The 55391-nt window shown below is 67.3% G+C and carries 54 protein-coding genes, 1 tRNA gene and 1 pseudogene; 24 read left to right on the forward strand and 32 right to left on the reverse strand.

What is annotated here, in order from left to right; all coding sequences use genetic code 11:
* Together H261_RS09965 and H261_RS09970 are read left to right on the forward strand one after the other, a co-directional pair.
* A pseudogene (locus H261_RS09965) lies at window positions 1–231 on the forward strand (TetR/AcrR family transcriptional regulator C-terminal domain-containing protein); the annotation flags it as partial.
* Window positions 221–1009 (forward strand): xanthine and CO dehydrogenase maturation factor, encoded by a 789-nt coding sequence (locus H261_RS09970; RefSeq protein ID WP_008616971.1) that lies wholly within the window; start codon window positions 221–223, stop codon window positions 1007–1009. The pseudogene H261_RS09965 and the gene H261_RS09970, both read left to right, overlap by 11 nt.
* 119 nt (window positions 1010–1128) lie before the next feature.
* Here H261_RS09970 and H261_RS09975 read toward each other — a convergent pair whose 3' ends face one another.
* A complete protein-coding gene (locus H261_RS09975; protein WP_008616972.1) occupies window positions 1129–1539 on the reverse strand; it encodes a PaaI family thioesterase in 411 nt (136 codons plus the stop codon).
* A gap of 70 nt (window positions 1540–1609) precedes the next feature.
* Between H261_RS09975 and H261_RS09980 the strand changes: the two genes are divergently transcribed.
* Window positions 1610–2395 (forward strand): enoyl-CoA hydratase, encoded by a 786-nt coding sequence (locus H261_RS09980; RefSeq protein ID WP_008616973.1) that lies wholly within the window; start codon window positions 1610–1612, stop codon window positions 2393–2395.
* 188 nt (window positions 2396–2583) lie between these two features.
* Here H261_RS09980 and H261_RS09985 read toward each other — a convergent pair whose 3' ends face one another.
* The 5 genes from H261_RS09985 to H261_RS10005 all read right to left on the reverse strand — a co-directional run bounded on the left by H261_RS09985 (window position 2584) and on the right by H261_RS10005 (window position 7130).
* Entirely contained in the window at window positions 2584–2886 is a 303-nt protein-coding gene (locus H261_RS09985; protein WP_008616974.1) for an STAS domain-containing protein, read from the reverse strand.
* A gap of 11 nt (window positions 2887–2897) precedes the next feature.
* Entirely contained in the window at window positions 2898–4946 is a 2049-nt protein-coding gene (locus H261_RS09990; protein ID WP_008616975.1) for a methyl-accepting chemotaxis protein, read from the reverse strand.
* A gap of 206 nt (window positions 4947–5152) precedes the next feature.
* The gene (soxZ, locus tag H261_RS09995; RefSeq protein WP_008616976.1) at window positions 5153–5482 is read right to left on the reverse strand and encodes a thiosulfate oxidation carrier complex protein SoxZ; all 330 of its coding nucleotides are present in this window, start codon (window positions 5480–5482) and stop codon (window positions 5153–5155) included.
* Window positions 5483–5487: 5 nt separating this feature from the next.
* Entirely contained in the window at window positions 5488–5943 is a 456-nt protein-coding gene (locus tag H261_RS10000) for a thiosulfate oxidation carrier protein SoxY (protein ID WP_040476169.1), read from the reverse strand.
* Window positions 5944–6032: 89 nt separating this feature from the next.
* Window positions 6033–7130, reverse strand: a complete 1098-nt coding sequence (locus H261_RS10005) for a YeeE/YedE family protein (RefSeq protein ID WP_008616978.1) — start codon at window positions 7128–7130, stop codon at window positions 6033–6035.
* Between the two features lie 142 nt (window positions 7131–7272).
* On the opposite strand from H261_RS10005, the gene H261_RS10010 reads away from it, so the two are divergent.
* On the forward strand, window positions 7273–7500 hold the full coding sequence (locus H261_RS10010) for a sulfurtransferase TusA family protein (RefSeq protein ID WP_008616979.1): 228 nt from the start codon (window positions 7273–7275) through the stop codon (window positions 7498–7500).
* A gap of 27 nt (window positions 7501–7527) precedes the next feature.
* Here H261_RS10010 and H261_RS10015 read toward each other — a convergent pair whose 3' ends face one another.
* Genes H261_RS10015 through H261_RS10030 form a run of 4 tightly spaced genes read right to left on the reverse strand, consistent with a single transcriptional unit; the run spans window position 7528 to window position 11443 of the window.
* A complete protein-coding gene (locus H261_RS10015) occupies window positions 7528–8208 on the reverse strand; it encodes an N-acetylmuramoyl-L-alanine amidase (RefSeq protein WP_008616980.1) in 681 nt (226 codons plus the stop codon).
* Window positions 8205–9104 (reverse strand): DMT family transporter, encoded by a 900-nt coding sequence (locus H261_RS10020; RefSeq protein WP_008616981.1) that lies wholly within the window; start codon window positions 9102–9104, stop codon window positions 8205–8207. Before H261_RS10020 ends, H261_RS10015 begins: the two co-directional genes overlap by 4 nt.
* Before the next feature lie 16 nt (window positions 9105–9120).
* Window positions 9121–10935, reverse strand: a complete 1815-nt coding sequence (locus tag H261_RS10025; protein WP_008616982.1) for an ABC-F family ATP-binding cassette domain-containing protein — start codon at window positions 10933–10935, stop codon at window positions 9121–9123.
* 31 nt (window positions 10936–10966) lie between these two features.
* Entirely contained in the window at window positions 10967–11443 is a 477-nt protein-coding gene (locus H261_RS10030) for a hemerythrin domain-containing protein (protein ID WP_008616984.1), read from the reverse strand.
* Window positions 11444–11648: 205 nt separating this feature from the next.
* On the opposite strand from H261_RS10030, the gene H261_RS10035 reads away from it, so the two are divergent.
* Window positions 11649–11993: a hypothetical protein gene (locus H261_RS10035; protein ID WP_008616986.1), complete on the forward strand. Its 345-nt coding sequence runs from the start codon at window positions 11649–11651 to the stop codon at window positions 11991–11993.
* Between the two features lie 4 nt (window positions 11994–11997).
* Here the strand turns inward: H261_RS10035 and H261_RS10040 are convergent, their stop codons facing one another.
* Genes H261_RS10040 through cobB form a run of 3 tightly spaced genes read right to left on the reverse strand, consistent with a single transcriptional unit; the run spans window position 11998 to window position 16561 of the window.
* Window positions 11998–13890 carry a potassium transporter Kup gene (locus tag H261_RS10040; RefSeq protein WP_008616987.1) on the reverse strand — a complete coding sequence of 631 codons (1893 nt, stop codon included), beginning with the start codon at window positions 13888–13890 and terminating at the stop codon, window positions 11998–12000.
* A 3-nt stretch (window positions 13891–13893) separates the two neighbouring features.
* Entirely contained in the window at window positions 13894–15783 is a 1890-nt protein-coding gene (locus H261_RS10045; RefSeq protein ID WP_008616988.1) for a potassium transporter Kup, read from the reverse strand.
* Between the two features lie 55 nt (window positions 15784–15838).
* Window positions 15839–16561, reverse strand: coding sequence for a Sir2 family NAD+-dependent deacetylase (cobB, locus tag H261_RS10050; RefSeq protein WP_008616989.1), 723 nt, complete (start codon window positions 16559–16561; stop codon window positions 15839–15841).
* A gap of 48 nt (window positions 16562–16609) precedes the next feature.
* On the opposite strand from cobB, the gene H261_RS10055 reads away from it, so the two are divergent.
* Window positions 16610–17083, forward strand: coding sequence for a low molecular weight protein-tyrosine-phosphatase (locus H261_RS10055; RefSeq protein ID WP_008616990.1), 474 nt, complete (start codon window positions 16610–16612; stop codon window positions 17081–17083).
* 7 nt (window positions 17084–17090) lie between these two features.
* Here the strand turns inward: H261_RS10055 and H261_RS10060 are convergent, their stop codons facing one another.
* Complete coding sequence (locus tag H261_RS10060; RefSeq protein ID WP_008616991.1) at window positions 17091–17498, reverse strand: hypothetical protein; 408 nt, start codon at window positions 17496–17498, stop codon at window positions 17091–17093.
* A 322-nt stretch (window positions 17499–17820) separates the two neighbouring features.
* Between H261_RS10060 and H261_RS10065 the strand changes: the two genes are divergently transcribed.
* Together H261_RS10065 and H261_RS10070 are read left to right on the forward strand one after the other, a co-directional pair.
* Window positions 17821–19278, forward strand: coding sequence for a bacteriohemerythrin (locus H261_RS10065; RefSeq protein WP_008616992.1), 1458 nt, complete (start codon window positions 17821–17823; stop codon window positions 19276–19278).
* A gap of 141 nt (window positions 19279–19419) precedes the next feature.
* Window positions 19420–19611, forward strand: a complete 192-nt coding sequence (locus H261_RS10070) for a hypothetical protein (protein WP_008616993.1) — start codon at window positions 19420–19422, stop codon at window positions 19609–19611.
* An 84-nt stretch (window positions 19612–19695) separates the two neighbouring features.
* Here the strand turns inward: H261_RS10070 and H261_RS10075 are convergent, their stop codons facing one another.
* The 4 genes from H261_RS10075 to H261_RS10090 form a co-directional block, all read right to left on the reverse strand.
* Window positions 19696–20136: a CBS domain-containing protein gene (locus H261_RS10075; RefSeq protein WP_008616994.1), complete on the reverse strand. Its 441-nt coding sequence runs from the start codon at window positions 20134–20136 to the stop codon at window positions 19696–19698.
* Between the two features lie 84 nt (window positions 20137–20220).
* Window positions 20221–21183: an ankyrin repeat domain-containing protein gene (locus H261_RS10080; RefSeq protein ID WP_008617012.1), complete on the reverse strand. Its 963-nt coding sequence runs from the start codon at window positions 21181–21183 to the stop codon at window positions 20221–20223.
* 10 nt (window positions 21184–21193) lie between these two features.
* Window positions 21194–22873 carry an energy-dependent translational throttle protein EttA gene (gene ettA, locus H261_RS10085; RefSeq protein WP_008617013.1) on the reverse strand — a complete coding sequence of 560 codons (1680 nt, stop codon included), beginning with the start codon at window positions 22871–22873 and terminating at the stop codon, window positions 21194–21196.
* 77 nt (window positions 22874–22950) lie between these two features.
* Entirely contained in the window at window positions 22951–23352 is a 402-nt protein-coding gene (locus H261_RS10090; protein ID WP_008617014.1) for a hypothetical protein, read from the reverse strand.
* A gap of 108 nt (window positions 23353–23460) precedes the next feature.
* On the opposite strand from H261_RS10090, the gene rnr reads away from it, so the two are divergent.
* The 3 genes from rnr to H261_RS10105 are packed head-to-tail and all read left to right on the forward strand — an operon-like array spanning window position 23461 to window position 28140.
* A complete protein-coding gene (gene rnr, locus H261_RS10095) occupies window positions 23461–25689 on the forward strand; it encodes a ribonuclease R (RefSeq protein ID WP_008617015.1) in 2229 nt (742 codons plus the stop codon).
* A 43-nt stretch (window positions 25690–25732) separates the two neighbouring features.
* Window positions 25733–27307, forward strand: a complete 1575-nt coding sequence (locus H261_RS10100; protein WP_152426814.1) for a S41 family peptidase — start codon at window positions 25733–25735, stop codon at window positions 27305–27307.
* A gap of 2 nt (window positions 27308–27309) precedes the next feature.
* A complete protein-coding gene (locus H261_RS10105) occupies window positions 27310–28140 on the forward strand; it encodes an FAS1-like dehydratase domain-containing protein (RefSeq protein WP_008617019.1) in 831 nt (276 codons plus the stop codon).
* Window positions 28141–28214: 74 nt separating this feature from the next.
* Here H261_RS10105 and H261_RS10110 read toward each other — a convergent pair whose 3' ends face one another.
* The gene (locus H261_RS10110; protein ID WP_008617020.1) at window positions 28215–28967 is read right to left on the reverse strand and encodes an SDR family NAD(P)-dependent oxidoreductase; all 753 of its coding nucleotides are present in this window, start codon (window positions 28965–28967) and stop codon (window positions 28215–28217) included.
* Window positions 28968–29019: 52 nt separating this feature from the next.
* Window positions 29020–29727: a DUF6901 family protein gene (locus H261_RS10115; RefSeq protein WP_008617021.1), complete on the reverse strand. Its 708-nt coding sequence runs from the start codon at window positions 29725–29727 to the stop codon at window positions 29020–29022.
* 190 nt (window positions 29728–29917) lie between these two features.
* Here H261_RS10115 and H261_RS10120 point away from each other — a divergent pair, with 190 nt between their 5' ends.
* On the forward strand, window positions 29918–30310 hold the full coding sequence (locus H261_RS10120) for a CBS domain-containing protein (protein ID WP_008617022.1): 393 nt from the start codon (window positions 29918–29920) through the stop codon (window positions 30308–30310).
* A 23-nt stretch (window positions 30311–30333) separates the two neighbouring features.
* On the opposite strand, the gene H261_RS10125 is transcribed toward H261_RS10120, so the two are convergent.
* Complete coding sequence (locus H261_RS10125; protein WP_008617023.1) at window positions 30334–31254, reverse strand: ethylbenzene dehydrogenase-related protein; 921 nt, start codon at window positions 31252–31254, stop codon at window positions 30334–30336.
* Between the two features lie 133 nt (window positions 31255–31387).
* Here H261_RS10125 and H261_RS10130 point away from each other — a divergent pair, with 133 nt between their 5' ends.
* Entirely contained in the window at window positions 31388–32080 is a 693-nt protein-coding gene (locus tag H261_RS10130; protein ID WP_008617024.1) for a c-type cytochrome, read from the forward strand.
* 47 nt (window positions 32081–32127) lie between these two features.
* On the forward strand, window positions 32128–32700 hold the full coding sequence (locus tag H261_RS10135) for a YqgE/AlgH family protein (protein ID WP_008617025.1): 573 nt from the start codon (window positions 32128–32130) through the stop codon (window positions 32698–32700).
* Window positions 32701–32728: 28 nt separating this feature from the next.
* Here H261_RS10135 and H261_RS10140 read toward each other — a convergent pair whose 3' ends face one another.
* Both H261_RS10140 and pdxH read right to left on the reverse strand, forming a co-directional pair.
* Window positions 32729–33634, reverse strand: a complete 906-nt coding sequence (locus tag H261_RS10140) for a cation diffusion facilitator family transporter (RefSeq protein WP_008617026.1) — start codon at window positions 33632–33634, stop codon at window positions 32729–32731.
* Window positions 33631–34218 carry a pyridoxamine 5'-phosphate oxidase gene (gene pdxH, locus H261_RS10145; RefSeq protein ID WP_008617027.1) on the reverse strand — a complete coding sequence of 196 codons (588 nt, stop codon included), beginning with the start codon at window positions 34216–34218 and terminating at the stop codon, window positions 33631–33633. The genes H261_RS10140 and pdxH overlap by 4 nt, the downstream gene beginning before the upstream one ends.
* Before the next feature lie 100 nt (window positions 34219–34318).
* Between pdxH and H261_RS10150 the strand changes: the two genes are divergently transcribed.
* Complete coding sequence (locus H261_RS10150) at window positions 34319–34792, forward strand: RT0821/Lpp0805 family surface protein (RefSeq protein WP_008617028.1); 474 nt, start codon at window positions 34319–34321, stop codon at window positions 34790–34792.
* A 232-nt stretch (window positions 34793–35024) separates the two neighbouring features.
* The gene (locus H261_RS10155; RefSeq protein ID WP_040476184.1) at window positions 35025–35939 is read left to right on the forward strand and encodes a DnaJ C-terminal domain-containing protein; all 915 of its coding nucleotides are present in this window, start codon (window positions 35025–35027) and stop codon (window positions 35937–35939) included.
* 160 nt (window positions 35940–36099) lie between these two features.
* Here H261_RS10155 and H261_RS10160 read toward each other — a convergent pair whose 3' ends face one another.
* Window positions 36100–37068, reverse strand: a complete 969-nt coding sequence (locus H261_RS10160; protein WP_008617030.1) for a ChaN family lipoprotein — start codon at window positions 37066–37068, stop codon at window positions 36100–36102.
* A 76-nt stretch (window positions 37069–37144) separates the two neighbouring features.
* Between H261_RS10160 and H261_RS10165 the strand changes: the two genes are divergently transcribed.
* The 3 genes from H261_RS10165 to H261_RS10175 all read left to right on the forward strand — a co-directional run bounded on the left by H261_RS10165 (window position 37145) and on the right by H261_RS10175 (window position 40638).
* Entirely contained in the window at window positions 37145–38083 is a 939-nt protein-coding gene (locus H261_RS10165) for a TAXI family TRAP transporter solute-binding subunit (protein ID WP_008617032.1), read from the forward strand.
* Window positions 38084–38227: 144 nt separating this feature from the next.
* Entirely contained in the window at window positions 38228–40285 is a 2058-nt protein-coding gene (locus H261_RS10170; RefSeq protein WP_008617034.1) for a TRAP transporter permease, read from the forward strand.
* Window positions 40282–40638, forward strand: coding sequence for a DUF1850 domain-containing protein (locus tag H261_RS10175; RefSeq protein WP_040476171.1), 357 nt, complete (start codon window positions 40282–40284; stop codon window positions 40636–40638). The genes H261_RS10170 and H261_RS10175 overlap by 4 nt, the downstream gene beginning before the upstream one ends.
* Before the next feature lie 133 nt (window positions 40639–40771).
* Here H261_RS10175 and H261_RS10180 read toward each other — a convergent pair whose 3' ends face one another.
* From H261_RS10180 to H261_RS10190, 3 genes are all read right to left on the reverse strand, one after another.
* Window positions 40772–42055, reverse strand: a complete 1284-nt coding sequence (locus tag H261_RS10180) for a TRAP transporter large permease (RefSeq protein ID WP_008617038.1) — start codon at window positions 42053–42055, stop codon at window positions 40772–40774.
* A complete protein-coding gene (locus H261_RS10185; RefSeq protein ID WP_040476172.1) occupies window positions 42052–42753 on the reverse strand; it encodes a TRAP transporter small permease in 702 nt (233 codons plus the stop codon). Before H261_RS10185 ends, H261_RS10180 begins: the two co-directional genes overlap by 4 nt.
* An 82-nt stretch (window positions 42754–42835) precedes the next feature.
* Window positions 42836–43849 carry a TRAP transporter substrate-binding protein gene (locus H261_RS10190; protein ID WP_008617042.1) on the reverse strand — a complete coding sequence of 338 codons (1014 nt, stop codon included), beginning with the start codon at window positions 43847–43849 and terminating at the stop codon, window positions 42836–42838.
* A gap of 102 nt (window positions 43850–43951) precedes the next feature.
* On the opposite strand from H261_RS10190, the gene H261_RS10195 reads away from it, so the two are divergent.
* From H261_RS10195 to H261_RS10215, 5 genes are all read left to right on the forward strand, one after another.
* Entirely contained in the window at window positions 43952–45922 is a 1971-nt protein-coding gene (locus H261_RS10195; protein ID WP_008617055.1) for a PAS domain S-box protein, read from the forward strand.
* Window positions 45919–46521, forward strand: a complete 603-nt coding sequence (locus tag H261_RS10200; protein WP_008617057.1) for a response regulator transcription factor — start codon at window positions 45919–45921, stop codon at window positions 46519–46521. Before H261_RS10195 ends, H261_RS10200 begins: the two co-directional genes overlap by 4 nt.
* 102 nt (window positions 46522–46623) lie before the next feature.
* Window positions 46624–47274, forward strand: a complete 651-nt coding sequence (locus H261_RS10205) for a response regulator transcription factor (RefSeq protein ID WP_008617058.1) — start codon at window positions 46624–46626, stop codon at window positions 47272–47274.
* A gap of 494 nt (window positions 47275–47768) precedes the next feature.
* Entirely contained in the window at window positions 47769–48233 is a 465-nt protein-coding gene (locus H261_RS10210; protein WP_081608893.1) for a DUF192 domain-containing protein, read from the forward strand.
* 43 nt (window positions 48234–48276) lie between these two features.
* Window positions 48277–48353: transfer RNA gene (locus tag H261_RS10215), tRNA-Pro, on the forward strand.
* Between the two features lie 70 nt (window positions 48354–48423).
* On the opposite strand, the gene H261_RS10220 is transcribed toward H261_RS10215, so the two are convergent.
* From H261_RS10220 to H261_RS10240, 5 genes are all read right to left on the reverse strand, one after another.
* The gene (locus tag H261_RS10220) at window positions 48424–50679 is read right to left on the reverse strand and encodes a caspase family protein (RefSeq protein ID WP_008617060.1); all 2256 of its coding nucleotides are present in this window, start codon (window positions 50677–50679) and stop codon (window positions 48424–48426) included.
* A gap of 81 nt (window positions 50680–50760) precedes the next feature.
* A complete protein-coding gene (locus tag H261_RS10225; RefSeq protein ID WP_008617061.1) occupies window positions 50761–51717 on the reverse strand; it encodes an autotransporter outer membrane beta-barrel domain-containing protein in 957 nt (318 codons plus the stop codon).
* A gap of 148 nt (window positions 51718–51865) precedes the next feature.
* A complete protein-coding gene (locus H261_RS10230; protein ID WP_008617062.1) occupies window positions 51866–53671 on the reverse strand; it encodes a PHA/PHB synthase family protein in 1806 nt (601 codons plus the stop codon).
* 182 nt (window positions 53672–53853) lie between these two features.
* Window positions 53854–54063 (reverse strand): hypothetical protein, encoded by a 210-nt coding sequence (locus H261_RS10235; protein WP_008617063.1) that lies wholly within the window; start codon window positions 54061–54063, stop codon window positions 53854–53856.
* 112 nt (window positions 54064–54175) lie between these two features.
* Window positions 54176–55330 (reverse strand): hypothetical protein, encoded by a 1155-nt coding sequence (locus H261_RS10240; RefSeq protein WP_008617064.1) that lies wholly within the window; start codon window positions 55328–55330, stop codon window positions 54176–54178.
* Between the last annotated feature and the right edge of the window lie 61 nt (window positions 55331–55391).

The raw sequence follows: 55391 nt of genomic DNA on the forward strand, positions 1-55391 counted from the left end.
GTCACCCTGCGCCGGCGCTACGAGCGCCGCCTGATCGACATCCTCGACCAGGGCGAGGCGGCGGGACTGTTCCGCTGCGGCGATGCCCGCGTCGCCGCCTATGGCATCCTCAGCATGCTGACCGGCGTATGCACCTGGTTCCGGCCCCATGGCCGCCTGAGCAAGGAGCAGGTCATCGCCATCTATTCCGACCAGGTGCTGGGCGGATTGCTGGGCCCCCGTGAGCCTTGAGATCCTGATCCGCGGCGCCGGCGAGATCGCCTCGGCCGTCGCCCATCTCCTGGTGCGGGGCGGCTGCCGGGTGGCGCTGCAATCCTCGCGCCCGCCCATCGCCATCCGCCGGCGGATGGCCTTTTCCGACGCCTTCTTCGGCGGCGCGGCCGAACTGGAGGGCCTGCTGGCCCGCCGCCTCGACCATCCCGGCGCCGTCGCGCAATCCTGGGCCTGCGGCGAGATTCCCCTGCTGGCCATGGAGTTTCCCACCGCCCTGGCCGCCCGCCCCTGGGCGGTGCTGGTGGACGCCCGCATGAACAAGCAGCAGGCCCCGGAAAGCCAGCGGGGACTGGCCCCGCTGGTGGTCGGCATGGGGCCGGGCTGTACCGCCGGACTGAATGTCGACGTGGCGGTGGAAACCTCGTGGGATCAATTGGGCCGGGTGGTGCGCCGCGGCTCGACCCTGGAACTGGCCGGCGAGCCGCGGGCCGTGCTGGGCCAGGCCCGCTCGCGCTTCCGCTATGCCCCGGTGGCGGGAATTCTGCGGGCCGAGGCGGCCATCGGCCAGCGGGTCCGGGCCGGCGAGGTGGTGGCCCGCATCGGCGATACGGTGGTCGAGGCACCCTTCGACGGCATCGTGCGTGGCCTGACCCATGACGGGGTGCCGGTGGAGCAGGGCAACAAGATCGCCGAGATCGACCCCCGCCCCGGCGCGGTCAAGCTGGCCGGCATCGATGAACGCCCCCGCCGCATCGCCGAGGCGGTGGCGGCCATCGTCCTTCGCCCCGACGCTTGAGGGCGAGATGGATCACCAAATTCCATCATGGGATTTGGTTAGGCCCAAGGGGCCGCGCGCCTTTCGGCGCGGGAGCCAAGGGCGCACAGCGCCCGCCCGGTGCTTGAGGGCGGGAGAAATCAAGGAATCGCGTAGGTGGCGGTGACGTGGGCGACCAGGTCGTCGCTGCCCGCCGCGATCAGCTCCACCGCCCCCATGGCGAGGCGGCGGCCCAGCTTGAGCAGGCTGGCCTCGGCGATGATGTCGCAGCGCTCGGCCTTGCGCAGGAAGCTGATGTTGAGGTTGCTGGTCACCGCCATTTCCTGCTGGCCGATGGCCGACAGCACGGCGGCGTAGAGCGCCACGTCGGCCAGAGTCATCAGGGCCGGGCCGCAGACCACGTCCACCGGCCGGGTCAGGTGCGGCCCGAACGGCATGATCAGGCGGGCGGTGCCCTTGCCGATGCTCTCGGCCCGGATGGCCAGGTCGCGGGCCATGGGCAGCTTTTCCATCAGCAGGGCGTTGAACTGTTCGGCGGAGATGGCGGACATTGGGGCTCCCGGCTAAAGTGGTCGGACCAGTGTCCGGGATTTTCGCCGGCTATGGCAAGGGAGGTTTGGTATGTCCGAGGGCGAACCCATCCTGATGCGCCGCGACGAGGCGGGCGTCGCCACCCTGACCCTGAACCGTCCGGCGGCGCGCAACGCCCTGTCGGTGGCCCTGATGACCGAGCTGGAGGCGGCGCTTTCGGCCATTGCCGCCGATGCGTCCGTCAAGGTGGTGGTGCTGGCCGCCAACGGCCCGGCCTTCTGCGCCGGGCACGATCTCAAGGAGATGCGGGGGCTGGCCGGCCGCGAGGCGGTGGCGGCGGTATTCGCCCTGTGCTCGCGGGTGATGACGGCCATCGTGCGGCTGCCCCAGCCGGTGGTCGCCAAGGTCCATGCCATGGCGACGGCGGCCGGCTGCCAGCTGGTGGCCAGCTGCGATCTGGCCTATGCCTCGACCGGGGCGAAATTCGCCACGCCGGGGGTCAATATCGGATTGTTCTGCTCCACCCCCATGGTGGCGCTGTCCCGGGTGGTGGGGCGCAAGCAGGCCATGGAGATGCTGCTGTCCGGAGTGCCGGTCAACGCCGCGACGGCGGAGAGCTGGGGGCTGATCAACCACGCGGTGGACCCCGAGGTGCTGGACGGCGAGGTGGCGGCCATGGCGCGGCTGATCGCCGGCAAGTCCTCCCACACCGTCAAGGTGGGCAAGGAGGCGTTCTACCGCCAGCTGGAGATGGGCCTGGACGACGCCTATGCCCATGCCTCGCGGGTGATGACCGAGAACATGCTGGCCATGGATGCGGCGGAAGGTATCGACGCCTTCCTGGAAAAGCGCCCGCCGGTATGGCGGGGCTGCTGATGCCTTATGCCAGCGGTCGAAACATTCGACCGCTGGACGGCCACAAGGTGGCCGCGCCGCTTATGCGGCGGAAGCCAAGCGACCCGGAGGGCGCGCCCGGCGACTGAGGGCGCTGGAAAGGTGTCAACCTTTCCAGCCGTTGGTATTTTGCCAAATCCCGATGAGTTCCGGCTTGTCGGGATTTGGGCCTACCTGAACTCGAACAGGGTCTGGAAGGCGGCGCGGTCCAGGGCTTCGCGCACTGGGCCGGCGGCGCCCTTGATCACCACCTTGGTCCCGGCGGCGTTGGCGCTGTCATAGATGTGGACGAACAGGCTCATGCCGGTGGAATCGATGAAGGTCAGCTCGCCCAGGCGGATTTCCCACTGGGCCTTGCCGGCCTTGTCCAGTTCGGCCAGGACCTTGGGAAACATCGAGGCCTCGGCGAAGGTCAGCCGTCCCTTGATGTCGATTTCCGCCCCGCCGCCGACCGCCTTGATGATGTACTGCATGGCCCTCTGTCCTAGGATGCGCGGATTGAAGTGAGGAAGGTGTCGACCCGGTCGCGCAGCTTGGTGGCGCGCTCGGAGACGTCCTGCGCCGTCTGCAGCACTTCGGCCGAGGCGTGCTTGGTGTCGTCGGCCGCCTGATTGACGCCGGTGACGTTGGCGCTGATCTCGGTGGTGGCGCTGGCCACCTGCTGCACGTTGGCGGCGATCTCGCCGGTGGCGGCGTCCTGGCCGCGCACCGCCTCGGCGATGCCGGTGGCCACATTGTGCACCTGTTCGATCACCGTGGTGATGGAGGTGATGGCCGAGACGGCGTCGCCGGTGACCCGCTGGACGGTGGAAATCTGCCCGGCAATCTCCTCGGTGGCCTTGGCGGTCTGGTTGGCCAGATGCTTGACCTCGTTGGCGACCACGGCGAAGCCCTTGCCCGCCTCGCCGGCCCGCGCCGCCTCGATGGTGGCGTTCAAGGCCAGCAGGTTGGTCTGGGCCGCGATGTCGTTGATCAGCGCCACCACGGCGCCGATCTTGTCCACCGCCGAGGCCAGGCCGTCGATCAGCTGGGTGGTGCGCCGCGCCTCGGCCGAGGCCTCCTCGCTGATGCGCACCGAATCCTGGACCTTGAGGCTGATGTCCTCGCCCGAATGGGCCAACTGCTCGACGGAGCCGGCGGCGGTGCGCATGTTGACGGCGGTTTCCTCGATGCCGGCGGCGACGGCCGCCGCCTGGGCCGAGGCGTCCTCCGCCGTGGAGGACAGCGAGCGCGAGGTGGCTTCCAGTTCGGTGGCGGTGGAAGCCATGCCGGCCAGGGCGTCGGACACCTCCTCGTTGAACTCGCGCAGCAGGTTGTCGATCACCCGGGCGCGCTTGTCCTTGGTCCATTCGGCCTCGCGCCGCTCCTCGTCCAACTGGTCGGCGCGGATCAGGCCTTCCTTGAACACCTCGACGGCGCGGGCCATGGCGCCGATCTCGTCCTGGCGGTCCAGGCCGTTGATGGGCACGGTCTTGTCGCCCTCGGCCAGCTTGGTCATGTCGACGGTCATCTCGGCCAGCGGGCGGGTGATGCCGCGGGCGATGACCCAGATCAGGATGACGCCCAGCGACAGGACGGCGCCGGTGGTCGCCAGATAGGCGTACAGGGCGCTGAGCGTCGCGTCGTGGCCCTTTTCCGCCATGGTGACCAGGGCGGTGGAGGCCTGGTCCTCCACCTGCTTCAGCAGGTCGATCTTCTTGGTGATGGTGTCAAACCACACCGGCGCCTCGATGCCGCCCAGGTCGTTGGTGAAGGGGGCGTCCAGCGCCACGGCGCGCATGCGGTCCACCTCCTTGACCGCCGGGTCGGCCATGGCCTTCTCGAAGGCCTGGCGCAACTCGGGCTCGGCGTTCTTGGCGAAGGTATCGAAGAACACGTCCTGGCGGGCGATCAGCTGGGTGAAGCTGCGGTGCAGGGGTGGCTCGAACTTCTTGGCGCCGAAGCCGCCGCTGGCGGTGGCGCGCTCCTGCCCCGCCCGCTCCTTGCCCTGCAGCAACTGGACATAGGCGATGATCGCCTTGGTGACGCGGACGTCGCGGCTGACCACCGCCATTTCCTCGATCACCGCCAGTTGCCGGGCGATGGCGGCGGTGTAGTAGCCGGTGGCCTCGCCCAGGGGAATGGACAGGCCGGTGATGGCGGCGCGCTTGTCGGCCAGCCCCTTCATGGCGGAATCGGCGGCGTCCAGCTTGGTCTTGAATCCCGTGCCGTAATCGGTGGCGGGGAAGCGCCCGAGGGCCGCGTTCAGCGCCGCCAGCTTGTCGTCGGTCAGCTTGCGCTGCTCGGGCAGGCGGTCCTTGAACTTTTCGCCCTTGCTGCCGATGAAGCCGGCCGAGGTGCCGCGTTCCTTCTGCAGCTCATGGACCAGGGCGCTGATGGCCGGAGCGAGCCGGGCCAGTTCCTCTACCTGTTCCATCTCGTCGGCCTGCCGGTTCTTTTCGGACAGGGCCAGGCCGGAATAGACGACGACCGCCACCAGCGGAATGATCAGCGCCAGAGCAAGCCTGACCGCGATCTTGAGATTGTTCAGCATGGGAGCCTCATGGGCGTTCGAGCGTGGACTCGGGAACAGCCGTAAATATGCAATTGGACAATTGGGAGGCATGCCGAATTGGCGCCTCGCCCCTGTATGATATGGCGAAGGATTGTGACGGCCAATCCATAAATATCGGTTGAGGCTATTGGTTACAAAATGTCAGGAAAGGTAAGCAATGTTACCTATAATTAGATTGTGATCACCTAGTCGACAAGGATGTCGTGGACATATTCGAAAATCTCGCCGTTCTCGTCGAACCAGGTCAGCTTGATCTTGCCGCTGGCCGAGGCCACCGCGAAGAAGCTGGAGAACGGATTGGCCGATACCGCCTGGTGCCAGTCGGCGCTGATCACCGGCTCGCCGTTCCAGGTGCAGGTGAAGCGGGTGACGATGTGCCGGGGGATGGTCCGGCCGGCGGCATCCTTGCGCAGGCCGGTTTCCATGTCGTGGCTGAGCTGGGTCTTGATCTCGATGATCTCGCCCTTCTTCGCCTTGGGCGGGATGCGCACCTTGACGCGATCGGAATTGGCCATGTCCCTCAGCCTCCGCAGCCGCCGATGGTGACCGTGACCTCCTGGCGGGCGATCCACACCTCGCCGTCCGAGGTCACGGCGTAGGCCCGCACCGTCTGGGTCTTGGCCAGACGCATGCGGAAGCTGATCTCGGCCCGGCCCGAGCGGGGCGTCAGGTGCCAGGACGACACCACCGGATAGGGATTGCCTTCGGCCAGGACGTGGATGGCCTTGACGTGGTCGGCGGCGGTCATGGGAGAGTCCACCGACACGGTGATGGGCTCGGAAGCGCCGCTGGCCGCCACGTCGCGCATCTTCAGCCTGATCTTGCCGTCCTTGGCCTTGAACGGCCCCATCAGCGCGCGGGCCAGGGCGTCGGCCTCCTGCGCGGCGGCGGGCCGCGGCGCGGTCAAGCCCATCGTGGCGGCGGCGACCGTTCCTGCCAGCACGGCGCGGCGGTTCAGTTTCGCGGCTGTGTCCACGGACCTCTCCTCCCCGGAAATCTTTTTTCTTTCATGGTAGCGGAGGCGGGCAAGGGGGCGCAACCCATTATATAATGATATTATTATATTCAGCGCCGCAGCAGGGCGCGCAGGCCGGGAAGCAGGCCGCCCTCCTCCAGGCTGCGCAGGCCCAGGATGCCGCCCAGGATGATGGCGGCCAGGGCCAGGAACGAGGTGAGCGACAGGGTGGACAGGCCGCTCAGCCCCTGGCCGATGGTGCAGCCCATGGCCAGCACGCCGCCGGTGCCCATCAGGGCGCCGCCGGCCAGATGGCGGAGCATGTCGTCGGCATCGGCGAAGCCTTCCACCGCGAAGCTTCCCGACAGGCGGGCCGCCAGGAACGATCCGGCGATGACGCCGCCGACCGCGGCGATACCGAAATTGATGGTCGATCCGGTATAGGTCATCAGGTAGATCAGCCCGTCGCCCATGGGGGCGATGAACGAGAACGAGGCCAACGCCACCGGGTCGAATTCGTCGGCGCCCAGGATGCCGGTGACCGCCCAGCCGGCCGGGATGCACAGGCCGATCACCAATGCGCCGGCGATCTTGCCGCGGGCGGCGCGGAAATCGGCATCGCGCAGGCACCAGGCCAGGGCACCGCCGGCCAGGGCCAGCACGCACAGCAGGCGGGCGGCGGCCTCGGGCAGGCCGGTCCCGGCCAGCAGGGCGGGCAGGCCGGAATCGGCGGCGCCCAGCCGGGCGGGGGAGAGATTGGTGGCCTGCTCGAGGGCGATGCGCTCCATGGCCAGCAGGCCCTTCAGGGTCATGGTGGCGAACAGCCCCACCACCAGCATCACCACCAGCGACTTGAGATTGCCGCCGCCCAGCCGCACCAGGGTCTTGGCCCCGCAGCCGCCGGACAGGGTCATGCCGTAGCCGAACATCAGCCCGCCCAGGATGGCCCCGGCCCAGGGGATGGAGGGGCCGAGATAGATGGACTTGCCGAGGTTCACCAGCCCGGCGGCCTGCAGCGCCTGCGATCCCAGCAGGGCCACCGCCATGGCCAGCACCCAGGCGCGCAGCCGCCGCCGGTCGCCCATCAACACCATGTCGGACAGCGCGCCCATGGTGCAGAATTCGCTGGCCCGCGCCGCCCAGCCGAACACCACGCCCACAGCGAAGGTGGCGGAACCGACGATGGTGGTCAGCGGGATTTCGGACAAGGGGGCTCTCCGTTCAGCTCCGTCGAGGCTAGCACCGGGGAGCCGGCGGCATCAATGGACTGTGATGGGCCTTAATATTAGTGTAGCCTTATATCAATGACGGCGGCCCGGCCGCCGCAACGGATGAGAGGGAGGACGAGGGATGTCGAACACCGTTCTGGACGTGAAGGGCCTCAACTGCCCGCTGCCCATCCTGCGCGCCAAGAAGGCCATCAAGGACCTCACGGCCGGCGCGGTGCTGGAGGTGGTCGCCACCGATCCGGGCTCGGTCGCCGATTTCGACGCCTTCTGCCGCCAGACCGGCAACAAGCTGCTCAGCCAGCAGCAGGACGGCGGCGTCTATACGTTCAAGATCGAGAAGGGCGCCTGAGGCGCCGAAGCGGGCGGGACGCCCGCCCTATCGCACGATCCGCAGAAGCGAGCGCAGGCGGCCGACGCTTTCCTCGTCGATCAACCCGTCTACCTTCCAGGGGCGGAAATGGCGCTGGAAGGCGGCGAGCGCCGCCTTGGGGTCGTGGATGTCGTAGCCCACATGGGCGAGGCCGGCCAGCAGCACGTGCTCGGGCGGCAGTGCGGTCGGCTCGCCGCACGGCCACAGGCCGATGAGGTGGCGCTCGGCCAGTTCGGCCCAAGGGAACAACTCGCCCGGGTCCTGCTTGCGGGTCGGCGCCACGTCGGAATGGCCGACCACGTTGCGGGCGGGAATGGGATGGCGTTCCAGAATCTCCCGGCACAGGCGGATCAGCGCCTCGATCTGGGCGCCGGGAAAGGCGCGGTAGCCGAATTCGTGGCCGGGATTGACCAGTTCGATGCCGATGGAGCGGGAATTGACGTCGGCGGCACCGCGCCAGGACGAGGCGCCGGCGTGCCAGGCCCGCATTTCTTCGGGCACCAGGGCGAAGACGCTTCCGTCCTCCTCGACGACGTAATGGGCGCTGACCTTGGATTCCGCGTCGCATAGCCGGGCCAGGGCGGCCTCGCCGCTCTCCATGCCGGTATAGTGCAGCACCAGGGTGTCGATGACCGTGCCGGCGGGGCGCGGCTCGAAATTGGGCGAGGGGCGAAGGGCGATCGTCATGTTCCGGGTTCCGGTTCGTCGGGCCGATGGATGGCGCGGCCGGGCAGCAGTTCCACCACGGCGACGCCCAGCACGGTGAGCGCGCCGCCCACCAGCTTGTGCCAGGTCAGCGGCTCGCCCAGCAGCAGCACGCCGCCGGCCAGCCCCACCACCGGCCCCAGCAGGGTGAAGGGCACCACCCGGTTCATGGGATGGCGGGCGATGAGGCGATACCACAAAGTATAGGCGATCAGGGTCGAGCCGATAATGGTATAGGCCACGCCGGCCCAGCCCTTGAGGCCGGTGGCGGCCAGGGCCTCGGCATGGCCGCTTTCGGTGGCCAGGGACAGGCCGAGCAGCATGGGCGCCGCCAGCATGGCCATCCAGCCGTTGAGGGCCAGGGGATTGACCGGACCCAGGCGCTTGATCACCACGTTGGCCAGCGCCCAGGCGAAGCCCGAGGCCACCACCGCGACGAAGGGCGTCAGGCGGGGCAGGTGCGGCTCGCCGGCCAGCAGGGCGACGCCGGCGAAGGACACCATGAGCCCCAGGCTGCGCCAGACTCCCAACACCTCGCCGAAGAACGCCCAGGCCAGGATGGCCGAAAAGGGAATGGACAGTTCGATGACGATGGCGGCGGTGGCGGCGTCCATGCCGGCGACGCCGAAGAACATCAGGCCGAAATGACCGACTCCCAGCAGCAGGGCCAGCAGGGCGATGCCCGGCAACTGGGCGCGGGTCGGGCGGAAGAACGGCGCCAGGACACAGGCGGTGCAGGCGAAACGCAAGGTGGTCAGCATGAAGGGCGGCAGGGTGGCCAGCGCCGTCTTCACCGCCACGAAGTTGAGGCCCCAGATGGTCACCACCAGGGTGGCCGACGCCCATTCCAGGGGTGTGAGGCGGCTGGGGGCGGTCATGGTGATGCGGGCGGTGTCACTTCCCGCCCGCCTCTTCGCGCTTGGCCTCCAGTTCCAGCCAGCGCACCTCGGCATCGTCCAGTTCGGCCCTGGCCGTCTCGGCCCGCGAGGCCAGTTTCTGGAAGCGGGCGGCATCCTTGGCATAGAGGGTGGGGTCGGCGAGATCGACTTCCAGCCTGGCGATCTCATCGGTCAGTTTGTCGATGCGGCCGGGCAACTGGTCCAGTTCCCGCTGCTCGTTGTAGGACAGCTTGGTGCGGGCGGCTTGGGGCTTGGGTTGGGCCTGGGGCTTGGACGGCGGCTTGGGGGCGGCGTTGGCCGGCGTCACGGGACGCTGGCGCAGATAGTCGGAATAGCCGCCCACATACTCGGCCACCTCGGCATCACCCTCCACGGCGATGACGCTGGTCACCAGCCGGTCGAGGAAGTCGCGGTCGTGGCTGACCACCAGCAGGGTGCCGTCGTAATCGGCCAGCACCTCTTCCAGCAGGTCCAGGGTGTCCATGTCGAGATCGTTGGTGGGCTCGTCGAGGATCAGCAGGTTGGTGGGCTTGGCCAGCAGCTTGGCCAGCAGCAGGCGGTTGCGCTCACCGCCCGACAGCGCCCGCACCGGGGTGCGGGCCTGGGCCTCGGAGAACAGGAAGTCCTTCATGTAGCCGACCACGTGCTGGGGGCGGCCGCGTACCCAGACATTGTCGCCGCGCCCGTCGGTCAGGGTGTCCCAGACGCTCTTGTCGGGATCGAGCGCGGTGCGGCGCTGGTCGAAATAGGCGGTTTCCAGGTTGGTGCCCAGGCGCACCACGCCGCCGTCGGGGGCCAACTCGCCGGTCAGCATGCGCAGCAGGGTGGTCTTGCCGGCGCCGTTGGGGCCGATCAGCCCGACCCGGTCGCCGCGCAGGATGCGGGTGGAGAAGTCCTGGCAGATGCGCTTGTCGCCGAACGACTTGCTGACGTTCTCCGCCTCGATCACCAGGCGGCCGGAAAGGTCGCCCGAATCCGTGGCCAGATTGACCTGGCGGCCGGCGGCCAGCACCTGGGACTTGCGCTCGGCCCGCTCGGAACGCAGGCTCTGCAACGAACGCAGGCGGCCCATGTTGCGCTTGCGGCGCGCCGTGACGCCGCGGGCCAGCCAGTGCAGTTCCTGGCGCATGCGGGTGTCCATGCGGGCCAGTTCCGCCTCCTCGGCGGCGAAGACCTCGTCCTGCCAGGCGGGGAATTTGGCGAAGCCGAATTCGGCGCGCCGCACCACGCCCCGCTCCAGCCACAGGGTCTGCTTCGATACCGTTTCCAGGAAGCGGCGGTCGTGGCTGATCATCACCAGGGCGCCGCCATAGGCCGACAGCCACTCCTCCAGCCACAGGATGGTGGGCAGGTCCAGGTGGTTGGTGGGCTCGTCCAGCAGCAGGGCGTCGGGCTGGCCAACCAGGGCGCGGGCCAGGGCGGCGCGGCGGCCCTCGCCGCCCGACAGCGCCACCGGATCGCGCGAGCCGTCCATGCCCATGGCGTCCAGCACCGCCTCGACCCGGTAAAGCTGGTCGCGCTCGGCGGGGGGCAGGCCTTGCATCACGTAATCGGCGATGGTGGGGGCGAGGATGATGGGGTCCTGGGGCAGCACGGCGATGGAGGTGCCGGGCTGGACGAAGCGCTCGCCGGAATCGGGGGCGATTTCGCCGGCCAGCACCTTGAGCAGGGTCGACTTGCCCGAGCCGTTGCGGCCGACCAGACAGGTCTTGTCGCCCTTGGCGATCCAGGTGGTGACGCCTTCGAACAGCGGCGTGCCGCCGAAGGTCAGACGAACGTCGCGCAGCGCGAGGAGGGGAGGAGGAGCCATGCCCGATGGCTACACCCACGGAGCCGCGATGTCAAACCGGGGACGCGCCCCGGAACGGGAGCCAGCTCTGCGATGCCTCCGGCGTGCCGAGGCGGTGATAGCCTTCGCGGATCAGCGAGCCGACCAACTCGGTATCGTCCACCAGAAGATCGTGCATCAGCTCGAAATAGGCGTCGAGAAAGGCGGGCAGGCTTTCGAAGCCGGTGGGTAGATGTCCGGTCATCACCGTCTGGGCCTGCTTGATCAGGCGGGCATGGCCGCGGCAATGCTCGTCCACATGGTCGCCGAAGCGGTCGCGCGGCAGCTTGCGCAGCAATTGCTCCTCGTAGAAGCAATGGGCGACCAGCAGGCGGAAGAAGTCGCGGCAGAGCGGCAGGATGTCCTCGACGCTGGCGGCCCTTTCCGCCTCGGCCTCGATGCGGGCGGACAGTTCGAGCAGGCGCCGGTGCTCACGGTCGATCCGCTCGTGCCCCAACGCGAAGTGTTCGGACCAGGCCAGGGTACGCATGAAGCCCTCCTCGGTGTTCCGCGACGCTCCCCAACGCGCGGCCCATCCCTATGGTTTTCAGTGAAGCATTCCGCCGTCTCCCTGTCCGCCCACGCATTGAATCGTTCTGTAACCCTATCTTCCGCATAGGCATTTAGGCGGCGACCCGGGGCAAGGGATGGGGTAGCCTGTGGCTACCGGGTCATGGCTTTGAGGATAAGACGCGATGCCCTATGTCAGCCGCGATGCCCAGGGGCGGGTGGTCGGGCTTTTCGAGCATGCCGAGGAAACGGCGACGGAGAACCTGCCGGCCAGCCATCCCGACGTGCTGGACTTCCTGTTCCGCGATACCGGCGGCGAGCGCAATTCGGCCCGCTTCCTGGCCTCGGACCTGGCCTTCATCCGCGTGGTCGAGGATCTGGTGGCGGTGCTGGTGGAAAAGCGGGTGATCGCCTTCACCGACCTTCCCCCCGCCGCCCAGGACAAGTTGCTGGACCGCCGCTCCATGCGCTCCTACCTGTCGGGCGTGTCGGGGATGTTCTCCGCCGACGAGGAATCCAAGATCATCTGATCGTCTACAGCTGGACCTGGATGCCCAGTTCCACCACCCGTCCGGCCGGGATGCGGAAGAAGTCGGTGGCCGCCACGGCGTTGCGGCTCATGATGACGAACAGGCGTTCGCGCCATTCCGGCATCTCGGGATGGGTGGAGGGCACCAGCGTCTCGCGGCCCAGGAAGAACGAGGTGTCCATCATCTCGAATTCCAGGCCGAACGCCTTGCACAGGCGCAGCACCTTGGGAATGTCAGGCTCCTGGAAGAAGCCGTAGCGCACCGTGATGCGGTAGAAGCCCTCGGCCAGTCCCTCGACCACCAGCCGGTCGCGGGCCGGGACGCGGGGGATGTCCTCGGTGATCACCGTCAGGAACACCACCCGCTGGTGCAGCACCTTGTTGTGCTTCAGGTTGTGCAGCAGGGCGATAGGCACCGTGTCGGTGCCGCCGGTCATGAACACCGAGGTGCCGCGCACCCTGAGGATGTTGCTGGAATCCTTCTGCTGCTGCATGAACATGTCGAGCGGCATGGCGCCGTCGGCCAGCCGCCGCGCCAGGATTTCCCGGCCCTTGCGCCAGGTGGCCATCAGCAGCAGCATGCCGAAGCCCACCGCCAGCGGGAACCAGCCGCCATGGGTGACCTTCAGCAGGTTGGCGCCCAGGAAGCCCAGATCCACCGCCAGGAACACGGTGCCCAGCACGATGCACAGCCACAGCGGCCAGTTCCACGCGCGGCGGGCCACCACCAGCGCCAGGACGGTGGTGGCGGCCATGGTGCCGGTCACCGCGATGCCGTAGGCGGCGGCCAGATTGCTCGAACTCTTGAAGCCGACCACCAGGACGACGATGCCGAGCAGCAGGCCCCAATTGGCGCGCGGCACGTAAATCTGCCCCTCTTCCTCGTCGGACAGGTGGCGGATATCCAGGCGCGGCGAATAGCCCAGCTGCACCGCCTGGCGCGACAGGGAGAAGATGCCGGCGATCACCGCCTGCGACGCGATCACCGTGGCCAGGATGGACAGCAGCACCATGGGATAGAGCGCCCAGCCCGGCGCCAGCAGGTAGAAGGGATTCCTCGCCGCTTCCGGGCTTTCCAGGATCAGCGCCGCCTGGCCGAAATAGTTCAGCACCAAGGCGGGCAGCACCAGGGTGAACCACGCCGCCTGGATGGGCCGCTTGCCGAAGCGGCCCATGTCGGCATAGAGCGCCTCGCCGCCGGTCACCGCCAGCACCACCACGCCCAGGACCATGACGCTCAGCCAGCCGTGGGTCGCCAGGAAGACGGCACCGCGGACCGGGTCGAAGGCCGCCAGGATGGCCGGATGCTCCATGATCTGGGCCAGGCCCAGCAGGCCGATGATCAGGAACCACGCCACCATCACCGGGCCGAACAGGCGGTCCATCAGCTCTGTGTTGCGGTTCTGGATGGCGAACAGCGCCACCAGCACCACCAGGGTCAGGGGAACGACGAAGGGGGCGAAGGCCGGACTGCCCACCTCCAGTCCCTCCACCGCCGCCAGCACCGATATCGCCGGGGTGATCATGCCGTCGCCGATGAACAGGGCGGCGCCGAATAGGCCGAGCGCCACCAGCGGCCCGACCATCCCCCGGTCGCCGCCGGTGGCGCGCACCGCCAGGGCCAGCAGGGCGAGGACGCCGCCCTCTCCCCGGTTGTCGGCCCGCATGACGAACAGCAGGTATTTGAGGGTGACCACCAGGATGATGGCCCAGAACACCAGCGACGCGATGCCGATGACGTTTTCGGGGGAGGACGGAATGCCGTGATTGGGGTCAAAGCATTCCTTCAGCGTGTAGAGCGGGCTGGTGCCGATATCACCGAACACCACGCCGATGGCGGCCAGCGACAGGCCGCCCAGACGTTTGAAATCGGTTTTTTCGGAGGGCGCGGCTTCCATCGTCTAGATCTCGATCTGGCTGCCCAGCTCGACGACGCGATTGCTGGGGAGATGGAAGAAGTCCATGGCGCTGGTGGCCATGCGCGCCAGGGTGGCGAACAGGGTGTCGCGCAGCCCCTTGAGGCCCGGTTTCTCGGTGGGCAACAGGGTTTCGCGCGAGACGAAATAGGACACCGACATGGGTTCGTAGAAGAAGCCCAACTGGTCGGTGCGGGCATGGGCCAGCGCCTTGGGGATGTTGGGGCTCTCCATGAAGCCGTAGCGCAGGAACACCCTGTGGAAGTTGGGCGCCAGCAGACGGTTTTCCAGCCGCTGGTCCTCGGGCACGAAGGGTACTTCCTCCACCACCACGGTCAGCAGCACCACGCGCTCGTGGACGATCTTGTTGTGCTTCATGTTGTGCAGGAGGGCGATGGGCACGCCCTCGGAGGTGCCGGTCAGGAACACGGCGGTTCCCGGCACGCGCGGCACCCGGTCCGACAGCGAGGCGAGGAAATCCTCCACCGGCAGGGCGTCGGCCTTCAGGCGGGCCATCAGCCGCTTGCGGCCGTCCTTCCAGGTGATCAGCAGGGTGAAGATCAGGCCGCCGATCACCAGCGGGAACCAGCCGCCGTCGGGAATCTTGACCGAATTGGCCAGGAAGAACGCCAGATCCACCACCAGGAAGCCGCCGACCATGATCTTGACCTTGCGGGGATTCCACTTCCAGATCAGCAGCATCACCGTGCCGACCAGCAGGGCGTCGATGACCATGGTGCCGGTCACCGCCACGCCGTAGGCGGCGGCTAGGTTGCTCGACGTCTTGAAGCCCAGGACCAGGGCCATGACCATGACCATCAGCAGCCAGTTGACGAAGGGCAGGTAGATCTGGCCCATCTCCTCTTCCGAGGTGTGGATGATCTCCATGCGCGGCAGGAAGCCCAGCTGGATGGCCTGGCGGGTCACCGAGAAGGCGCCCGAGATCACCGCCTGCGAGGCGATCACCGTCGCCAGGGTGGCCAGGATCACCAGCGGCACGGCCATGGAGGCCGGGGCCATGTTGAAGAACGGGTTGGCGATGGCTTCGGGGTGGGCGATCAGCAGGGCGCCCTGGCCGAAATAGTTCAGGATCAGGGCCGGCAGCACCAGCAGGTACCAGGCCAGCCGGATGGGCAGGCGGCCGAAATGGCCCATGTCGGTGTAAAGCGCCTCGGCCCCCGTCACCGCCAGCACCACCGAGCCCAGCGCCAGGAAGGCGTGCCAGCCCTCGCGGAACAGGAACGAGATGGCGTAGTGGGGGGAAAGCGCCGCCAGCACGCTGGGCGCGTGCGCCATGTTGCGGATGCCCAGGATGGCCAGCGTCAGGAACCATACCAGCATGACCGGGCCGAACATCTTGCCCACCAGATCGGTGCCGTGGCTCTGGATGGCGAACAGGCTGAACAGGATGCCGAGCGTCAGGGGCACGATCCATTGCGACAGGTGGGGGGCGGCCACCTGGATACCCTCCATGGCCGACAGCACCGAGATGGCCGGGGTGATGATGGAATCGCCGTAGAACAGGGCGGCGGCGAAGATGCCGAGCGCGCTGACCATCAGGGACAGGCGGCGGTTCTTCTCGGCGGCGTGGCTGACCAGGGCCAGCAGGGCCAGCGAGCCGCCCTCGCCCCGGTTGTCGGCGCGCATGATGATGATGACGTACTTGAACGAGACGATGATGGTCACCGCCCAGAACACCAGGGACAGAACGCCCAGGATGTTGCCGCGATCCATGGCCAGGGCCGAGTGGCCGCCGAAGGTTTCCTTCATGGCATAGAGCGGGCTGGTGCCGATGTCGCCGAACACCACCCCGACGGCGGCGAGCATCAGACCGGCGACGTTGCGGGACTTTCCGTCTCCGCCGTGGGCCGTCATATCAGGTGTCCCCCTTAGACATTGGGCCACATGGCTACTGATATCGCGCGCAGAGTCAAGAGCGGTCAGCGGACAGCAGCTCTTCCACAAAGGCAGGGACCAGCCGGGAGGCCGGTCCCAGGCGGGTTTCACGGAACAGGGAGGCGCCCTCCGAGGGCTCGAGATTGAGCTCTGCCGTGTGGGCGCGCCCCTGGGCGCGGACCGTCTGGACGAAGCCGGCCGCCGGGTAGACGTGGCCCGAGGTGCCGATGGAGACGAACAGGGCGCACGCCTCCAGCGCTTCGAAGATGCGCTCCATGTCCAGCGGCATCTCGCCGAACCACACCACATGGGGGCGGAGCGTGCCAAGGCGGTGGCAGTCGGGGCATTTGTCCCCGACCTCTACGTCAGCGGTCCAGGCGAAGGGCCGGGCACATTTCTGGCAGCGTATCTTCAGCAACTCGCCGTGCATGTGGATCAGGTTTTCCGACCCGGCCCGCTCGTGCAGGTCGTCGATGTTCTGGGTGACGATCAGCACCTCGCCCGGCCATTCCCTTTCCAGCCGGGCCAGGGCGGCGTGGGCCGGGTTGGGACGGATGCCGCCTTCCACCAGGTTGCGCCGCCGGGTGTTGTAGAAGGCCTGGACCTTGGCCGGGTCGCGGCGGAAGGCGTCGGGGGTGGCCACGTCCTCGAGGCGCACCCTGGACCAGATACCGTCCTTGTCGCGGAAGGTGTCCAGGCCGAATTCCTTGGAAATCCCGGCCCCGGTCAGGATGACGATGCTTCCCTTTCCAGCCATGGCGCGATCCCTCTATAGTGCCGGTCAACGAAAAGCCAGGAAGCCGCCATGGTCAAGGTTCTGTTCGTCTGCACCGGCAATATCTGCCGTTCGCCCACCGCCGACGGGGTGTTCCGCGCCCTGGTGGAGTCCGAGGGGCTGGGCGGGGAGATCGCCGTCGATTCCGCCGGCACCCACGCCTATCACGTGGGCGAGCCGCCGGACCGCCGCTCCACCGAGGCGGCGCGGCGGCGCGGCTTCGAACTGAAGCATCTGCGGGCCCGGCAGCTGAAGAAGGGCGACTTCGCCGAATTCGACCTGCTGCTGGCCATGGACCGCGGGCATCTGGACCTGATGGCGCGGGCCTGTCCGCCGGAATACCGGGAACGGCTGGCCCTGTTCCTGTCCTTCGCGCCGCAACTCGGGCTGCAGGACGTGCCCGACCCCTATTACGGGGCGGGCGACGGCTTCGAACGGGTGCTGGACATGATCGAGGCGGGGTCGGCGGGCCTGCTGGCCCATATCCGGGAAAGGCTGTTGTAGCCTGTTTTCATCCCAGGGCGTTGTTGATCAGGTACTGGGCGATGTCGGCCGGCTTGACCTTGATCTCCTTGGGTTCCTGGCCGGTTTCCAGCGCCTTCCTGATACGCATGGAATTCTCCACCTTGACCGGGTCCACCTTGACCAGTCCCCGTGCTCCCCGGATGCGGGGGTAGTAGGCGGGGTCGACCAGCTTTTCCTTGCGGCCCAGGCGTTCCAGCAGGGCGGCCTCGTCGGTGTCCCCGGCGGCTTGGGCCTTGACCAGGACCCAATCCTTCTCGCCCGCCAGCCCGGCGGCCAGAGTATCCTCCGGGGTACCGTCCTCCACATAGCCGATGGCGTAGAGATTCTTGCCCAGGCCGACATCGGCCCCCCAGCTCTGCAGGCCCTTGCTCCTGGCGACATAGATGGTACCCACCGTTTCCTCCCTCTGGTTTTCCGCCAAGGACCAGGGTACACGCCCGTCCCGGCGGCGCAAGGGGCTCGCTTTCCATAAATACTGGTAATAGATGGTGGATATATTCTTGCGCCATATCCGTCCTGCTTCAGGTATGGACCCGATTGTCGCGGCTATCACAACTTGCTACATGAAGACCCGATAAAGAACATTATCGCTGCCCATTCATTGGTATGGGGGTAAAACTCCTACATACCATGGTATGTCCTGATCGTGCCTTGTTTATGAGGCGCCACGGGGCATACGGCGTCTTGCGCGTGACTTTGACGATAGGGGCAAGGAGATGGCCATTCAATGGCAGGACGCCATGTCCATTGGCGTTCCCGACCTGGATGCCGATCATCGGGCACTGGTCGAACTGATCAACGATTTCGAGGCCAACCTGGAATCCGGGGACGAGGGCGGGACCGGCAATGCCATGCGCGACCTGGTCGGGCTGATCGCCGACCATTTCAGCCGCGAGGAAAACCTGCTGTCGGGCATCGGCTGTCCCAGCTTCTACGCCCATCGCGACAGCCACGACGCGGTGGCCGACCGTATCCACCTGTTGCGGCGGCGCTATCTGGTCGCCACCGAGGCCTCCGTCCGGCACGACATCGCCGCGACCCTTCTGGGGTTCATCCGTACCTCGCTGATGGACCATATCCTGACCGAGGACAGCGCCATGGGCCGGCGGATGGCCCCCGTCGCCGGCACGCGGTCCTTGCCGCCGGAGCCGTCGGAGCCGGCCTCCGCCGTGGCGGCCAGGGCGCCGGAATCCCGGGACGTGGAATACAGCCTGCCGCCCCATCTGGCCCATCTGCTGACCCGCCTGAACTACACCCAGGCGGAACTGCCGCGGCCGCGGAGCGGCTTCGACTCGTTCGAGGCCCTGTGCGTCGAGGCGGTAACCCGGCGCATCGACGAGGTGTTGGTGGTGTTCCACAAGGACAATCCCTCGGTCCGCCGCCTGCTGCCGCCGTCCTTCGTCCTGTCGCCGGACTTCGCGCCGCGTTTCCGCCGGGCGGTCGAGCACCTGATCATGCCGGAACTGCTGAAAAGCCGCCTGCTGCGCCAGATGACCGCCCGCTGCGACTGGCAGGCGGCGGACGGCGACAGCTTCTGGGAGCATGTGGACAATGCCCTGGCCGACGACATGCTGGAGCGTTGGCGGCTGGCCTGGGACGACCTGAAGCTGGTGGAGCGCGTCAAGGACGACGGCAGCCGCGTCTTCCAGGTCAAGGAGAGCACAAGGGCGCTGCGCGACCTGCTGCAGCCGCCCTCGCCCGAGGCCTACGACCTGCCGCGCATCGGCAATGCCGAGATCGAGACGCTGAAATCCCTGTTCGACCCCACCCGCGACCTGGCCGGCGCCCTGCATGCCGCCTGGCAGCGCTGCCACGATCTCTACGAGCAGGAGATGGAACCCCGGGTATTCCAGCAGAAGGCCCGCGAAGGGGCGCTGCGCGACTATCTGCTGCTTGCCCACCGGCAATATGCCGGCAATTGGGGCGAGTTCCTGACGCTGACCGCCCACCGGGTGTTCGGCCGGGTCACCACCCATTTCCTCGAACGCTTCAGCACCAACCTGGGGCGCACCGAGCAGGAGCGGGCCGGCCACATGCCCTATCTCATGCGCACCCTGCACCAGGTCCGCGACCGGCCGGAAATCCGCCGCCAGGAGCGGGAGGAGGAAGCCGAATGGCAGGCTCAGCGCCGGGAATTGCAGAATTTCCTCAAGGGCATTACCGCCGCAGCGTGACCAATGTGAATTGGTTCACGGAAAGGCCGGGCGGCGCAAAGGTATAAGGGCGGAAAATAGCGCCCGTTTCAGGTGTGGACCCGATTGAGCGGAACCACCGCCTGAGGTAAATCATCGGGCGTCACAGGGGGAACTACGTAGATGCTTGCCACCACGGCCCTCGCAGCCCGGCCCTTCGTCGCCATCCGCTGCCATGCCTGCCGCTACTTCACGCTGGAGCGCTGCTGCAACGCCTCGGCCCGGCTGGAAGGCCAGGACGACCGGGACGGCGAATGCCCGCATTTCCGCTTCGGGCTGTCTTCCGGCCCGGCGCCCGAATGGCAGGTGCGCTGAAGGCGCAGGCGGGATTGCGGCCGGGACGGCCGCGCTCCGGGAAAAGCCGCAGGTCGGACATCTCGCCCGTACCCTTGGATGGCCTCAACGTCCGGCCATCACGTAGTCGCGCAGGGATTCCGCTTCCATCTTGGTTTCGTCCAGCCGGGACTTCACCACGTCGCCGATGGTGACGATGCCGGCCACGTCGCCGTTGGCGTTCACCACCGGCAGGTGGCGGATGCGCTTGGCGGTCATGATCTCCATCAGGCGCTCGACGGTGTCGTCCTCGTGGCAGACGAAGACCTCGGCGGTCATCAGATCCTTGACCCTGGCGGTGATGCAGACATCCACGGCGTCGGCCAGGCCGCGCACGATGTCGCGCTCCGACAGGATGCCGGCGACCCGGTCGCCGTTCATGACCAGCACGGCGCCGATCTTGTGGGTGGCCAGCAGGCGGGCGGCGTCGCCGACGCTGGCGTCGGGGGGGACCGAGATGATGCCCGCGCCGCGGGCCTTGGATTTCAGGATGGTCTTGACGATCATGGGCACCCTCCCTTGGGCTCGAGTCTCAGGTCTCTCCCCTTGATACGTTGGGCCGGGCCCGAGTCCCTTCAAGGGATGGGGGCATCAGTATAAGAGCTTGACGGCCTGGGTCCGGTCGGCGGGCGGCAGGGACTGGTTACCCAGCAGGTAATGCAGCGCGGTGCGGCCGCGGGCGTCGGCCCGGTGGGGATCGGCCCCGGCCTTCAGGGCCTTTTCCATGTCGGCCAGGCTGCCCTTGGCGGCGGCGGTCATCAGCGGGGTCTTGAGGTCGCGCGGCAGCGGGCCATGGCCGTTGGCGGCCGAGGTCAGCGCGCCGGCCGGGTCGCGGGCGATGCGCTCCAGCAGGGCGAAGTCGGTGTCGCGGCCCTGGGGCGTCGGACAGTCGGTCAGCGGTCCGCCCCGCAACTGGCCCAGGCGTTTGGCGGCCTCCTCCAGCAGGGCGCGGTGGCTGACGGCCATGCGGCAGGGAAAGCGCAGGTTCATGCCGTCGAACACCGACGGGGCGGGCTCGGACCTGCGGGCCACCAGATCGTAGCCCTTGATGGCGGGCATGGTCTCGGCCAGCAGCACCGCCTCGATCCGGCGGAGCGTCAGGGCGTAGCGGACGAAGACATAGGTGTCGGCCTTGATCCCCTTGCCCTGGGGGGCGTCGGGCAGCAATTCGAAATAGCTGATCAGCCATTCCTCCTTGTCGGCCAGCAGCGGGTCGGCGGCCACCTGCTCGGCGGTGGGCACCCGCAATTCGATCTCGGCATCGATGTCGTCGAGCATGTGGGACGCCTTGACCGTGTTGCCGGCCAGGAACTCGCGCAACGCACCGCCGATAGCTTCCAGGCGGTCGGCGTTGGCGTCGGCGGGAAGCGCCGGCTTGCCGGCCCCGGCGCGGTTCATCTCGGTCTGGATACGGGCGAAGGTGACCAGGCCGTCGCCCGGCACCGCCGCCAGTTCGTCGCCCCCCGAGGCGGGGACGTTGTCCGACAGGAACCAGGCGCCCGCCGCCGCCGCCAGCAGCAGGGCGGCGGCGGCGGTGACCGTATGCTTCGACATGCCGTTCCGCCTAGCGCTTCAGCGGCTTGTACTTGATGCGGTGGGGCTGGTCGGCGTCGGTCCCTAAGCGGCGGTGACGGTCGGCCTCGTAATCCTGGTAGTTGCCCTCGAACCACACCACCTGGGAATCGCCCTCGAAGGCCAGGATGTGGGTGGCGATGCGGTCCAGGAAGAAGCGATCGTGGCTGATCACCACGGCGCAGCCGGGGAATTCCGCCAGGGCGTCTTCCAGGGCCGACAGGGTCTCCACGTCCAGGTCGTTGGTGGGTTCGTCCAGCAGGATGACGTTGGCGGGACGGCTCAGCATCTTGGCCAGATGCACGCGGTTACGCTCGCCGCCCGACAGCACGCCCACCTTTTTCTGCTGGTCGGCGCCCTTGAAGTTGAACAGGCCGGCATAGGCGCGGGAGTTGATCTTGCGCTTGCCCAGGTCGATCTCTTCCTGGCCGTCGGAGATTTCCTCGAAGGCGGTCTTGTCGGGGTCCAGGGTATCGCGGTTCTGGTCCACATAGCCCAGCACCACGGTCTCGCCCACGGTGAAGGTGCCGGTGGTGGGCTGCTCGGCGCCGGTGATCATGCGGAACAGGGTGGTCTTGCCGGCGCCGTTGGGGCCGATGATGCCGACGATGCCGCCGGGGGGGAGGCGGAAGTTCAGGTTCTCGTACAGCAGGTTGTCGCCGAACGCCTTGGAGACGTTCTCGGCCTCGATCACCTTGCCGCCCAGACGCGGGCCGGGGGGCACGGAGATGACGGCGGGGCCGGTGGCCTTCTCCTGGGACTTGGCGACCAGATCCTCGAAGGCGCTGATACGGGCCTTGCTCTTGGTCTGGCGGGCCTTGGGCGAGGAGCGCACCCATTCCAGCTCGTCACGGATGGCGCGCATGCGCGACGTCTCTTCCCGCTCTTCCTGCTCGAGGCGCTTGCCCTTCTGCTCCAGCCACGAGGTGTAGTTGCCCTCGTAGGGGATGCCGTGGCCGCGCTCCAGTTCCAGGATCCAGCCGGTGACGTTGTCCAGGAAGTAACGGTCGTGGGTGATCATCACCACCGTGCCGGAGTAATCCTCCAGGAAGCGCTCGAGCCAGGCCACCGATTCGGCGTCCAGATGGTTGGTGGGCTCGTCCAGCAGCAGCATGTCGGGATGCGACAGCAGAAGGCGGCACAGCGCCACGCGGCGCCGCTCGCCGCCCGACAGCAAGGTGACGTCGGCATCGCCGGGCGGGCAGCGCAGCGCGTCCATGGCGATCTCGATGGTGCGGGTCAGGTCCCAGGCATTGAGATGGTCGATCTTTTCCTGCAACTCGCCCTGTTCGGCGATCAGGGCGTTCATCTCGTCGTCGGTCAGTTCCTCGGCGAACTTGGCCGAGACCTCCTCGAAGCGGTCCAGCAGCGCCTTGGTCTCGGCCACCGCCTCCATGACGTTGCCCATGACGTCCTTGGCGGGGTCGAGATGGGGTTCCTGCGCCAGATAGCCGATCTTGACGCCCTCGGCCGCCCAGGCCTCGCCGCCGTATTCCTTGTCGATGCCCGCCATGATCTTCAGCAGCGTCGACTTGCCCGCGCCGTTGACGCCCAGCACGCCGATCTTGGCGCCGGGGAGAAAGCTGAGGGTCAGCCCCTTCATGATCTCCTTCCCGCCGGGATAGGCCTTGGTCAGGTTCTTCATGACGTAGACGTACTGGTACGAGGCCATAGGGGGCTCTCCGCTGGGGCGTGGTCGATTTGGGAGATTGAGTAGACGGGCGGGGCCGCCCCGTCAAGGTTTGCGGATCAGCGCGAGACGATCAGGTGGGATACGCCCGGCAGTTCGGTCAGCAGTTCGTCGGCCAGCAGGCGCGACCACGAGCGGCCCCGCTCGTCGGTGAACGAGGATTGCAGCGCCGCGTCGCAGCGCATCTGCCAGTCGTCCATGGGGAACAGGGCGACCCATTCGATGCCGTCGTCGAAGGTCAGCACCGGAAACAGCACGTCGCGGGTCATGCGCCAGGGGGTATCGGCGTCGAGGCAGCGGCCGCTGTTCTGCAGCAGGCAGCGTGGGCCGTCGGCGCCATAGGTCAGGACGGCGTGGCGGCCGTGGCCGGTCTCGCCGCAGATGGCGGCGGTAAAGCGCCGGAAGGTGGAATCGGCGTCGGAATCGTTCAGGTTGATGCGGAAGATCTCGGGCTTGGCCATGGGTGTCTCCTCAAGGCGTCATCAGAGCATGGGGGGCTTTGACGCCCCTTGATGCCCGTCAAGGGCGGCTCCCTTGCCCCCGGCCCCGCCGGCCTATAGGCTGGAGGCATGAAAAAGCCCAAGATCGTCCCCATTCCGTCCAAGCAGGAAATCCTCGACTTCATCCGCGCCCAGCCCGGGCGGGTCGGCAAGCGCGAACTGGCGCGGGCCTTCAACCTGAGGGGCAGCGACAAGATCGACCTCAAGGCGATCCTCAAGGAACTCGAGCGCGAAGGCGAGGTGGAACGCGGCCAGAAACGGCGCTTCGCCCGGCCTGGCGCCCTGCCCGATGTGGGCGTGGTGGAGATCATCGGCACCGACAGCGACGGCGAATTGCTGGCGCGGCCCTTGAACTACGAGGGCGAGGGCCGCCCGCCGCGCATCTTCATGGCGCCCTTCCGCCCCGGCGAGGCGGCGGTGGGTGTCGGCGACCGGGTGCTGGCCAAGCTGAAGCGGGTGCGGGGCGAGGACGTCTACGAGGCCCGGCCCATCCGCATCATCGGCGAGGCCCGCGCCCGGGTGCTGGGCGTGTTCGAGCCCAATCCCGATGGCTCGGGACGCCTGCGTCCCACCTCGCGCAAGGAGAAGGCCGAGTACATCGTGCCGAGGGGCGAGACCGGCGACGCCAAGGCGGGCGAGCTGGTGCTGGCCGACATCATGCCCGGCCGCCTCTACGGCATGCGCACCGTCTCGGTGAAGGAACGCATGGGGATGCTGGGCGCGCCGCGCTCGGTCAGCCTGGTGGCCATCCATACCAACGACATTCCCTTCGAGTTCCCCGAGGCCGCCCTGAAACAGGCGGCGGCCGAGGGACCGGCGCCTTTGGGCGACCGTACCGATCTGCGTTCCATCCCGCTGGTCACCATCGACGGCGAGGATGCGCGGGACTTCGACGACGCGGTGTTCGCCGAGCCCGACGCGGACCCGAAGAATCCCGGCGGCTGGCACTGCATCGTCGCCATCGCCGACGTCTCCTGGTACGTGCGCCCCGGCGACGCCCTGGACAAGGAAGCGTTCAAGCGTGGCAACTCGGTCTATTTCCCCGACCGGGTGGTGCCCATGCTGCCCGAGGAGCTGTCCAACGGCTGGTGCTCGCTCAAGCCCGACGAGGACCGCCCCTGCATGGCGGTGCATTTCTGGCTGGACGCGCTGGGCAACAAGCTACGGCATCGTTTCGTGCGGGCAATGATGCGTTCGGTGGCGCGCTTCACCTACACCCAGGTGCAGGCGGCCAAGGACGGGCGGCCCGACGACAAGATCGGGCCGCTGCTGCCCCAGGTGATCGAGCCGCTGTACGGCGCCTGGGCGGCCTTGTTCCGCGAGCGCAAGGAACGCGGCGTCCTGGAACTGGACATCCCCGAGCGCAAGGTGACCATTACCCCCGAGGGCAAGGTGGAAGCCATCACCGAGCGGGAACGCTTCGACAGCCACCGGCTGATCGAGGATTTCATGATCATGGCCAATGTCTGCGCCGCCGAGACCCTGGAGAAGGTCCACAAGCCCTGCATGTACCGCATCCACGACCTGCCCAGCCAGGAGAAGCTGGAGGGTTTGCGGGAGTTCCTGTCGTCCCTGGACTTGAAGCTGGCCAAGGGCCAGGTGCTGCGCCCCGCCCATTTCAACCGCGTCCTGGAGGCGGTGGCCGACACCGTCAATTCCCATCTGGTCAGCCAGGTGATCCTGCGCTCCCAGGCCCAGGCCCAGTACAGTCCGGAGAATATCGGCCATTTCGGCCTGGGGCTGGCCCGCTACGCCCACTTCACCTCGCCCATCCGCCGCTATGCCGACCTGCTGGTCCATCGGGCGTTGATCGCCGGCCTGCACCTGGGCGAGGGGGCGCTGCCTGCGGATGCAGTCGCAGAGTTCGCCGAATGGGGTGAGCACATTTCGGTGACGGAACGGCGCGCGGCGGTCGCCGAGCGCGAAGCGGTGGACCGCTACGTCACCGCCTTCCTGGTGGACCGGGTGGGGGCCTCGTTCAGCGGCAAGGTGTCGGGGGTGACCCGCTTCGGCCTGTTCGTCACCCTGGACCAGACCGGGGCCGACGGGCTGGTGCCCATCTCGACCCTGCCCGAGGATTTCTACGTCCACGACGAGGTCCATCACTGCCTGGTGGGCAAGCGCACCAGAAAGACCTTCCAGTTGGGGCAGACGCTGGAGGTGGAACTGGCCGAGGCCAACACGCTGACCGGCTCCATGGTCTTCCGCCTGGGCGGCGGGTCCGAGCGTCCGCCCCGTCCCCCCCGCCCCGGCGCCAAGCCGTTCCGGCCCGGGGCCAAGCGGCACAAAGGGCGCTGAAAATCCTGTACCCCCGAGGGTGGCCTTGCGCATAATCGCCGGGATGATCCGATCCACGCCCATGGGAGCCGGGTTCGCCCTGGCGCTTTGCCTCCTGTCCCACCCCGCCGCCGCCGGCTGGGTGGCGGGCGAGGCCGAACGCACCATCGCCTTCGGCTTCGACGCCATCGTCGAGCGCCACCTGCAGCCGGTGACCGCCCAGACCATCGCGCTGGACGGGCTGCGCGGCCTGGCCGAGATCGATCCGCAACTGGCGGTGGCCCTGGAGCAGGGGCGGCTGCGCCTGTCCACCACTGAAAAGGTGGTGGCCGATTATCCCGCCGCCCCGCCCGACGACGCGGTGGGGTGGGCGCGCATCACCGTCAACGCGGCGCTGGAGGCCTCGCAGGTGTCCGGGCGCCTGCGGGAGGCCGATTCCGAACGCCTCTATCAGGCGGTGTTCGAAGGCGCGCTGGGCAAGGCCGACCTGTTCTCCCGTTATGCCGGGGCCAGGGAGGCCAGGGAACACCGTTCCAACCGTTCGGGCTTCGGCGGCATCGGCATCAAGTTCGACCTGATCGACGGCGATGCCCGCATCGTCGAGGTGGTCGATGACGGTCCCGCCGCCAAGCTGGGCTTGCGGGCCGGCGACGTCATCACCGCCATCGACGGAGAACCCGTCAAGGGGCTGGACCGCGGCGAATTGTCCGCCCGCCTGCGCGGCGCCGTCGCCACCGAGGTCCTGGTGGCGCTGCGCCGCGACAGCCAGATGCTGCAATTCACCCTGCGCCGCTCGCTGATCGTGCCCCAGACGGTGACCACCGCCATCAACGGCGGCATCGCCCATTTCAAGATCACCAGCTTCAACCAGCGTACCGCCTACAGCCTGGAGAACCAGTTGAAGGACGTCCGCACCCGGCTGGGGGCCGGCTTGCAGGGCGTGGTGCTCGACCTGCGTGGCAATCCCGGCGGATTACTGGACAAGGCGGTGGCGGTGGTCGACCTGTTTCTGGCCGAGGGCACCATCATCTCGACCCGGGGCCGCCATCCCGCCGCCGCCAACAGCTTCGAGGCCAAGCCCGGCGATATCGGCGAGGACCTGCCCCTGGTGGTGCTGGTGGACGGGCGTTCGGCCTCGGCGGCCGAAATCGTCGCCTCCGCCCTGCAGGATTCCGGGCGCGCCGTGGTGATCGGCACCAATTCCTACGGCAAGGGCACCGTCCAGACCGTGGTGCGCCTGCCCAACGACGGCGAGATCACCCTGACCTGGTCGCGCTTTCACGCGCCGTCGGGCTATGCCCTGCACGGGCTGGGCGTGCTGCCGGCGCTGTGCTCGGGCGGAACCACCCAATCGGCGGCCCAGATGGTCGAGGGCGCCGGGCGCGGAATCCTGCCGGGCAAGCCGGCCGAGACCCTGGCGGTGTGGCGCGGCACCGGCATCGACGACATCGAACTGCGCCACCGCCTGCGCGAGACCTGCCCGCCATCCCGGCGGGTCGACGGCAAGCTGGAGATGGATCTGGCCGACCGGCTGCTGGCCAACCGCTCCGCCCATGCCCGCGCCCTGGCGGCCTCGGCCCCCAGCAGGGGGCTGGAGGCGCTGCAGACCCGTCCGTCACCGGAAACAGGCTCCCACTGATCATGAACCTTGCCGACTGGATCGGGCGGACCGAGATTCTTCACGACCTGGCGGCGCCGGCGCCGCTCGGCGGTCTCGCCGCCACCCTGGACCATGCCGAGCCGCCGTGGACGGCGGGCGAGGTGCCGCCGCTCGGCCACTGGCTCTATTTCCTGCCCCGCGCGCTGCAGCGCGACATCGCCGCCGACGGCCACCCCCACAAGGGCGGCTTCCTGCCGCCGGTGGAATTGCCCCGGCGCATGTGGGCGGGCGGCGAGTTCACCTTTACCGTGCCCATTCCGGTGGGGGCGGCCATCACCCGGCGCTCGACCATCGCCGACGTGACGGAAAAAACCGGACGCTCCGGCCCCATGGTGTTCGTCCGGGTCGAGCACGAGATTTCCACCGGGAGCGGGTCGGCGCTGACCGAGACGCACCACATCGTCTACCGCGCGGCGCCCCGGCCGGGCGACGCGCCGCCGCCGCCGGAAGCCGCTCCGGCCGGGGCGGCGTGGCGACGGACGGTTCGGCCGGACATCGTGCTGCTGTTCCGCTATTCGGCGCTGACCTTCAACGGCCACCGCATCCACTACGACCGCGATTATTGCCGCGACGTGGAAGGCTATCCCGGCCTGATCGTCCATGGGCCGCTGATCGCCACCCTGCTGATGGATTTGTTCCTGCGCCACAATTCCGGCGCCCGGGTCACCGGCTTCCGCTTCCGGGCGAAACGCCCGCTGTTCGACATCCACCCGTTCGAGGTTTGTGGGCGCCCGGTGCCGGGCGGAGCCGAACTGTGGGCGGTGGACCACCAGGGCGATCTGGCCATGAGTGCCGAGGTGGAGGCCGCTTGACGTCATGCGGGCGGGACGCCCGCGCTCCGGCCCATTGCCAGGAGCACGGACGTCCCGCCCACCAACGTTTTAACTCAGCCGATGGTGTAGCCGCCGTCGACGACGATTTCCTGGCCCCAGATGTTCTTGGCCCCGTCCGAGCACAGGAAGGCGGCGGTGGCGGCGATATCGCCGGGCTCGCCGAAGGCGCCGGGCATGAGCCGCGCCGTCACCTGGGTGGCCACCGCCTGCAGCACGTCGGCCGGCAGGCCGATGCCGCCCCAGATGGGGGTGGCGATGGGGCCGGGGGCGACGGAGTTGACCCGGATGCCCTTGGGGGCCAGTTCGGCGGCCAGGGTCTGGGAGAACGACTTCAGCGCCGCCTTGCTGGCGCTGTAGATGGCCAGGCCGGGGAAGCCCACCTGGGTTAGGAAGGTGGTGACGAACAGCACCGAGCCGCCCTTGCGGATATGGGGCAGGAAGCCGCGCACCGTCTGCACCGCACCGGTGAAGTTGACGCCGAACTGGTGGTCGATGGCCGCCGCGTCGCTCTGCTCGAAGGGCACCACCTTGGCGATGCCGGCATTGGGCACTACGATGTCGATGCCGCCGAAGCGCTTGACGGTCTCGGTCACCAGCCGGTCCAGGTCGGCCTGGCTGGTGACGTCGCCGGTCACCACCAGCACGGAATCCTCGCGGCCCTTGGCGATCTCGGCCAGGGCGGCGGCGTTGCGGGCGAACACGGCGACCTTGGCGCCTTCGGCCAGGAAGCGTTCGGCGATGGACAGGCCGATGCCGCTGCTGGCGCCGGTGACGACGGCGATCTTGCCGTCGAGGGAGTTGGTCATGGGGGTATTCCTTATGGGGGGAAGGGTGCCCCCAGAAGGTCATAATTGGCCCTCAGGAACCTTGAGGCCGGTCAAGGCCGTAGAGGTAGCGCAATTCCGCCAGTGCGTCGTTCATCACATAGGGAACCGCCTGGGCGAAGATGTCGAGGATGACGATGGCGTTGACCACGGCGTCCTTGGTGAAGGCGGCGCGGATGCGGTCGGCCATGCCGTGGTTGACCTTCTCGGCGGCGGCGCTGTGCTCGCGCAGGCCGGCTACGTCCAGGCCGATCATCCCGTTGCCGCCGGCCTCCAGATAGCGGCCCAGCAGGAAGGTGGAGAAGATGCGGAACAGCGTCTCCTCCTCGCTGGCGAAGGGCAGGTGGAAGCGGGCCATGGGCCGGAAGAAGGCCAGGCGGGGGCAGCCCGAGACCGCGCCGGCCAGCCCGACCAGCGAGGCCATGCCCTGCTGCAGGGACCGGCGCGACGTGACGGTCCGCAGCGGCGAGATCACCTCCACGTCGGCCATCTGGAACGAGTCATAGCGGTCGAAGCGCCCGATGAAGCCGGACAGCACGCCGGCGAAGGGGCAGATCGCGCCCTCATCGGGGGGCAGGGGGCAATCCTTGCAGGGATGGAACGCCAGGGCCGTCCAGTGGGGAAGCGGCTGTTCTGATGGCTCGATGGTGAAGTCGGCCTGCCGCATGGTCAGGGACACCGTTTCCGTCGTGCCGCCGTCGATGGTGAAGCGGTAGGTGATGGTGGTGGCGTCGGTATCCATGGCCTGACCATTTCCGGGCTCTGTCGACCCATGATGATCCTTAACGGCCGAATTCTCCACCTTCGGATGGAGAGGCGGCATTCGCACTTTGTTAGCAGGCTGGATACGGCCTATTACCTATCTCAGGATAATCCATTCGTATCGGACTGCTATGTCTGGGGGCTGGACAAGAGGCCTGGAAAGAGAGGGGATGATGCGGATTTCCGATGTGCTGGCCGACAAGGGGCGCACGATCCATCAGATTGCGCCCAGCGTCGCCCTGCGTGAAGCGGCGGCTGTGCTGCTGGAGAAGAACATCGGAGCGCTGATCTGCGCCGATCGAGTCGGCGGCATCGTCGGCATCCTGTCCGAACGCGACGTCGCCCGGGCTTTCGCCCGGATGGGGGCCGATCTCGTCACCATGTCGGTGGGCGACGCCATGAGCCGCGACGTGGTCGCCTGCGCCGCCGGCGACAGCGTCGAGGAAATCCTCGACATCATGACCGAGACCCGCTGCCGTCACATTCCCGTGGTCAAGGACGGCGAAGTGCTGGGCCTGGTATCCATCGGCGATCTGGTCAAGGCCATGAAGCGGGGGGCCTAAGCCCCCCAATTCCCGGCCGGAAACTACTTCTTCACGGCGATCAGGTCGGCGTCGCCCTTGTCGAGCATCAGCGAGTGCTCCAGCGACACGTAGTGGAAACGCCGCGCCGTATGGCCGGCATGGATGGCGAAGCCGACATTGTAGGTCTTGCCGGCCTCGATGGCCTTGAACGGCGCCGAGGCGGCGAGCGGGCGCGACAGTGTCACCGTCCAGGTGTCGCCGGCCAGGGAGGCTTCGGCGGTGACCGGCGAGGGCTTGACCTCGGTCCGCTTGTCGAAAATGGTCCCGCCGGCCGCCTGGGCGGCGGCGCCCGGCTTCAGGCGGGCCTGCCAGTATTCCATCAGCTGGCCGGAGGCCTGCATCTTCTCCAGATCGGCGGCGGCCACCAGTTCGTCGCCGGCCCCCTGGCGGCCCGGCTTGGCGCGGGTGCGGTTCAGGTATTTGGTGCGGTCGGCGCCGCCGCCGGCCGGCATCTTGGCGGCGTCCTCGTGGCAGGTGCCCCAGCAGCCGGCCTGCGCCGCCTCGGGCAGCTTGCCGTCGTCGAGCATCAGGGTGACCTTGGTGGCGAAGTCGGGGTCCATCTTGGAATTGGGCTGGGCGCCCTCCTTGAATTCCAGGCGGACGTGCAGCTTGCCGCCCTCCTGGGCCACCTTGACCCCCGCGGTGATGGCGGCGGGCTTGGCCGGAATGACGGCGGGTTCGTTCTTGGAGCCGGACACCAGGGTGGCGCCCATGTCCTTTTCCTCGCCCAGGTGGCATTCCTTGCAGGCCTTGCCGCTCTTCACCTTGCCCGATCCGCCGTGATCGCCCGACAGCACCCATTCCAGCGACGACTGGCCGGGGTAGAACAGCACCACCTCCTTGGCCGGGACGCCGGCCCAGTCGAGGGCCAGGGCGGGGGTGGCGGCAAGAACCATCAGGACGGAAAGGGCGGTGCGTTGCATGGCGGTCTTCCTGGTCAAAGGGGAGGGGACCTAACCACAGGGTGAAGGCCGGTGACTTGACCTTGCTCAATGCAAAGCCGGTCCGGCACACGTAACCAGTGCCCGAGCGGCATGATTTCGGAGGATGGGCGCCATGAGGATCGGGTTGGGCAAGGGATTGGCCGCAGTGGTGGTGGCCGGGCTCGTCGCGCTGTCCGCCGCCGCCCAGGCCCAGCAGGCGCCGATCATGATCAAGGGCCAGCCCTACGAATACGACAAGGACAACGCCCAGGACGTCATGCGCATTTGCGCCGGTTGCCACGGCGAACTGGGCAACGGCGGCGGTGGCGGCGCCTATCCCCGTCTGGGCGGACTGAACGCCGATTATCTGGCCGAGCAGATGCGCAAGTTCAAGAGCCGCGAGCGCGAGAACATTCCCATGATCCCCTTCGCGGTGGACCGCGAACTGTCCGAGCGCGACGTGCTGGACGTCACCCGCTATCTGTCCGAGATCAAGCTGGACACCAAGCCGCCGGCCAACATGCCCGCCGACGGCTACGCCCGCCTGCAGATCATGAAGAAGGTGCTGCAGATCCCGCGCGAGCCGGGTGACGCCGAGGCTGGCAAGGCCTTCTATGCCGCCGATTGCGGCCCCTGCCACGGCAACAAGGGCCAGGGCCGTCTGAAGAAGCCGGCCCTGGCGCCGCAGTTCATCCCCTACCTCAAGACCCAGGTGGACAGCTTCCTCAGCGGCAAGCGCCAGCATGACGATATCGAGATCATGAAGGCCAGGAGTCCCGAGGAGTGGAAAAACCTCTGGGCCTTCCTGTCCAGCCTGCAGGATTGACGCGTCCGGGCTTGCGCTCGGGCCCCGGCCGGAATATCTGAATTGGTATGACTACACAGAAGACCACCGGCTATCTGGCCGGCCAGATCCTTATCGCCATGCCGCAGATGGAAGACCCGCGCTTCGCCCGCTCCGTCGTCTATCTCTGCGCCCACAACGCCGACGGGGCCATGGGCATCGTCGTCAACAAGCTGTTCGGCGGGCTGACCTTCCCGCAATTGCTGGAGCAGCTGGACATTTTCCCCACGCCGGCCTGCGAGCGGACCCGCATCCATTTCGGCGGGCCGGTGGAAAGCGGACGCGGCTTCGTGCTGCATTCCGCCGATTACCAGCACGAGAACACCATGATCGTCGAAGGCGACGTGGCGCTGACCGCCACGGTGGACGTGCTGCGCGCCATGGCCGATGGCTGCGGCCCGCGCGAAAGCCTGCTGGCGCTGGGCTATGCCGGCTGGGGCTCGGGGCAGCTGGATTCGGAAATCCGCGAGAACGCCTGGCTGACCGTGCCCGCCGATCCGGTCCTGCTGTTCGGCCGCGACCTCGAGCACAAATACGAGCGGGCCATCCACAAGCTGGGCATCGATGTCGGCCTGCTGTCCTCGGACGCCGGCCACGCCTGAAGGTGGTTCAGCCTGAACCGGACAGGGTCTACTTGAACTCCGTCCGGTTCTCCCGGATGCCGACCGGGTCCTCGTGGATGATCACGTCGAAGCCGGGGAATTCGGCCAGGAGGGCCTTTTCCACCTCGTCGGAGATGCGGTGGGCCTCGATCAGCGCCAGGTCGCCGGGCAGTTCGAGATGGAGCTGGATGAAGCCCTGGCGGCCCGAGGTGCGGGTGCGCAGGTCGTGGTGGTCCTGCACGCCGGGATGGGTGGCGACGATGGCGCGGATACGCTCGCGGTCGGCTTCCGGCATCTCCTTGTCCATCAGGGTGTCGAGCGACAGCCGGGCGATCTGCCAGGCGTTGATCATCAGCCAGCCGGCGATGCCGATGGCGAACAGCGGGTCGGCCAGCGGCCAGCCGGTCCCCGCCGCCAGCAGCAGCGAGACGATGACGCTGGCGTTGATCAAGAGGTCGCCGGTGTAGTGCAGCGAATCGGCGGAGATGGCCAGGGACCCGGTGCGCTTGGCCACCATGCGCTGAAAGCCCACCAGGGCCAGGGTGGCGAGGATGGAGAACACCATCACCGCGATGCCCCATTCGCCGTGGCTGACGGGCTGGGGATGGATCATGCGGCTGCCGGCCTCGGCCAGCAGGAAGCCGCCCGAGCCCACCACGAAGGCCGCCTGGCCCAGCCCGGCCAGGGCCTCGGCCTTGCCGTGGCCGAAGCGGTGGTCGTCGTCGGCCGGCACCAGGGCGTGGCGCACCGCCATCAGGTTGAGCGCCGAGGCCGCCAGGTCCAGGGTGGAATCGATCAGGGTGGAGAGCAGAGCCACCGAGCCGGTGGCCACCCAGGCGGCCAGCTTGACGGCGATCAGTACGGCGGCGGTGGCGGTCGAGGCGTAGGTGGCCAGCCGCATCAGCCGTTCATGGTCGCGGGGCGCGCCGCTCATGGGTAGAGGTGCTCCAACCGCCAGCCGTCCTCCCCCCGCACATAGGCGAAGCGGTCGTGCAGGCGGAACGGCCGGTCGTGCCAGAACTCGATGCGCCGGGGCGCCAGCCGGAAGCCCGACCAGTGGGGCGGGCGCGGCACCTTGCCCAGGCCGAATTTGGCGGCGAACTCGCCGACCCGCTTCTCCAGTTCGAACCGGCCGGTGAGCGGCCGCGACTGGATGGAAGCCCAGGCGCCGATCTGGCTGGCCCGCGCCCGGGTGGCGAAGTAGGAATCCGCCTCTTCGTCCGAGACCCGGGTGATGGCGCCCTCGGCACGGATCTGGCGCCGCAGGCTCTTCCAGTGGATGCACAAGGCGGCGTTGGGGTTGGCCGCCAGGTCCTGGCCCTTGCGGCTTTCCAGGTTGGTGAAGAACACGAAGCCGGCCGCGTCGGCGCCCTTCAGCAGCACCATGCGCACGCTGGGCCTTCCTTCCGCGTCGGCGGTGGCCAGGGCCATGGCGTTGGGGTCGTTGGGCTCGGCCTTCTCGGCCTCTTCCATCCACTTGTGGAACAGGACCAGGGGATCGGCTTCGGGTGTGGACATTCTTTCACCGGCGGGTGTTGACGCGTCGCCCTCAAAATGCCCAGATTCAGGGGCATATGGTAGACGTTTCGTCGCATACCCCCTTTTCAGCGAGAGCCCCATGCGCCCCCTTGCTCCCAAGATCGTTTCCGCCCTCCTCGCCCTGTCGCTGCTGGGGGCCTGCGAGAACGCCAAGGTCGGCCAGACCACCGGCGCCATCCTGGGCGGCGTCGGCGGCGGCCTGCTGGGCTCGCAGTTCGGCGGCGGTACCGGCCGGCTGTTGATGACCGCCCTGGGCGCGGCGCTGGGCGCCTATGCCGGCTCGGAACTGGGCAAGACCCTGGACAAGGCCGACAAGGAAGAGGTGATGAAGGCCGAGGAGAAGGCCGCCGACGCCCCGGTGGGGGAGACCGTCGCCTGGAGCAATCCCCAATCGGGCAAGTCCGGCACGGTGACGCCGGTGAGCGAAACCAGGGATGCCCAGGGGCGCACCTGCCGCGACTTCAAGTCGACCATCCTGGTGGACGGCAAGGAAGAGGTGGTCAACGGCACCGCCTGCAAGCAACCCGACGGTTCGTGGAGCGCGGTGAACTAATACCAAATCCCAATGAGCCGAACTCATCGGGATTTGGTCAGGCCCAAGGGGCCGCGCGGCTTCTGCCGCGGAAGGCAAGGGTTTCGGAGAAACCCGCCCGCCGCTGAGGGCGCCGCTGATCGGTTTCGATCAGCGGGATATGGTATAAGTCACGCTTCCTTAACCGGAAAGACGGCATGGTCACGGGTTGGCGGTGCCGCCCATTTTCCATTGCAGCCGGGATGACGACGCGGTGAAGGACCCTTATCTGGTGCTGGGCGTGGCCCGCACCGCTTCCGACGACGAGATCAAGAAGACCTACCGTGCCCTGGCGCGCGAGCTTCATCCCGACCTCAATCCCGGCGATTCCAAGGCTGAGTCGCGGTTCAAGGACATCTCCGCCGCCTACGACTTCCTGTCGGACCCGGCCAAGCGCGCCCAGTTCGATTCCGGCGAGATCGACGCCTCGGGCTCGCCGAAGCGCGGCGCCTGGCGTTCGCGCTCCGGCCCCCGGGCGGGAGCGGGCGACCCCCGGGCGGGCTTCGGCGGCTTCGGCGACAACGTGGACGACATCCTGGCCGAGCTGTTCCGCCGCAAGCAGAAGGGCCAGTCCCAGGCGCACGCCAAGGCCAGGACAAGGGGTGGCGATGTGCGCCATACCCTGACCGTGCCGTTCCAGGAGGCGGCGGCAGGCGGCACCAAGCGGGTGACCCTGATGTCGGGCCGCACCGTCGAGGTGCGCATTCCGCCGGGCAGTACCGATGGCCAGACGCTGCGCCTCAAGGGCCAGGGCCACGGCGCCGACGACGGCGCGCTGCCGGGCGATGCCTTCATCGAACTGAAGGTGGAGGAACACCCCTATTTCAAGCGCCGCGACCTCGACGTGCTGCTCGACCTGCCGGTGACGGTGCAAGAAGCGGTGATGGGCGGCAAGGTGCCGGTGCCGACCATCGACGGCAAGGTGATGGTGACGGTGCCGCCCGGCTCCAACACCGGCGCGGTGCTGCGCCTCAAGGGCAAGGGCATCGCCGGTCCCCACGGGACGCGCGGCGACCAGCTGGTCACCCTGTCGGTGGTGCTGCCCGACGATGCCGATTTCCGCCAGCTGGTGGAGAAATGGGGGCCGCGCCACGGCTACGACCCCCGCGCCAAGGCGGGGATCGTCTGAGAGCCGGTGCTTGAAAAGGCTTGTCATCCCGAGGCACGAGCCGAGGGATCTCCGCCTGGAATGCTGGTCCCAAGCCGGGAAAACCGGATCAGAACGAGATTCCTCCGCCCGATGGTCGTCGGAATGACGGATCAAATGAAAGATCGGGCGTTATATCCTTCTACTTCCCGGCCTCCTCCTTCTTCTTCATGTGCTTTTCCAGCAGGGCGCACTGGTCGTCCCGCCGGGCGCGGCCGGTGAACCAGACGATGTCGAAGGGCGGCGTTCCGGTGCCGAAGGCTTCGCCATAGGCGGCGGGTCTGGTCTTGCCGGCCTCCACCTCCAGGAAGGCGATGGCCAGCATGGGAATGCCGGGCACCATGGCGTGCAGGCGGGCGGGGACGCCCCGGTCGGCGCGGGCGTGGACGGCGCCGGCGATCAGCACCGCCGGCCCGGTTTCGGGCCGTGACGCCTGATCGGCCATCACCTCGGCCATGGCGGCGTCGCGGGCGCGCTGGACGCGGACCATGGGGGCCACCGCCTTTTCCGGCAGCATGTTGCAATGGCCCTCGCGGATGTCGGCGGCCAGGGTCTTCTCCTCGGCGGCGGGCAAAGGCTGGTCCAGGCCGAAGCGGCCATCCGTTTCGGCGCCCTGCTCGCCCCTGGCGATGCGCCGGGTCAGGTCCTGGGGCAGGTTGGCGGCCTTGATCTCGCCGCGCGCCGCCAGCGCCGCCTCGACGATGGGGCGGTACAGCGCCCAGTCAGGCCAGCCGCGCTTTTCCCAGTCCAGCGCCGCGCCCAGGCCGGCGGAATCGCCGACGCCCTGGTCGATGGCGGCCTGCCGGTCGGTGTCCACCATCTCCAGCGCCACCACCGGCCGGCGGCCGGCGGCGGCCAACTCCCGCACCACCCAGGCCTGCAGGGCGTGGTGGTCGGCATTGTCGTGGGTCTCGCCCAGCAGCACGATGCCGGCTCCCCGCGCCGCCTCCGCCACGTCCTCGGGGCTCAGCCATCTGGACGAGGCGGGGGCCCAGATCCTGCCGGCCAGCGGATGGCCGCCGGGCAGGGTGGGTGGCGGTGGCGGTTCGGCCCAGGCGGGCGCCGCCCAGGCCAGGGCGAGAACGGCGAATCGAACGAGCGTTCGGGTCATCTGGTCAAGGCGGAGGGGTTGCGCTATGGTCATACCAAACCCTTCTAATAGAACAGCCAATACCTTGGGAGGCATCATGAAGAGGGTCATCGTGGGGGCCGTGCTGGCCTCGTTCCTGGCGTTGCCGGCCTTGGCCGCCGACCAGTTCCTCAACATTCTCACCGGCGGCACCAGCGGCGTCTACTACCCGCTGGGCAACGCCCTGTCGTCCATCTACGGCAAGACCCTGCCCGGTGCCCGGGTCACCGTCCAGGCCACCAAGGCCTCGGTGGAGAATCTGAACCTGCTGCAGGCGGGACGGGGCGAACTGGCCTTCACCCTGGGCGATTCCCTGACCCAGGCCTGGGAGGGCGTCGAGGAGGCCGGCTACAAGACGCCGCTGAAGAAGCTGCGGACCATGGCGGCCATCTATCCCAACTACATCCAGATCGTCGCCACCGCCGATTCGGGCATCAAGACCCTGGCCGACCTCAAGGGCAAGCGGGTGTCGGTGGGAGCCCCCAAATCGGGCACCGAGCTTAACGCGCGGGCCATCTTCAAGGCGGCGGGGCTGTCCTATGCCGATATGAAGGTGCAGTACCTGCCGTTTGGGGAATCGGTGGAGCTGATGAAGAACAAGCAGCTGGACGCCACCCTGCAATCGGCCGGGCTGGGCGTTTCCTCGCTGCGCGACCTCGCCACCAACGACGACATCGTCATCGTGCCGATTCCGGTCGAGACCGTCGCCAAGACCGGCGATTCGGCCTACATCGCCTCGGCGGTGCCGGCCAACACCTATCGCGGCCAGACCGCCGACGTGCCCACCGCGGCGGTGCGCAACTTCCTGGTCACCCACGAGGGCGTGCCCGCCGATCTGGTCTACGGCATGACCAAGTCCATGTTCGCCAACATGCCCGACATGCTGGCCGCCCATTCGGCGGCGCGCGACATCGTGCCGGAGGCCGCGGCCAAATCGCCCATCCCGCTGCATCCCGGCGCGGAGAAGTACTACCGCGAGGCCGGCTTGCTGAAGTGAGGTCGCCACACTCGTCATCCTGACGACCATCGGGAGGAGGGATCTCGTTTCGACGCGCCGTGTCCCATGCGGATGCGGTGGTGCCGGCGGAGATTCCTCGCCATGCTCGGGATGACACTAGTCTGACGGTGAAGGGGGATGGCGATGAGCCAGAACAACGGAACCGGTATCGATCCCTCCGAGATCGACACCAAGGGTGAGGTGTTCGGCCACGGCATCGAGTCCAGGCCGATCTTCTGGATCGCCATCGTCTTCTCCACCTTCCAGATCGTCACGGCGGCCTATTCGCCGCTGTCGTCGCTGCCGGTGCGGTCCATCCATGTGGGTTTCCTGCTGCTGATGGTCTTCGCTCTCTACGCCACCATGGACCGGGGCAATCCGGTCAAAGCCGCCGCCACCTGGATTCTGGGAGGGGTGTCCTTCGTCCTGTCGCTCTACCATCTGGTCTACGAGGGCGATCTGGTGCAGCGCTCGGGCGATCCCTCCGCCACCGATCTGGTGGTGGGCACCATCATGGTGGCCATGGTGTTCGAGGCTGCGCGGCGCCTGATGGGGTGGGCCCTGCCGCTGCTCTGCCTGGGCTTCGTCGCCTATGTGGCGTTCGGCGAGCATCTGCCGGCGCCGCTCGGCCATCGCGGCTACGGCTTCGACCAGATCGTCAACCAGTACTTCCTGGGGACCGAGGGCATCTTCGGCATCCCCTGCTATGTCTCGTCCACCTATATCTTCCTGTTCATCCTGTTCGGCAGCTTCCTCGAACAGGCGGGGATGATCCGCCTGTTCACCGACGTGGCGCTGGGCACGGTGGGCCATTCCCAGGGTGGGCCGGCCAAGGTGGCGGTCATCTCCTCGGGCCTGATGGGCACCATCAACGGTTCGGGGGTGGCCAACGTAGTGACCACCGGCCAGTTCACCATCCCTCTGATGAAGAGATTCGGCTACCGCCCGGAATTCGCGGCGGCCGTCGAGGCCACCTCGTCCATGGGCGGGCAGATCATGCCGCCGGTGATGGGGGCGGTGGCCTTCATCATGGCCGAAACCCTGAACGTCAGCTATTTCGAGGTATGCAAGGCCGCCGCCGTGCCCGCCATCCTCTATTACCTGACCGCCTTCTGGATGGTTCACCTCGAGGCGGGCAAGCGCAAGCTGCTCGGCCTGCCCAAGGAGGATTGCCCCAGCGCCTGGGGGGCCTTCAAGCGGCAATGGTTCCTGGTGGTGCCGCTGGCGGTGCTGGTCTATCTGCTGCTGTCGGGCTACACGCCCATGTTCTCGGGCACCATCGGGCTGGCCGGAACCGCCGTGGTGATCCTGGGCAATCCGCTGTCGGCCCGCCTGCCCGGCCTGGCCTACCGCTGCCTGTTCTGGGTGCTGCTGGCCCTGGTGTCGTCGTCGTTCTTCACCTACGGCATCGATGCCGTGGTGGCGGTGCTCGCCCTGCTGGTGGCGGCCAACGCCCTGTTCAAGGGGCATCACGCCACATTGCGGCTGTGCGTCAACTCGCTGAGCGAGGGGGCCCGGTCGGCGGTGCCGGTGGGCGTCGCCTGCGCCCTGGTGGGAGTCATCATCGGCACCATGACGCTGACCGGCGTGGCGGGTACCGTCACCCAGGGTATCGTCTCCCTGGCCGGCGACAGCCTGTTCCTGACCCTGGTGCTCACCATGCTGGCCTGTCTGGTACTGGGCATGGGCATTCCCACCATTCCCAACTACATCATCACCTCGTCGCTGGTGGCGCCCATCCTGCTGAAGATGGGGGTACCGCTGATCGTCTCGCACATGTTCGTGTTCTATTTCGGCATCATGGCCGACCTGACGCCGCCGGTCGCCCTGGCCGCCTTCGCCGCCGCCACGGTGGCGCGCTGCTCGTTCATGAAGACCGGTTTCCATGCGGTGCGTATCGCCGTCGCCGGTTTCGTCGTCCCCTACATGGCGGTCTACGATCACGCGCTGATGCTGCAGACCGGCGACTGGTCCGATGCGGCCTATGTGATCGCCAAGGCGGTGCTGGCCATCTTCCTGTGGGGGGCGGCGGCCATCGGCCATCTGTTCGTGCCCCTGAGTTGGGCCGAGCGCCTGCTGGCCACCGCCTCGGCCTTTTCCCTGGTGGTGGCGCTGCCCGTCACCGACGAGGCGGGTGCGGCGGGCGCCGCCGTGTTCGTGGGCTGGCACTGGCTCCGCTCGCGCAAGGCGGCCATGGCGTGAGCGGATTGTGTGCCGTCGCGGCGGCCGGCCTGCTGCTGCTGACCCCGTCGGATCACTTCACCCTGGCCTGGACCCATTCGGTGGAGAAGGTGGAGTGGCGCGAGGACTGGCAGGCCGTCTCCGGCCGCCTGATCCTCCGCCAGGCCTCGGTCCTGGGCAGCGCCGCCGGCATGGAGCCGCCGCCCCAGGCGGTGCTGAGGGACGGACGCTGGGTCTGGAACCCGGGGATCGTGATGGAGGAGATCGTCCTGGCCCGCTCGGATTTCACCGCCGACTGGCGGCTGTGCGTCGCGGGGCGCTGCCGGGACCTGGACAAGGAAAAGGGGCAGACCCGGTTGCGGGCCTGCCCCTGAAGTTCTGTTTGCCCCTCAGTCGCCGGGCGGGTCGTCTGCGCCGACCCTTGGCTTTCGCGGCCTAAGCCGCGCGGCCCCTGGGGCCTAGCCAAGCCTCGATGAGGTTCGCTCCTCGAGGCTTGGAAAAAGGGGGCTACATCACCCCCAGCGCCTTGGGCAGCCAGATGGACAGCGGCGGCCAGTAGGTCACCACCACCAGGAAGCCCAGCATGGCCAGCAGCCACGGCCACACCGCCACGGTCAGCTCGGTGATGCCCATCTTGGTGATGCCCGACGCCACGTAGAGATTGAGGCCCACCGGGGGATGGCACATGCCGACCTCCATGTTGACCACCATCATGATGCCGAAATGCACCGGGTCGATGCCCAGCTTCATGGCCACCGGGAACAGGATGGGGGCCATGATCAGCACGATGGACGACGGCTCCATGAAGTTGCCGGCCATCAGCAGCAGGACGTTGACCACCAGCAGGAAGGCGATGACGCCCAGTTCCTTGCCGACGATCCAATCGGCGATGGCGTGGGGAATGTTCTCGTTGGCCAGCACGAAGCTGAACAGCACCGCATTGGTGATGATGTACAGCAGCATGGCCGACATGGAGGCCGAGGACAGCAGGATCTTGCCCACTCCCTTGAGCGGCATGTCCCGGTAGACGAACACCGCGATGACGAAGGCGTAGACCGCGCTCATGGCCGCCGCCTCGGTGGGGGTGAAGATGCCGGTATAGATGCCGCCGATGACGATGACGATCAGCGCCAGACCCCAGACGGCTTCGCGCAGGGTGCGCAGGCGCTCGGCCCAACTGGCGACCGGAAGACGGGGATAGTCGTTCTTCCAGGCGATGTACCAGGTGACCACGCCCAGCACGGTGGCCAGCATCAGGCCGGGAATGACGCCCGCCATGAACAGGGCGCCCACCGAGGTGTTGGTGGCCACCGCGTACATGACCATCACCAGCGACGGCGGGATCAGGATGCCCAGCGCGCCCGAAGTGGTGATGACGCCGGCGCCGAAGCGGTTGGGGAAGCCTTGGCGGACCATGGCCGGCAGGATGATGGAGCCGATGGCCACCACGGTGGCGGGGCTCGATCCCGACACGGCGGCGAACAGGGCGCAGGCCAGCACGCCGGCCAGGCCGAGGCCGCCGTGCCAGTGGCCGACCATGGCGGTGGCGAAGTTGATCATGCGCCGCGCCACGCCGCCATGGGTGAGGAAGTTGCCGGCCAGGATGAAGAACGGGATCGCCATGATCTCGAACTTCTCGATGCCGGTGAACAGCTTCAGCGCCACGGATTCGATGGGAACCTGGGTGAAGGCGAACAGGAAGGTGAGGACGGTGAGGCCCAGCGAGATGGAGATGGGCATGCCGGTCAGCATCAGCGTGATCAGCAGCCCGAAGATGATGGCGGAATTCATGGCCGCTTCTCCCCGTCGGCATCACCCTTGTCGTCGGCGACGCCCTTGGGGTGCAGGTTGTCCTTCATCTCGAACCAGTTGATGTCCTGGGCGGCCCGTTGCGGATCGGTCTTGTCTTCTTCCAGGCCTTCCACATGACCGTGGTCGTGATGGGGCAGTTCGCCGGTCTTGATGAAGCTGACGCAGACCTGCAGGAAGCGGAAGCACATCAGGGCCGAGCCCAGCGGGATGGCCGAATAGACGATCCAGGTGGGCATCTCCATGTCCGGGGTGATGGGCCCCTCGTAGAGGTCGCCGACCGGCAGGCCGAAGGCGCTGACGAAGGCGTAATGGGCGCCGTTCTCCATGACGAAGTGGCCGCCCATCACCGAGATGATGCCGGTGAAGGTGGCGCCGGCCAGCAGGCCGAACACGATGAACTTGGACCGCCATTGGGGGTTCAGGCGGTTGATCACCACGTCGACGCCCACATGGATGCCGGTGCGCACGCCGTAGGCGGCGCCGAACTTGGCCATCCAGACGAACATGATGATGCACAATTCCTGGGCCCAGGCGAAATCCAGGTGCCCGACGATGGGGTATAGCAGGGAGGTGCCTGCCGCGTAGCGTTGCATGACGGCGACGAAGATGATCAGCGTCGCCGTGCCCATGAGAAAGGCGATCAGCCATTCCTCTAGGTGATCGAGGGCTCTCAGCATGGGGCCTCCCACGAAAGCCGGATGGATGGAAAGGGTGGAGGGAATGGGACGCCCCGGCGGGCGCCCCATTCAAGTCAGGTGATCAGTTCTTGAAGCCGAACTTGGCGGCTTCCTTGTAGAAGGAGTCGATCAGGTCCTTGCCGACGCGGCCTTCCATATCCTTGTGCACGGGCAGCAGGGCCTTGCGCCAGGCGTCGATCTCGGCGGCCGAGGGGTCGTGGAAGGCGGTCTTGCCCGAGGCCTTCATGGCCTTCACGGCGTCGTCGTTCTCGGTCTGGGCGATGGCGTTGGCGAACACGGTGGATTCGCTCATGGCGCCTTCCAGGGTGGCGCGGATGTCGGCCGGCAGGCCTTCCCAGAACTTCTTGTTCACGATCACCGCATAGCCGAGATAGCCATGGTTGGTCATGGTGGCGTGCTTCTGCACTTCGTGCATCTTCTGGGTGTACATGTTGCTGGGCGGGTTCTCGGTGCCGTCGACCACGCCGGTCTGCAGCGCCTGGTAGACTTCCGAGAAGGCCATGACCTGGGGCAGGGCGCCCAGGGCGCGCATCTCGGCGTCCAGCACCTTGGAGGACTGGATGCGCATCTTGACGCCCTTGAGGTCGGCCGGCGACATCAGGGGCTTGTTGGCGCTCAGGATCTTGAAGCCGTTATCCCAGTAGGCCAGGCCGATGATGCCCTTGCCTTCCAGCTTCTTCAGCAGGCTGGCGCCCAGGGGGCCGCCGGTCACCGAGCGCAGCACGTCCTTGCTCGGGAAGATGTAGGGCAGGTCGAAGACCTCGAATTCCTTGACGCCCAGCGGGCCGAACTTGGCCAGGGAGGGCGCGAGCATCTGGACGGCGCCCAGCTGCAGGGCCTCCATCTCTTCCTTGTCCTTGTAGAGCTGGCTGTTGGGATAGACCTCGACCTTGACGCGGCCCTTGGTGCGCTCCTCGGCCAGCTTCTTGAAGTATTCGGCACCCTTGCCCTTGGGCGTGTCGGGGGCGACCACGTGGCTGAACTTGATGACGATCGGCTGGGCCTGCTGGGCCATGGCGGTGCCGCCCAGCATGCAGGCGGCGATGGCCCCCGCGATCAGGGTTCCCAACTTCATGATATTTCCTCCCAAGATGTCCGTGGTACGGACTATTCGACACCACTATAGGAATCCGGCCGCAGCTCGGCCATTGTGGTGATCCACAAGCGGAAAGGACCCATGAGCCCCCGGAAAGCCCTGCGAGACCGCCACGCCATCCAGGCCATGCCCGTGGTCGCCATGGGGTTGGTGGTCATGCTGCTGGGCGTGCTGCTGTGGCTGCTGCACCGCAACGAGGTGGAGGAGGAGAAGCGGGTCCTCATCCAGGACATCCTGTGGGTGGAGCAGAACCTGCATTTCCACCTGTCCTCGGGGGTCGAGCGGCTGGAGCAGCTGGCCGACCTGGCGGGACGCGACGGCGGCCCCCATTCCGGCGAGTTCGGCCTGCAGGGCCGCGCCCTGATCGCCACCTCGCCCGAGATCGAGCGGATCATCGTCCGCGACGCGGACGGCGCCGTCCTCCACGCGCTGCCGCCGAGCGAAGCGGGCGGGGCGGCGGGCGGCGATCCCCAATGGCCGGCCAGCCACGCGCTGGCCCGGTTGTCGGGCCGCCCGGTCTATGGGCCGCCCTTCACGGTGGAGGGCAAGGGGGCGCGCTTCGAGGTGGAGGTGCCGGTCTTCCGCGGCGGGCATTTCGCCGGGACGGTGGCGGGGGTGTTCTCGCTGGATTCCATGCTGGCCCGCCATGTGCCGTGGTGGTTCGCCCAGGCCTACCGGCTGGAGATCATCGACGCCAACGGCGCCCTGGTGGCCGCCAAGTCGCAATTATCGCCCTCGGAGCCCGGCGCCAGCTACAGCCTGCGCTTCGAGCCGCCCGGCCACGGCCTGGAACTGGTGGCCATCGCCTATCACAGCGACCCGCAATTGCTGCGCAACGTGCTGGCGGCGGCGATCTTCATCCTGTCGATCCTGTCGCTGTCGAGTCTGTGGGCGCTCCGGCGCCACGTCCGGCGGCGGCTGGCGGCCGAGCAGGCGCTCAGGACCGAGCATTCCTTCAGAAAGGCCATGGAGGATTCGCTGACCGTCGGCATGCGGGCCCGCGACCTGGAGGGACGCATCACCTACGTCAACCCGGCCTTCTGCCACATGGTGGGCTGGACCGCCGAGGAACTGGTGGGCACCGTGCCGCCCATGCTCTATTGGGTGCCCGAGGACCTGGAGCACACCTACGAGCTGCACCGGGCGGTGCTGCGCGGCGAGGCCCCGGTCGAAGGCTTCGAACTGGTGTTCCGGCGCAAGAACGGTGAGCGCTTCAACGCCCTGATCTACGAGGCGCCGCTGATCGATTCCGAGGGGCGGCACACCGGCTGGATGGCCTCGGTCCTCGATGTCACCGAGCGCAAGCGGGCCGAGGAGCTGTCGCGCCAGCATCAGGAAAAGCTGCAGCACACGGCGCGCCTGATCACCATGGGCGAGATGGCCTCGACCCTGGCCCACGAACTGAACCAGCCGCTGTCGGCCATCGCCTCCTATGCCGCCGGCTGCCTCAACCGCCTGTCGGCCGGCGACGCCAGGGCCGAGGAACTGGTGCCGCCGCTCACCAAACTGGGGGCGCAGGCCCAGCGGGCCGGCCAGATCATCCGCCGCATCCACGACTTCGTGCGCAAGAGCGAGCCGATGGTGGTGCCCTGCTTCCTCGACGAGATCATCGAAGGGGCGGTGGGCTTCCTCGAGCCCGACGCCCGCAAGCGCGGCATCCGCATCGACCTCGACCTGGCCCTGGAGCCGAAGACGGCGCGTCCCCGGGTGGAGGCCGACCACATCCTGATCGAGCAGGTGATCCTCAACCTGGTGCGCAACGCCATGGAAGCCATGGGGCAGACCCCCCGGGCCCAGCGCATCCTGTCCATCTCGCTGCAAAGCCGGGACGGCCAGGCCCGGCTCCGCGTCGCCGACCGCGGCTCGGGCATTGCCCCCGAGGTGGCGTCCAACCTGTTCAGCCCGTTCTTCACCACCAAGGAGGCGGGCATGGGAATGGGCTTGAACATCTGCCGCTCCATCGTTGAAGCTCATCGCGGCCATCTGTGGTTCGAACCGAACCCCGAGGGCGGCAGCATCTTTCTCTTCACCTTGCCGGAGATGGCCGGATGACCAAGGGCGTGGTCTATATCGTCGATGACGACGAAGCGATTCGGGATGCGTTGGGATGGCTGTTCCAGTCCCGCGGCGTCGCCGCCGAGTGTTTCGTCTCGGCCGAGGATTTCCTGGCGGCCTGGAGCCTCCGCAGTAGCGGCTGTCTGGTGCTGGACATCCGCATGGGCGGCATGACCGGGCTGGAACTGTTCGACCGCCTGTGCGAGATGGGCGCCAAGCTGCCGGTGATCTTCCTCACCGGTCACGGCGACGTGCCCATGGCGGTGTCCGCGCTGAAGAAAGGTGCCCGCGATTTCGTCGAAAAGCCGTTCAACGACAACGAACTGGTGGACAAGGTGATCGAGGCCCTGGCCTGGGAGGCCGAGCGGCAGGCCAGCGACGCCGACGCCGCCTCGCTGGCCCAGCGCCTGGAAAACCTGACGCTGCGCGAACGGCAGGTGATGGAAAAGGTGCTGGCCGGCAAGCTCAACAAGGTCATCGCCGACGATCTGGGAATCACCATGCGCACCGTCGAGGTCCACCGTGCCCATCTTTTCGAGAAGATGGGAGTGAAGACGGCGGTTGAACTGGCCCAGATTCTTTCCGCACGCCGCTGAAGCCTCTCCGGGTTTACAAGACGCCTGTCGTGGTTCATCTTCTCAGCAGGCGAAATCACGCCTTATCATTGGTGGAACTTCTTCCATGAGGAATGGTCGGTCATGACTGCGGCCCCCGAGATTCATGTGGTGGATGACGATCCCGCGGTGCGCGATTCCCTGCGCATGCTGCTCGAGGCCTCCGGGCATGTGGTTCGCGCCTATCCCGATGCCGAAAGCTTCATCGCCGAGGGTATGAAGGGCACCGGCCCCGGCTGTGTGGTCACCGATGTCCGTATGCCGGGCCTGAGCGGGCTGGACCTGCTGCGCATCCTGCAGGACCGCAATATCGATCTGCCGATGATCGTCATCACCGGCCATGCCGATGTCAGCATGGCGGTCCAGGCCCTCAAGGAGGGCGCCACCGATTTCATCGAGAAGCCTTTCGACGAAGCGGTCTTCCTGGCCGCGGTGACCAAGGCGCTGGCCCGCAGCGAACGCGACTGGGTCGAGCGCCGGCGTCTGGATGGCATCGAGGAGCGCGCCAATTCCCTGACGCCCCGCGAGTACGAGGTGATGGTGCTGGTCGCCCAGGGCCTGTCCAACAAGGCCGCCGCCGTCGAGTTGGGCATCAGCGTGCGCACCGTCGAGATCCATCGGGCCCGCGTCATGGAGAAGATGGCCGCCGACAGTCTGTCGGCCCTGGTCCGGATGGTGCTGGAGCTGGAGGAATCGGGGCGGCTGATCCACGACGACGAGGCGGCGGGGGACTGAGCCGCGTTCTTTGCGTCAATACTCAAATGAAAGGGGCGCCGGTTGTGACCGGCGCCCCTTCGTTTGACCAGAAAGCGGAAGCGTTACACTGTGCGGTTACGCTTCCCTGCCGAGGAGGGTGGGGATGGGCGGGAAGGCCCCCCAAGGCAGTATCTCCGGTTCTGGCCTTCGGAGGCTTTCGCCCCTGTCCAGCTCACAGTCATGACTCTACCAAAGTACTCGCAAGTTGAAAACAGGAAAATCACCCCTTCAATTTGCAACAATAGTTAAGATAACTATATCTATATTTAAAAGCGCATTTGGATAAAATTTTATTCAAAGGCATGGGGCCGTTGGAAACCATGTCGTTGCGATGCCGCGATCCTTGCCCGGCAGGGTGGGGCGGTGGGGATCGAGGTGGGGGACGGGGATAAGGCTATAGGTATTATATCCTGCATTGCCTCGGCGGACGCGGCGAGGCACCATGGGGCGATCGGTTGGCATGGGGGGATGGCATGTTTCGAGCCTTTGCGGCAATAATCGTTGTCCTGCTGGGTGTCTCGGCGGCGGCGGCGGCGGAGTCCGTGACCTTCGGCGCGTCGCGGGTCGAGGTGGTCGCCGAGGACGGCAAGCGCTATGCCTTCGCCGTCGAGATGGCGGTAACGCCCGAGCAATTGTCCCAGGGCCTGATGTTCCGTCGCGACCTGCCGGCCGGCACGGGGATGCTGTTCGATTTCGGCTCGGTCCGCCAGGTGTCCATGTGGATGAAGAACACCCTGATTCCCCTGGACATGCTGTTCATGGACCGGAGCGGACGGGTGATCCATGCGGAGCAGTACGCGGTGCCGGGCAGCCTTGAACCGCGCGGTCCGGCCGGGCTGGTGCTGGGCGTGCTGGAAGTTCCCGCCGGCACCATTCGGCGGCTGGGCCTGAAGCCCGGCGACCGGGTTGTCCATCCCATGTTCGAGCGGGGGCGTTGAGCCGCCTTGCGCTCGGCAGGCAAACCCCTTATTTTCCGCCCGTCGGGGCGTAGCTCAGCCTGGTAGAGCGCGTGCTTTGGGAGCATGAGGCCGGAGGTTCGAATCCTCTCGCCCCGACCATTTCGAACATGATCCGTGTTTTATGCGCCATGCCCTGACTCGGCGCCGAGTTTATGGGGGGCGGTTCAGGCTATTTCGTGCTGGCCGTGGAAATCGTGAAGTCGAGGCCGCTGGAAAATATCATGGGCCAGTGGCGGTATTCCGCGTATTTCGTGCTCAGCTTCGGCACTTCCGTTTCAACGAATTGAGCCAGTTCATAGATGGTGACCTTGCCGTCCAGGGGATTCCTGTCGGCCTTTCCCGACAGGGCGTTGATCAGGCTGTAGCTGAACACGCCATGGCCGAGTTGAGGCAGTTCCACGGCGAGCTGGTCCTTGGCGGTGGCTGAGATGATGTGAAGCCCCACCGCCGCCCCCAGGCGATGGAGCGCCCGGCGGGAGACCTGTTCCTGCACGGCGGCGACGGCGGCGCCCGATTTGCAGGCATCGATCAGCAAGGTGACGCGCTGGGCCGGAATCCGCAGCAGGGCGTCGCGGATACGCTCGAACGACAGGGCGCTTTCGGCGAGGCGGGTCCGGCTTGGCGGGTAGGGGAAGTCCGCCGGAAGGAGGAAGTAGCTGTCGCCATCGCTGGTGCCGTGGCTGGCGAAGTAAATCACCACCACGTCTTCCGGATCGGACGCCGCCAGGGAGGCCAGCGCCGTTTCGATGCCGGCGGCATTGGCCTGGCTGTCGAACAGGGCGAGCAGTCTGATATTGTCGAACAACCCCACCGTCGAACTCTGCAGGGTCTTCAGGATGCCTTCCGCATCCGGGCGGGCGTAATCCAGATTGTATTCGGCCGCCCCGTAGCGGTTGATGCCGACCGCCAGCACATGCAGCGTCGGCTTGCGGAACGGCAGGTTCACCTCGATCTGGTCGCGGACGGCGGCGCCCAGGACCCGTTCGGAACTGGTCGCCGCGACGACGATGCCGTTCCGCCCGGCGACGGCCGGGATACGGACGTCGTAGCGGCGGCTGGTCGGCGTGGCGGCGGCGGCGACCATGCTTGCCGGAACCACGGCCTTGCCGTTGTGGTAGACGCGGACGGCATCGATGCCGCCGCCCTGATCCTCGATGGCCACGGCGAAGGTCAGCGATCCGTCGGGCTGCACATTCAGGCCCTCGATGGCGCTGGAGGGCGGCGGCAGGATGCCTTGGGCAAAGTTCTCGATGCCGGCGGTCAGCAGATCGATGTTTCCCAGCCGCTTCTTGCTGAGAAGCCCCGGTTCGAACTGGCTTTCGGAAAAGCTGCTGAGCGGCAGGGACAGGGTGTCCGAAAGCCATTTCACCGCCTGCAACGCCTGTTGCGAGCCATCGAAGCGGCCATCCCGGTCAAGGACGGCCCAGCTTTCGCCGGTCGACACCAGGGTGACGACGGTCTCGCCCGAGCCGATATCGATGACGCGGGTGAGGCCGTCTTCGGCCGAGGCGAAAACCCGGCGGGATTCCACGTCGTAGCGGACGGCGGTCGCCTTGTGCCCCGGGATCTGGCGACGGAGGGCGCCCTTGCCGTCAAGCGGCACCAGGACGACGGCGCCATCGACGATCATCGCCACCGCCGAGGCGTCCTTGGACAGGTCGAAATCGGAGGTCATGGCCCCATCGACCGCGTGGCGGAAGGCCGGCGTTTCCCCCGGCCCGCGCCACAGGGAGAGGCCGCGCGGGTCCATGGTGAGGACCTCGGTCTCGTCGGCGGCGAACCGCACCGCCGTCACCGCCCCCTCGGCATTGCGCCACTGCCGGACCGCGGTGCCGGAATTGGCTTCCCAGACCCGGATGTCGCCCTGGCGGTCCGCCGATACCAGGAACTGCCCGGATGGGCCGAAGGCCATGGCCGCCGGGGGAGCGGCATGGCCCTTCAGCACCGCCACCGGTTCGGCCCGGCCGCGCCGCAACAAGACGATGCGGCCATCCTCGGCCGAATAGGCCAGCAGGGTTCCGTCGGGGGACAGCGCCACCCCGGTGGCTCCGGCCGCCGAGGTGACCCGCTGGCGCAGATCCTGGGTGGCGAGATCCCAGACCGTGACCTCGCCGCTTTCGGTCAGCACGACCAGGGCGGAGCCGTCATGGGCGAACATCATCCGGCGCGGCGGGGACGACAGCGGAGGGAAGGGGGGCAACTGACGGCCGGCTTCCAGGTCCCAGACGCGGGGGCGCCTGTCGTCGCTGATCTGCGCCAGATAGCGGCCATCGGGCGAGCGGTCGAGCAGGAGGATCGCGCCCAGCCGGTCATCGATCTGGAGGGCCAGCTGGAGGCGGGCGATGCCGGTTCGGATGTTACGGTCGGTGGACCGCCGCCAGACCTGCGCGTCGGCGTTCGCCGACGCGCCGATGGCGAGAACCATCGCCACAAGGCCCAGGGCCGCACGAAGGCGGGTGCTCCAGGATCCTCCGGACTGGGGATTGGAGCTCATCGCCGGTCACCGTCAGAAGCGGGCTTTGAGGCTGAGCATCACGTCGACGGAACGGTTGTTCGCGTTGTCCAGCAAGGTATTGCCGGCCAAGGACACGACGACGGGGTCGAGGTCGACGTCGAGACCCGCTCCCACAAGCCATCCGGTTCCGTCCGTCCGCTTGTCCGTGATGCCGTCGCGAACCGGATTGAGCACCCATTCGTATCCGGCCATGACCAGCGGATGGAACCTGCCGATGGTGTAGCCCACGTCCCCGGTCAGGGACAGCTTGTGCTGGATGGTGCCGCGTTCCGCCGTCCGCGCGCCGGTGCTGTCGGCGTAAGCCTCGGTCGTGATCTGGATCATGTGGTAGTCGGCCTTGAGGCCGAAATCGTAGTCGCCGTAGAGGTGGGTGTAGGTGGCACCCATGTTGCCGGCCCAGCCGGTCAGGTCCTTCTTGGAGCTGACGCCGTTGTTCTGCCGTTCGTCCTGGTCCAGCCACATGCGCTGCACCATCAGGTCCAGCAGCAGGGACGGGGTGGGGAGGTATCCGCCGTAAAGCGCCACGACCTTGGCCATGGTGTCGTTGTCGGTGATGCTGGTGTTGGCCTTCTGGCGGACCTTGGTATCGACCCAGCCGTGGGCCAGGCCGCCGCCGATGATGTAGCGCTCATCAATCATGGCGCCGCCGCCGAGGATGGCCAGACTCATGTTCTGATCCATTCGTTCGGCGCGGTCGGAGAACCTGTTCTTGGAGTAGCTGCCCGAAAGCCAGGCTTCGTACTGGATCGGAGCGGCGCCGGGGGCGCCGGCCTTGGTGATGGTCTTTTCCGACGCGGAGCGGGCGCTGCTGCCCATGGCGTCACCGAAGCCTTCGGCCGTGCCGCGGTTGGCGACATCACTGCTCGCGGCCAGGGCCTCGCCAGCGGCAAGGCCGGCGCAAGCGATGAAAAGTCCCGCGAAACGCGACGTCCACGACCAAGCAGCCATTTCGGCTTCCCCCTGCAATGAGTAAATTAATTTTGCACTTTATGTCGATCCTATGGCGCGAATCAATGTCGGATCGCGGGTAATTTAGATCGGAAGAAATACATGCCCAGGAACGATCGCCATAGAAACGGCCGAAATTCCGCCGGTTTCAGCGCATCAGCACGTACAGGCCGGGGGCATCCATCAGGGGGGCGGCTGCTTCGCCGCCCATGGGCGGCGGCGGCATCCGGGGGCCGGAGCGTTCGGCCAGCCACGCCTGCCACGCCTCCCACCACGATCCTTCGCGGCGGGGCGTGACCTGCTCCCAGCTGTCGGCGTCCACATAGTGGTCGAGGTCCTTGTGGGTCGAGATCTGATAGGACCGCCCCGCATGCCCCGGTTCGGAGATGATGCCGGCGTTGTGGCCGCCCTTGGCCAGGATGAAGGTGACGTCGGTATCGGTCAGCAGGCCGATCTTGTAGACTGACCGCCACGGCGCCACGTGGTCCTTGGTGGTGCCGACGGCGCAGATGGGGGCGCGGATATCGGTCAGGGCCACCGGCCTTCCGTCCACGGTATAGCGTCCCTTGGCCAGTTCATTGCGCAGGAACAGGCGTTGCAGGTACTCGGTATGCATGCGATAGGGCATGCGGGTGGCATCGGCGTTCCAGGCCATCAGGTCGTTGCCGTGGGGGGTCTCGCCCAGCAGGAAGCGGCGGACCATCTGGGACCAGATCAGGTCGTTGGAGCGCAGCAGTTGGAAGGCCCCGGCCATCTGCTTGGTATCCAGATAACCCTGGTTCCACATCATGTCTTCCAGATAGGTGACCTGGCTTTCGTCGATGAACAGCAGGATCTCGCCGGCATCCTCGAAATCGGTCTGGGCGGCCAGCAGGGTGAGGCTGGCCAGGCGGTGGTCGCCGTCCTTGGCCATGCCGGCGGCGGCGATGGACAGCAAGGTTCCGCCCAGGCAATAGCCGGCGGCGTGGATGCCCACGCCGGGGACGATGGCCGAGATGGCGTCGAGCGCGGCCATCACCCCCAGGCGGCGATAATCGGACATGCCGAGGTCGCGGTCCTCGGCGTCCGGATTCTTCCACGAGATCATGAAGACGGTGTGGCCCCGCTCCACCAGCCAGCGGACCAGGGAGTTACAGGGCGACAGGTCCAGAATATAGTACTTCATGATCCAGGCCGGCACGATCAGGACCGGCTCGGGGTGGACGGCGCCGGTGGCGGGCGCGTACTGGATCAGCTCGATCAGGCGGTTGCGCAGCACCACCTTGCCGGGGGTGCAGGCCACGTCGCGGCCGACCACGAAGCCGTCGGCCGACGGCTTGGCCTCCGGGCCGCCCATCTGGCGATGGAGGAGGTCGAGGAAGTTCTCCATGCCGCGCGCCAGATTCTGGCCGCCCTGCTCCACGGTGGCCTTCAGCACGTCGGGATTGGTGCCTAAGAAATTGCTGGGCGACATCATGTCGAGCAACTGGCGGGCGGCGAACTCCACCACCGCCTCGTGGTGGCGCGACACGCCCCTGACGCCGGTGGTGGCGTAGTGCCACCACTGCTCGGCATAGAGGAAGGACTGGTGCAGGACATCGAAGGGGAAGGTCTGCCATTGGGGGCTGGCGAAGCGGGAATCGTGGGCCAGGGGCTCGATGAAGGGATCGATGCCGCGCAAGCCGAGGGCCGAGGATTGGGCATAGCGGAGCAGCGGCAGGCTCTTGGCGGCGGCGTTCTGGACCAGTTCGCCCATCTTGCCGGGCGAGTTCGCCAGATGCACCAGCCAATCGAGATAGGCGAGAACCATCGAGGCCGGAGAGACGCCGTTGGTCAAGCGGCCCTGCATGGCATGGACCAGCCGGTCGGCGCTTTCGGTGAAGATGGGGAACGGCGCCGTCGCCGGCGCGTCGAGGCGGACATGGGCCAGGGGGGCCGGGGACGCCACTTTCGGATTGGCATGAAGCTCATTCATGGCCCGCTCCCTTCGGAAGCCGGCGGAAGGCCGTTCAGGCCGTCCTGCCCGAAAAGGGCATCATAGCCCCGGGCTTTCGTTCCGAGACATGCGGATTGCGCAGTGCAGCAGACCCGTCAAATATAAAGTGCCGCCAACATGGTGGCGGCACTTGCGGGAGGGGTGGAGGGGAGGGTGTTGAGTCAGAGCCGCTCCACGTCCACATCGTGGTGACGATGGCCATAATGGTCGCACAGGCCCGCATCATCCAGGCAAATGGGGCGGTCCGGGTGCGGAGCCTCGGCGGGGCCGTGACGGGCATCGGGAGCCTTGGAAGGCGCGATCACCTCCAGGATGTCCTTGGCGAGATGGCTGCCGACCACCAGGGCGGCGACGTTCGGGTTTTCCAACATCTTGCGCTCCTCTCTTCAATCAGAGCTGAGAGATTGTAGCGCAACAGCTGATGAGGGGAATGCGCCGTCCCTGCATGGGAGGCTCCCGCGAAGCACAGCAGCATTGCCGGCGCTACAGGAAGACCTTGTCGACCGGCCAGCCCGCCGGCTGGACCATGCCCGGCCGGCTGGCGCCGAAGGAGGCGCCTGAGAACAGGCTGAAGCCGAGCGATACCGCCCGCTTGATGTCCTGGCCCGAGCTGGTGTTCCACAGGGCGAGCCCCAGGCCGGCACCCCGGACCTCGTGGGCCACCACCGCCAGCAGGGCATAGAGGGCCGAGTGGGTGAAGGCCGCCTGCTTGGCCTGGGCCTCGTTGAAGCACAGATGGCTGACGCCGCAATCCTTGAGGAATTTCGCCATCTCCGGTTCGGGGAAGATGCGCACGCCCACCGAGGCTCCCCCGGCCATGATGGCGTGGATGACGTCGCGCAGCCGGCCCCGGCTGGCGGAATTCACCGCGCCGGTCAGCTCGACCATCAGCCCGTCGGGGCAAAAGGTCATCAGATGGTGGATGCCGGTGGTGATCTCGCGGCAATTGGTCATGGTGTGGTCGTTCAGCGCCTGGGGCATGATCACCAGCCCGTGATTGCCCGGCGACGCCGCCACGGCGCGCAGCAGATGGGCGTTGCGCTCACGGGCCAGCGGGTCCTGCTCGCCGGCCAGCTGGACGGCGTCGTCCAGCAGTTCGTGGCCCTGGAAATGGCGCCGGGTCATGGCCCGGTTGCCGATCACCGCCTGGCGGGTGACGTCCCAGACCGGCTGGAAGACCACCTGGAGATTGACGGCGGTGTGGCGCTCGTGGGTTTCCAGCACGCTGTCCATGGCGGGCAGCGCCGCCGCCGCCGGGCGGTGTTTCAGCCGTTCCAGCGGCAGGACCTGAACGGAGACGTGGATATGTCCGGCGGACTGGCCGAACAGGCGCTCCTTGATCTCGCGCGAGATGGCGGTGGCCTTGATCATGCCCTCGGTGTCGCTCAGGCCGGGAAAGACCAGCATGTACTTGCCCTGCTCCAGGGGCACGCAGGCATCCTCGGGCGACAGGCGGCGCTGGATGATATGCTCGGCGATGGACAGCGCCTTGGGCAGGGTCGCCCCGAGCGAGGCGCCCTCGGCGTCGGGCAGCACGCTGACCAGATGGATGCGGCCGAAACTGCCCTGGCCGCCGCGCTCCAGCATGGCGCGGACGATAGTTTCGAAGGCTTCACGGTCGGTGAAGTGTTCCGTCATGGTTGTACGATATACGCTCCGGTCCGAATGTATAGGGGATGCTTGTGGACTGGGCAGCCCC

It is taken from the genome of Paramagnetospirillum caucaseum (assembly GCF_000342045.1).
GTDB classification, from domain to species: Bacteria; Pseudomonadota; Alphaproteobacteria; order Rhodospirillales; family Magnetospirillaceae; genus Phaeospirillum; species Phaeospirillum caucaseum.

Coding starts and splice junctions, on each gene's coding strand:
- H261_RS09975 (WP_008616972.1), bottom strand. CDS start 1,539: ATGTCCGCCATCTCCGCCGAACAGTTCAACGCCCTGCTGATGGAAAAG.
- H261_RS09980 (WP_008616973.1), top strand. CDS start 1,610: ATGTCCGAGGGCGAACCCATCCTGATGCGCCGCGACGAGGCGGGCGTC.
- H261_RS09985 (WP_008616974.1), bottom strand. CDS start 2,886: ATGCAGTACATCATCAAGGCGGTCGGCGGCGGGGCGGAAATCGACATC.
- H261_RS09990 (WP_008616975.1), bottom strand. CDS start 4,946: ATGCTGAACAATCTCAAGATCGCGGTCAGGCTTGCTCTGGCGCTGATC.
- soxZ (WP_008616976.1), bottom strand. CDS start 5,482: ATGGCCAATTCCGATCGCGTCAAGGTGCGCATCCCGCCCAAGGCGAAG.
- H261_RS10010 (WP_008616979.1), top strand. CDS start 7,273: ATGTCGAACACCGTTCTGGACGTGAAGGGCCTCAACTGCCCGCTGCCC.
- H261_RS10015 (WP_008616980.1), bottom strand. CDS start 8,208: ATGACGATCGCCCTTCGCCCCTCGCCCAATTTCGAGCCGCGCCCCGCC.
- H261_RS10020 (WP_008616981.1), bottom strand. CDS start 9,104: ATGACCGCCCCCAGCCGCCTCACACCCCTGGAATGGGCGTCGGCCACC.
- H261_RS10025 (WP_008616982.1), bottom strand. CDS start 10,935: ATGGCTCCTCCTCCCCTCCTCGCGCTGCGCGACGTTCGTCTGACCTTC.
- H261_RS10030 (WP_008616984.1), bottom strand. CDS start 11,443: ATGCGTACCCTGGCCTGGTCCGAACACTTCGCGTTGGGGCACGAGCGG.
- H261_RS10035 (WP_008616986.1), top strand. CDS start 11,649: ATGCCCTATGTCAGCCGCGATGCCCAGGGGCGGGTGGTCGGGCTTTTC.
- H261_RS10040 (WP_008616987.1), bottom strand. CDS start 13,890: ATGGAAGCCGCGCCCTCCGAAAAAACCGATTTCAAACGTCTGGGCGGC.
- H261_RS10045 (WP_008616988.1), bottom strand. CDS start 15,783: ATGACGGCCCACGGCGGAGACGGAAAGTCCCGCAACGTCGCCGGTCTG.
- cobB (WP_008616989.1), bottom strand. CDS start 16,561: ATGGCTGGAAAGGGAAGCATCGTCATCCTGACCGGGGCCGGGATTTCC.
- H261_RS10055 (WP_008616990.1), top strand. CDS start 16,610: ATGGTCAAGGTTCTGTTCGTCTGCACCGGCAATATCTGCCGTTCGCCC.
- H261_RS10065 (WP_008616992.1), top strand. CDS start 17,821: ATGGCCATTCAATGGCAGGACGCCATGTCCATTGGCGTTCCCGACCTG.
- H261_RS10070 (WP_008616993.1), top strand. CDS start 19,420: ATGCTTGCCACCACGGCCCTCGCAGCCCGGCCCTTCGTCGCCATCCGC.
- H261_RS10075 (WP_008616994.1), bottom strand. CDS start 20,136: ATGATCGTCAAGACCATCCTGAAATCCAAGGCCCGCGGCGCGGGCATC.
- H261_RS10080 (WP_008617012.1), bottom strand. CDS start 21,183: ATGTCGAAGCATACGGTCACCGCCGCCGCCGCCCTGCTGCTGGCGGCG.
- ettA (WP_008617013.1), bottom strand. CDS start 22,873: ATGGCCTCGTACCAGTACGTCTACGTCATGAAGAACCTGACCAAGGCC.
- H261_RS10090 (WP_008617014.1), bottom strand. CDS start 23,352: ATGGCCAAGCCCGAGATCTTCCGCATCAACCTGAACGATTCCGACGCC.
- rnr (WP_008617015.1), top strand. CDS start 23,461: ATGAAAAAGCCCAAGATCGTCCCCATTCCGTCCAAGCAGGAAATCCTC.
- H261_RS10100 (WP_152426814.1), top strand. CDS start 25,733: ATGATCCGATCCACGCCCATGGGAGCCGGGTTCGCCCTGGCGCTTTGC.
- H261_RS10105 (WP_008617019.1), top strand. CDS start 27,310: ATGAACCTTGCCGACTGGATCGGGCGGACCGAGATTCTTCACGACCTG.
- H261_RS10110 (WP_008617020.1), bottom strand. CDS start 28,967: ATGACCAACTCCCTCGACGGCAAGATCGCCGTCGTCACCGGCGCCAGC.
- H261_RS10115 (WP_008617021.1), bottom strand. CDS start 29,727: ATGGATACCGACGCCACCACCATCACCTACCGCTTCACCATCGACGGC.
- H261_RS10120 (WP_008617022.1), top strand. CDS start 29,918: ATGATGCGGATTTCCGATGTGCTGGCCGACAAGGGGCGCACGATCCAT.
- H261_RS10125 (WP_008617023.1), bottom strand. CDS start 31,254: ATGCAACGCACCGCCCTTTCCGTCCTGATGGTTCTTGCCGCCACCCCC.
- H261_RS10130 (WP_008617024.1), top strand. CDS start 31,388: ATGAGGATCGGGTTGGGCAAGGGATTGGCCGCAGTGGTGGTGGCCGGG.
- H261_RS10135 (WP_008617025.1), top strand. CDS start 32,128: ATGACTACACAGAAGACCACCGGCTATCTGGCCGGCCAGATCCTTATC.
- H261_RS10140 (WP_008617026.1), bottom strand. CDS start 33,634: ATGAGCGGCGCGCCCCGCGACCATGAACGGCTGATGCGGCTGGCCACC.
- pdxH (WP_008617027.1), bottom strand. CDS start 34,218: ATGTCCACACCCGAAGCCGATCCCCTGGTCCTGTTCCACAAGTGGATG.
- H261_RS10150 (WP_008617028.1), top strand. CDS start 34,319: ATGCGCCCCCTTGCTCCCAAGATCGTTTCCGCCCTCCTCGCCCTGTCG.
- H261_RS10160 (WP_008617030.1), bottom strand. CDS start 37,068: ATGACCCGAACGCTCGTTCGATTCGCCGTTCTCGCCCTGGCCTGGGCG.
- H261_RS10165 (WP_008617032.1), top strand. CDS start 37,145: ATGAAGAGGGTCATCGTGGGGGCCGTGCTGGCCTCGTTCCTGGCGTTG.
- H261_RS10170 (WP_008617034.1), top strand. CDS start 38,228: ATGAGCCAGAACAACGGAACCGGTATCGATCCCTCCGAGATCGACACC.
- H261_RS10180 (WP_008617038.1), bottom strand. CDS start 42,055: ATGAATTCCGCCATCATCTTCGGGCTGCTGATCACGCTGATGCTGACC.
- H261_RS10185 (WP_040476172.1), bottom strand. CDS start 42,753: ATGCTGAGAGCCCTCGATCACCTAGAGGAATGGCTGATCGCCTTTCTC.
- H261_RS10190 (WP_008617042.1), bottom strand. CDS start 43,849: ATGAAGTTGGGAACCCTGATCGCGGGGGCCATCGCCGCCTGCATGCTG.
- H261_RS10195 (WP_008617055.1), top strand. CDS start 43,952: ATGAGCCCCCGGAAAGCCCTGCGAGACCGCCACGCCATCCAGGCCATG.
- H261_RS10200 (WP_008617057.1), top strand. CDS start 45,919: ATGACCAAGGGCGTGGTCTATATCGTCGATGACGACGAAGCGATTCGG.
- H261_RS10205 (WP_008617058.1), top strand. CDS start 46,624: ATGACTGCGGCCCCCGAGATTCATGTGGTGGATGACGATCCCGCGGTG.
- H261_RS10210 (WP_081608893.1), top strand. CDS start 47,769: ATGTTTCGAGCCTTTGCGGCAATAATCGTTGTCCTGCTGGGTGTCTCG.
- H261_RS10220 (WP_008617060.1), bottom strand. CDS start 50,679: ATGGTTCTCGCCATCGGCGCGTCGGCGAACGCCGACGCGCAGGTCTGG.
- H261_RS10225 (WP_008617061.1), bottom strand. CDS start 51,717: ATGGCTGCTTGGTCGTGGACGTCGCGTTTCGCGGGACTTTTCATCGCT.
- H261_RS10230 (WP_008617062.1), bottom strand. CDS start 53,671: ATGAATGAGCTTCATGCCAATCCGAAAGTGGCGTCCCCGGCCCCCCTG.
- H261_RS10235 (WP_008617063.1), bottom strand. CDS start 54,063: ATGTTGGAAAACCCGAACGTCGCCGCCCTGGTGGTCGGCAGCCATCTC.
- H261_RS10240 (WP_008617064.1), bottom strand. CDS start 55,330: ATGACGGAACACTTCACCGACCGTGAAGCCTTCGAAACTATCGTCCGC.